32 protein-coding genes, 1 tRNA gene, 2 pseudogenes and 1 riboswitch are annotated in these 42,037 nt (G+C 57.2%); of the genes and pseudogenes, 15 read left to right on the forward strand and 20 right to left on the reverse strand.

What is annotated here, in order from left to right:
* Nucleotides 1-301: pseudogene (locus tag DXX3274_RS24345) on the reverse strand (hypothetical protein); the annotation flags it as partial.
* Between the two features lie 348 nt (nucleotides 302-649).
* On the opposite strand from DXX3274_RS24345, the gene DXX3274_RS19665 reads away from it, so the two are divergent.
* Nucleotides 650-1,222, forward strand: a complete 573-nt coding sequence (locus DXX3274_RS19665; protein WP_042861266.1) for a helix-turn-helix domain-containing protein — start codon at nucleotides 650-652, stop codon at nucleotides 1,220-1,222.
* 122 nt (nucleotides 1,223-1,344) lie between these two features.
* Here the strand turns inward: DXX3274_RS19665 and DXX3274_RS19670 are convergent, their stop codons facing one another.
* The 8 genes from DXX3274_RS19670 to orn form a co-directional block, all read right to left on the reverse strand.
* A complete protein-coding gene (locus tag DXX3274_RS19670) occupies nucleotides 1,345-2,115 on the reverse strand; it encodes a thioesterase II family protein (RefSeq protein ID WP_042861268.1) in 771 nt (256 codons plus the stop codon).
* Nucleotides 2,108-3,028, reverse strand: a complete 921-nt coding sequence (locus DXX3274_RS19675; RefSeq protein WP_038665208.1) for a DMT family transporter — start codon at nucleotides 3,026-3,028, stop codon at nucleotides 2,108-2,110. Before DXX3274_RS19675 ends, DXX3274_RS19670 begins: the two co-directional genes overlap by 8 nt.
* Nucleotides 3,021-3,701 carry a serine-tRNA(Ala) deacylase AlaX gene (locus tag DXX3274_RS19680; RefSeq protein WP_042861270.1) on the reverse strand — a complete coding sequence of 227 codons (681 nt, stop codon included), beginning with the start codon at nucleotides 3,699-3,701 and terminating at the stop codon, nucleotides 3,021-3,023. The genes DXX3274_RS19675 and DXX3274_RS19680 overlap by 8 nt, the downstream gene beginning before the upstream one ends.
* 14 nt (nucleotides 3,702-3,715) lie before the next feature.
* Nucleotides 3,716-4,663: a chlorinating enzyme gene (locus DXX3274_RS19685; RefSeq protein WP_042861271.1), complete on the reverse strand. Its 948-nt coding sequence runs from the start codon at nucleotides 4,661-4,663 to the stop codon at nucleotides 3,716-3,718.
* A gap of 23 nt (nucleotides 4,664-4,686) precedes the next feature.
* Nucleotides 4,687-4,953, reverse strand: a complete 267-nt coding sequence (locus tag DXX3274_RS19690; protein ID WP_050569909.1) for an acyl carrier protein — start codon at nucleotides 4,951-4,953, stop codon at nucleotides 4,687-4,689.
* A 3-nt stretch (nucleotides 4,954-4,956) separates the two neighbouring features.
* On the reverse strand, nucleotides 4,957-6,492 hold the full coding sequence (locus tag DXX3274_RS19695; protein WP_050569910.1) for an amino acid adenylation domain-containing protein: 1,536 nt from the start codon (nucleotides 6,490-6,492) through the stop codon (nucleotides 4,957-4,959).
* 443 nt (nucleotides 6,493-6,935) lie between these two features.
* A tRNA-Gly gene (locus DXX3274_RS19700) sits at nucleotides 6,936-7,011 on the reverse strand.
* Between the two features lie 179 nt (nucleotides 7,012-7,190).
* Nucleotides 7,191-7,733, reverse strand: coding sequence for an oligoribonuclease (gene orn, locus DXX3274_RS19705; RefSeq protein ID WP_033112427.1), 543 nt, complete (start codon nucleotides 7,731-7,733; stop codon nucleotides 7,191-7,193).
* 149 nt (nucleotides 7,734-7,882) lie between these two features.
* Between orn and rsgA the strand changes: the two genes are divergently transcribed.
* The 3 genes from rsgA to mscM all read left to right on the forward strand — a co-directional run bounded on the left by rsgA (nucleotide 7,883) and on the right by mscM (nucleotide 13,268).
* Entirely contained in the window at nucleotides 7,883-8,932 is a 1,050-nt protein-coding gene (rsgA, locus tag DXX3274_RS19710) for a small ribosomal subunit biogenesis GTPase RsgA (RefSeq protein WP_042861274.1), read from the forward strand.
* Nucleotides 8,933-9,003: 71 nt separating this feature from the next.
* Nucleotides 9,004-9,915, forward strand: a complete 912-nt coding sequence (gene asd / locus DXX3274_RS19715) for an archaetidylserine decarboxylase (RefSeq protein WP_042861275.1) — start codon at nucleotides 9,004-9,006, stop codon at nucleotides 9,913-9,915.
* Nucleotides 9,916-9,944: 29 nt separating this feature from the next.
* The gene (gene mscM, locus DXX3274_RS19720; protein ID WP_042861278.1) at nucleotides 9,945-13,268 is read left to right on the forward strand and encodes a miniconductance mechanosensitive channel MscM; all 3,324 of its coding nucleotides are present in this window, start codon (nucleotides 9,945-9,947) and stop codon (nucleotides 13,266-13,268) included.
* Between the two features lie 77 nt (nucleotides 13,269-13,345).
* Here the strand turns inward: mscM and epmA are convergent, their stop codons facing one another.
* Entirely contained in the window at nucleotides 13,346-14,323 is a 978-nt protein-coding gene (gene epmA / locus DXX3274_RS19725; protein WP_042861280.1) for an elongation factor P--(R)-beta-lysine ligase, read from the reverse strand.
* A gap of 469 nt (nucleotides 14,324-14,792) precedes the next feature.
* Here epmA and frdA point away from each other — a divergent pair, with 469 nt between their 5' ends.
* From frdA to DXX3274_RS23840, 5 genes and pseudogenes are all read left to right on the forward strand, one after another.
* Complete coding sequence (gene frdA / locus DXX3274_RS19730; protein WP_042861282.1) at nucleotides 14,793-16,589, forward strand: fumarate reductase (quinol) flavoprotein subunit; 1,797 nt, start codon at nucleotides 14,793-14,795, stop codon at nucleotides 16,587-16,589.
* Nucleotides 16,582-17,316, forward strand: coding sequence for a succinate dehydrogenase/fumarate reductase iron-sulfur subunit (locus tag DXX3274_RS19735; RefSeq protein ID WP_042861283.1), 735 nt, complete (start codon nucleotides 16,582-16,584; stop codon nucleotides 17,314-17,316). The genes frdA and DXX3274_RS19735 overlap by 8 nt, the downstream gene beginning before the upstream one ends.
* Nucleotides 17,317-17,328: 12 nt before the next feature.
* Nucleotides 17,329-17,724 carry a fumarate reductase subunit FrdC gene (gene frdC, locus DXX3274_RS19740; RefSeq protein ID WP_038665180.1) on the forward strand — a complete coding sequence of 132 codons (396 nt, stop codon included), beginning with the start codon at nucleotides 17,329-17,331 and terminating at the stop codon, nucleotides 17,722-17,724.
* Between the two features lie 14 nt (nucleotides 17,725-17,738).
* Nucleotides 17,739-18,095, forward strand: a complete 357-nt coding sequence (gene frdD / locus DXX3274_RS19745) for a fumarate reductase subunit FrdD (RefSeq protein WP_042861285.1) — start codon at nucleotides 17,739-17,741, stop codon at nucleotides 18,093-18,095.
* 55 nt (nucleotides 18,096-18,150) lie between these two features.
* A pseudogene (locus DXX3274_RS23840) lies at nucleotides 18,151-18,399 on the forward strand (lipocalin family protein); the annotation flags it as partial.
* A gap of 151 nt (nucleotides 18,400-18,550) precedes the next feature.
* On the opposite strand, the gene DXX3274_RS19755 reads toward DXX3274_RS23840, so the two are convergent.
* Nucleotides 18,551-18,904 carry a DMT family protein gene (locus DXX3274_RS19755; RefSeq protein WP_022635071.1) on the reverse strand — a complete coding sequence of 118 codons (354 nt, stop codon included), beginning with the start codon at nucleotides 18,902-18,904 and terminating at the stop codon, nucleotides 18,551-18,553.
* Between the two features lie 156 nt (nucleotides 18,905-19,060).
* Nucleotides 19,061-19,627, reverse strand: coding sequence for an elongation factor P (gene efp, locus DXX3274_RS19760; protein ID WP_012768149.1), 567 nt, complete (start codon nucleotides 19,625-19,627; stop codon nucleotides 19,061-19,063).
* 39 nt (nucleotides 19,628-19,666) lie between these two features.
* On the opposite strand from efp, the gene epmB reads away from it, so the two are divergent.
* Nucleotides 19,667-20,710 carry an EF-P beta-lysylation protein EpmB gene (epmB, locus tag DXX3274_RS19765; protein ID WP_042861286.1) on the forward strand — a complete coding sequence of 348 codons (1,044 nt, stop codon included), beginning with the start codon at nucleotides 19,667-19,669 and terminating at the stop codon, nucleotides 20,708-20,710.
* A gap of 39 nt (nucleotides 20,711-20,749) precedes the next feature.
* Here the strand turns inward: epmB and DXX3274_RS19770 are convergent, their stop codons facing one another.
* Entirely contained in the window at nucleotides 20,750-21,094 is a 345-nt protein-coding gene (locus tag DXX3274_RS19770) for a DUF4156 domain-containing protein (protein ID WP_042861287.1), read from the reverse strand.
* A gap of 255 nt (nucleotides 21,095-21,349) precedes the next feature.
* Between DXX3274_RS19770 and DXX3274_RS19775 the strand changes: the two genes are divergently transcribed.
* On the forward strand, nucleotides 21,350-22,504 hold the full coding sequence (locus DXX3274_RS19775; RefSeq protein WP_238556062.1) for a glycosyl hydrolase: 1,155 nt from the start codon (nucleotides 21,350-21,352) through the stop codon (nucleotides 22,502-22,504).
* Between the two features lie 104 nt (nucleotides 22,505-22,608).
* Here the strand turns inward: DXX3274_RS19775 and pgi are convergent, their stop codons facing one another.
* Nucleotides 22,609-24,258 carry a glucose-6-phosphate isomerase gene (gene pgi, locus DXX3274_RS19780; protein WP_042861289.1) on the reverse strand — a complete coding sequence of 550 codons (1,650 nt, stop codon included), beginning with the start codon at nucleotides 24,256-24,258 and terminating at the stop codon, nucleotides 22,609-22,611.
* 190 nt (nucleotides 24,259-24,448) lie between these two features.
* Nucleotides 24,449-24,646: riboswitch (Lysine riboswitch) on the forward strand.
* Between the two features lie 116 nt (nucleotides 24,647-24,762).
* Here pgi and lysC point away from each other — a divergent pair.
* Nucleotides 24,763-26,127: a lysine-sensitive aspartokinase 3 gene (gene lysC / locus DXX3274_RS19785; protein WP_042861290.1), complete on the forward strand. Its 1,365-nt coding sequence runs from the start codon at nucleotides 24,763-24,765 to the stop codon at nucleotides 26,125-26,127.
* A gap of 223 nt (nucleotides 26,128-26,350) precedes the next feature.
* A complete protein-coding gene (locus DXX3274_RS24435; RefSeq protein WP_042861291.1) occupies nucleotides 26,351-27,385 on the forward strand; it encodes a methyl-accepting chemotaxis protein in 1,035 nt (344 codons plus the stop codon).
* Between the two features lie 66 nt (nucleotides 27,386-27,451).
* Here the strand turns inward: DXX3274_RS24435 and DXX3274_RS19795 are convergent, their stop codons facing one another.
* Nucleotides 27,452-29,098 (reverse strand): Na/Pi cotransporter family protein, encoded by a 1,647-nt coding sequence (locus DXX3274_RS19795; RefSeq protein WP_042861292.1) that lies wholly within the window; start codon nucleotides 29,096-29,098, stop codon nucleotides 27,452-27,454.
* Between the two features lie 309 nt (nucleotides 29,099-29,407).
* On the opposite strand from DXX3274_RS19795, the gene DXX3274_RS19800 reads away from it, so the two are divergent.
* Nucleotides 29,408-30,862, forward strand: a complete 1,455-nt coding sequence (locus tag DXX3274_RS19800; protein ID WP_042861294.1) for a DASS family sodium-coupled anion symporter — start codon at nucleotides 29,408-29,410, stop codon at nucleotides 30,860-30,862.
* A 66-nt stretch (nucleotides 30,863-30,928) separates the two neighbouring features.
* Here DXX3274_RS19800 and metH read toward each other — a convergent pair whose 3' ends face one another.
* On the reverse strand, nucleotides 30,929-34,612 hold the full coding sequence (metH, locus tag DXX3274_RS19805) for a methionine synthase (RefSeq protein ID WP_042862238.1): 3,684 nt from the start codon (nucleotides 34,610-34,612) through the stop codon (nucleotides 30,929-30,931).
* A 164-nt stretch (nucleotides 34,613-34,776) separates the two neighbouring features.
* Between metH and iclR the strand changes: the two genes are divergently transcribed.
* On the forward strand, nucleotides 34,777-35,607 hold the full coding sequence (iclR, locus tag DXX3274_RS19810) for a glyoxylate bypass operon transcriptional repressor IclR (protein WP_042861295.1): 831 nt from the start codon (nucleotides 34,777-34,779) through the stop codon (nucleotides 35,605-35,607).
* 6 nt (nucleotides 35,608-35,613) lie between these two features.
* Here the strand turns inward: iclR and aceK are convergent, their stop codons facing one another.
* The 4 genes from aceK to metA all read right to left on the reverse strand — a co-directional run bounded on the left by aceK (nucleotide 35,614) and on the right by metA (nucleotide 41,600).
* Nucleotides 35,614-37,371, reverse strand: a complete 1,758-nt coding sequence (gene aceK / locus DXX3274_RS19815; RefSeq protein ID WP_042861296.1) for a bifunctional isocitrate dehydrogenase kinase/phosphatase — start codon at nucleotides 37,369-37,371, stop codon at nucleotides 35,614-35,616.
* 77 nt (nucleotides 37,372-37,448) lie between these two features.
* The gene (aceA, locus tag DXX3274_RS19820) at nucleotides 37,449-38,756 is read right to left on the reverse strand and encodes an isocitrate lyase (RefSeq protein ID WP_042861297.1); all 1,308 of its coding nucleotides are present in this window, start codon (nucleotides 38,754-38,756) and stop codon (nucleotides 37,449-37,451) included.
* Between the two features lie 23 nt (nucleotides 38,757-38,779).
* Nucleotides 38,780-40,378: a malate synthase A gene (gene aceB, locus DXX3274_RS19825; protein WP_042861299.1), complete on the reverse strand. Its 1,599-nt coding sequence runs from the start codon at nucleotides 40,376-40,378 to the stop codon at nucleotides 38,780-38,782.
* 292 nt (nucleotides 40,379-40,670) lie between these two features.
* Nucleotides 40,671-41,600 (reverse strand): homoserine O-succinyltransferase, encoded by a 930-nt coding sequence (metA, locus tag DXX3274_RS19830; RefSeq protein WP_039693078.1) that lies wholly within the window; start codon nucleotides 41,598-41,600, stop codon nucleotides 40,671-40,673.
* Nucleotides 41,601-42,037: the final 437 nt, after the last annotated feature.

Here is a 42,037-nt window from a genome sequence, read left to right on the forward strand (position 1 = left end):
AGCTAATTTGATGAAGTGAAAACCGCCACACTTTTATCGCCAAATAGACGACATAACAGGCCGAGAACAATTTAATGACGCTCAGCATCAGATTTCCATGTTGTGCCAGATAAGTAAACAACAGCCCCCATGCAGTGACTGCCAATAGATATCCGAGCCATTCTGATAAAATCAGTTTTATGCTTTTAATAAAACCTTGGGTATAACCGGAACAAAGAAGCAAGGTGTTGGTCGGCCCCGGAATGCTCAGAAACAATGCAATATAGAATATAACTTTTATGTATTCATTTTCATGAATCATATTGATATCACCTCAATTAAAGCCAATAGCGTTTGGTCTGGTATTGTTCCGAGATCGGCATCTCAATATATGCCCGTCATACTTCAAGTTGCAGGTGTATTGGCAACCTTCGCTCACCCCGATCACTTACTTATGTCAGTTCTCAGGGATTCACTCGGTTGCCGCGTTACAAGGCTCAAATAAGCCTTGCCCTGAAGGGCCAACGCTTCGCGTTGTTCGAAACGCAAAACGTTTTGTCCTGCAACTCGAATTATTTTGGGTATGGTCTGTTCCCTAAACAAAACCGCCACCTTTCTATCTGGATCTGCTAGACTGGACGCCTTGTCTGATAACTAATTTGGTTTGTTGATGAACACCTCCCAGCATCACGATAAAGCAGAGACAACATCCATTAACATTGGAAACAAAATCAAACGATTAAGAATGACCAGAAATATCTCTCTTAATGATCTTTCCAAATTATCAGGCGTGTCGAAAGCAGCCTTATCCAAGCTGGAGTCTGGCAACTCAAATCCACGTGTCGACACATTGGATGCCATTGCCAGCGCCCTGCGAGTTCCCTTAAGCGATCTGCTTGCCGTTAACACCAGCACCTACCCTTACATGGAAAAAAATATTCCAATGCAAGGGGAATACTCCCAAAAGATGAAATTCCGCATCGGGCTGGGCAATATCGCCGAAATATGGCATTTGCAAATGAATCCCGGCGTCATTATCAATAGCCCGCCACACGCATCTGGAACACATGAACATATTCTGGTGCATTCAGGTTCATTAATGCTCAAACTTGCCGATGACGAAAGTATCGTGCTTAAAGCGGGCGACTTTTATTGTTTTTCCGGAAACGTATCTCACTCTTATATATGTACTGACAATGCAGTTAGTGCGACAGTGGTCATGTCCAACTCCATTCAGGTTTAACCCAATGGGGCAACAAAGCCCCAAACTGATATATATCCTTTATACCCGTCATACTTCAAGTTGCAGGTGCGTTGGCTTTCCTCACTCACCCCAGTCACTTACTGATGTAAGCGTCTAAGGATTCACTCGGTTGCCGCCTTCCTGCAACTCGAATTATTTAGGGTATAATTATCCTTTCTATTCACATCGACATCTGAAATAAAGCGAAGAATGATGTCGTAAATGTCTTGCTCCTGCTCCGATTGAATAAAATGCCCTCCCGGCACACTCTCCATACGATAGATACCGCTGGTACATTCACGCCAGCGAGAAGGAGCAAAGGGAAGATACGGGTCGTTCTCTCCGTAGATCACTAACAACGGCACATCCTCCAGCGGACAAGTGCTTTCGGGCTGAATGGAATTGGCAACGTCCAAATCGGCAGCCAGCACCTGAATGAACTGCTGGCGCAGCACATCATCCTGCATCAACCAGTCAGGAAGCTCCCCGAGTTGGGTCGCAAAGCGCCATATCGCTTGTTGCGACTCCAGGTTAAGCTCCAGCCAGGGGAAATGCCTGCGGCAATGGATAGGATCGTTAGACATCGCCACCAGCACGATATCCCGATCCGGCGTTCTGCTCCGGCAGTAGCCGGCCAGCAAATAGGCCATATAGGCGCCCAGGCTGTGACCAACCAGGATGAGCCGGCCTTGAGTGGGAATGCGCGAGGCAAAGTCATCCACGATACGCCCGGCGTCACGCATCAGTTCTTCCTGACGGCGCCGGCCGCGCCCCGGCATTTCCATCAGCATGGTGTCGAACTGTGGCGAAAAACGCCGGGCTATCGCGTTCATAGCCGAGGCGTTACCGCCAGCATGATGAAACAGAACCATGTGATGCTGGGGTTCATTCATAGCGCTTACCCTCGAGTACACGCCCTACCAGCGCAGCAAAAACGATGACGGCGCCACCGATGCCCTGCCAGACCCCAATCACCTCGCCCATAATGGAGACAGCAAAAAATGCCGCAAAAGCGGGCTCCAGCGACAAAATGAGCCCAACCCGAGTCGGACTGGTGAGCTTCGCCGCATAGAGTTGCATCAGGAATGCAAATGCCGTCGCCAGCAGGCTCAGAAAGAGGATATAGCCCCAGATATCAAGGGAAATACTGGGGATAGTACGCATAGACTCCGGATCGGAAACATAGACGAACGACAAGCCAAGCACGGCGACGGTCAGCAGCTCAACCAGCGTGATATTGATCAGCGAATAGGGTTTGCCGGCCGTCTGCCTGCCAAACATGAATATCTGGAATCCGCGAATTAATGCCGCCAGCAACACAAGCCAGTCACCGAGGTTGAAGCCGACCTGTCCGCCATTGGAAAAGCTTATCAACCCGCCGCCAGCCAATGACAGGAAACAGGTAAAATAGATGAGCTTGCTCTGCCTGCGCTTGCCCAGCACCCGTTCATAAAAAGGAACCAGAACCACCGACAGTGCAATCAGAAAACCCGCATTGGCAGCGGTAGTGTGCTTCACGCCGAGCGTTTCAAGCGTCAAAATGGCGTAAAGCAAGGCACCGAAAATCACACCATTAACGACTTCGCCGCGTGTAAAATCGCGCAAGCGGATGCGAGTGCCAATGAACATAAAAGGAACCGCCAGGGCAAAGCGCAGCATCAGGAACAAAGGAACAGCCACCCCCGCATGAATGATCATCTGCATCAATGAGTAACTTGCGCCCCATGACAGGGCGACCGCCAGTAATCCCAAATCCACCAGATACAGTCGTGAGCGTGAAAGTTGCAGGGTCGTCTCATTAGACATTGTCATTCCTCGGGGCGGTATGGTTTGCGTCATAACTGATACGCAGCTGGTTTTTCTTGAATTTGGCCGATTTGATTGAGAAATCGGCGATCTTACTGAGGTTATCCACGTGCGTTCCGCCACAAGGCATCGCTTCGGTATCGTGGATCAGAGAGTAGCGGGTATCTCCCTCCAGCCATATCTTGACCTCACCGCCATCCCTCAGACGTGCGCTGATGCCGGCTTCGATATCCTCAAGCGGCAAGCGATCAACCAGTACTGCGCTGGAACCCATGGGGGAAAAGACGACGCGAGACTCCCCGGGGAAATGATGCCCGGCAGTCGCCATCCATCCATACCGACGCATTTCCCAGTTCAGCAAATGCCCGGCGGTATGCAACGCAGCATTTCGCATACGTTCGGACGCGGATAACCTGGACGCCAACAGGTCCGCCTCAGCGGACTTGAGTGGAGATTGCGGATAAACGACCACCAGACCGGACGCATCTTTGCGGACGCTAACGGGGATGTCATTTACCCACCCAGTATCTGCGGGCTGCCCCCCGCCCTGCGGGTGAAAAATGTTCTCCTTCAGGGCTAGCCATGTTCCAAACTCATCAGTGCCGGCGGCAATGACCTCGCTTGTTGCAGAAAAGCAGTAGGTATCATCCAGATAGCGTTGAATTTGAATCATTTGGGGGCTCCTTTTTATAGGGTTTCAATCAGGGGAGTGAAGGGTTGCCCGAGCAGGTTATTTGAAGCGATACGGTTTCTTCCGTTGAGGCTCCGGCCTGAAACAATAACGCACCCAAACTTATCGAGCGGAATACTGCCGCCGTACTCCTGCACGACGTCGGTATCGGGATAGATATCGACAACGCTTGGCGCATAGCGCGTGGCAAACCCCATACGGAAATCTTTTTTGGACGAGTTGGGATAGGAAGCGTGCATCAGCGTGGACCAGAAGATCACGCATTGGCCCGCCTTCATCACCAATGGCACCGCTTTGCTTTCGTCTGGTTTCCAGTCCGGCTCGATTTGCAGTTCGCGGTAGTCATAGCCAAAGAAGCCCCGGCTTTTACCCTCTTTCGCGCGGTTATTGATAATATCTGTCTGATATGCCATCGACTTGGTTTCGTCGTAATTCATCTTGTGGTGCGTGCCGGGCATGATTTCAAGACAGCCATTTTCAATCGTGGCGTCGGTAAAGGCCGTCCAGACGGTAAGCGTTCCCTTGCCGAAGCGATCTTCCGTTTCTCCGGGCCATAGAATCTGCGGCTTGCCGCTGGCGTTGGCGAAGGTGTCGGCCTGATGCCAGTCAGTCCCCTCATCCCCCGGATATTTTGGGAAAAACTCGGTCCGCCAGCACAGCACATCCTTGCCCAGAATGTCGGAAACAGGGGCGACGATACGTGGATTGGTAATATGCTGGCTAAGTAGTTCAACATCCAGATGACGATCATAATTGGAGATGTTTGTCGCCGCGCTGTAGGAGTCGGATGGATAGGCGGCATTACTCCGGTCAGGCAACTGACGACGCACTTTATTCCAGATTTCATTCATTTCATCCGGAGTATAAATAGTTATCGGGCCGATATAACCGTTGCGATGAAAGCCATCTAATTGTTCTTCTGTCAGGTGTAATGTCTTACTCATTTTACATATCCTCTGTTAGGGAACTATTTGGCTGCAAAGAAAACGTCTTTTAATGTCGTGTTATATAAACGCTCCATTGATAGCGCAAGTCCGAATTCCTTTTTGACCCTTTCGTTTAACGAAATAGCAATCATCGAGTGACCGCCTGCGTCGAGAAAGTTATCGCCGGGTTTAACCGGCTGCTCCAGGATATCGCTCAGCCACAGTAAATATTGCTCTAGTGCTTTTTCCTTCTGGGCTGTTTTATTCTGGACATGGTCTTGGGAATTTAAAGCATCAGTGACAGTCATGATTTACTCCATTGAATGCAAAATTAATTTTTTATCAACCTTTCCGTTTACCGTTTTTGGCATCACGTCGACTCGCCTGTAACGCATCGGGCGCATATATACAGGCAAAGCGAGTCTGGCCAGAGACTTCAACTTCTCCTTTACATCTACTTCTGCAATCTTCGATGAAGTGGTAAAGAAACAGATCAAGTGATGGCCATGCATTTCAGTCTTTGCCGCCAGCACGGAGATGTCGCCAATTTCGTCTATTTGAGCCAGGACAGATTCGATTTCGCCAGTTTCAATCCTGAATCCATTGATTTTCACCTGGTCGTCGCATCGACCAAGATAGAGCAGTTCACCGTCATTGTTATGCTTTACCACGTCACCGGAACAATAATATCTTCGCGATACACCCTCTGTTTCCAGCCAGATAAATTTTCGGCTTTCGTCGTTGTTTATATTCAGGTATCCATGAGTAACCTGTGGGCCGGATAATAGAAGCTCACCACCTTCCTCTGCGGAAGACTCGTTTCCGATAGGTCTAATAATGTAATGGAAATCTGGCAGCACTCGCCCAATATTGGAATCGGGGTTGATTAAATCCGTATCGCTGACAATATGCCAACTGGTATGCACCGTCGTTTCGGTAATGCCATACATATTCACCAACATAGGTGAATGTAATCCAAAATGATTGTGCCAACGTTTCAGCGTTTGGAAATTCAATCGCTCCCCACCAAATATAATGCAACGTAGCGAGAGCTCTTCCGGCTTAAATTGGCAGAGTTTATCGGCATTCACAGAGAATGCGGTGGGTGTTTGATTTAATAATGTAATATTTTCTTCTTTAATTAGTCTGGCCAGGGCATCCGGAACGATTCTGGTTTCATCGTCAGGTATAACCAATTTTCCGCCATACCCCAGAACCGACCATATTTCCCATACTGAAAAGTCAAATGCATAGGAGTGATACAACAGCGTTGCGTCTTGTTGGTTGAAATTATAAATAGCGGCGGTGGCGGAGAATAATGCTTCAAGATTGCCGTGGGTAATCGGCACACCTTTGGGTTTCCCTGTGGTGCCTGAGGTGTAGATGATATAAGCCGTGTTTTCGAGCCGTGACTGATCGTACATGTCGGATGAAGCAGAAGCAGACGTCAAAGCCTGTATGTGCACATTTTTGACATCCCGATGAGGAGCAATGTCGCTATCGGAAATAATCAAAGCGGGCCTGGCGTCATTCACGATCAACTGGTTTCTTTCCAGCGGCGCCTTCTTATCCAGAGGAACATAAGCAGCCCCGACATATTGCACGGCGAGCAATGCCGCGATCAGCTCTCCGGAAGGGGTGAGTTCGACGGCGACGCGGTTGCCCGGCTCCACCTTCAATTCACGCAACGCGCTGGCGATATTGAGGATCAAGCCCTTCATGGCCTGGTAGGTGAGACGTGTTTCGCGATCTTTGACGGCGATGCGGTCGGGATACTTTTCCGCCGCTGCCAGAAAGCACCCCAAGAGTGTCCTTCTCGGCTGCGTGGATGAGGGCTTAGCGTTCACACCATCCTCCTTTTCGTTCACATTGGCATCACATTTGTTTTTTTAAAGACTATACAATACCACTAAAACGAACAAGCGTTTTTTATATGCTGATTTTTTTATTAAGAAGTCATTTTTATACGCTGTTAATCGAGCCGCCTGACGTCAGGCGCGTCAGACCGCATCCTGTCAGTTCGCAATGGTTTTCTTATCGAAGCGGTGTAAGCGGATAAGGGGAAGAACGCGGATGTCGGGGCTTGCCCATCAGGCACGCTGCTGACACACCGCTTGCAGTGAGGGCAAGGATAGGAATCAGGGGAGAGCCCGCTCGTGGGAAAAAGCGGTGGGAACATCGTGTTGGCAAGAATCAGTCGGCGGGTTTGCTATAACGAACGGCAGAAACAAAAAAACCACCTTTCGGTGGTTTTCTGCATCATGCAGACATTCATCTGCACAACTGAATTTGGAGCGGGAAACGAGACTCGAACTCGCGACCCCGACCTTGGCAAGGTCGTGCTCTACCAACTGAGCTATTCCCGCAGGGTGTGGCGTAACGTCGCACTACTTTCTGTCGTTACGGGGAGCGCATTATACGAGAAACGTTTTTTCCCGCAACCCCCCTGACGAAAAATGTCGTTCAAGTGCCGACAAAATCACCAACACGCTGAAAATGCCCGCAGAAACGGGCGATTTTCCTGGTTTCCTTGCGGAGGATGCCGTTACAGCTGGATAAAGTGCTCGCGGTAGTAAGCCAGTTCCGCTACCGATTCGCGGATATCGTCCAGCGCCTGATGGGTGTTGCGCTTTTTGAAGCCGGCCAGCATCTCCGGCTTCCAGCGGCGCGCCAGTTCCTTAAGCGTGCTGACGTCCAGATAGCGATAGTGGAAGTAGGCTTCCAGTTCCGGCATGTAACGAAACAGAAAACGGCGATCCTGCCCGATGCTGTTGCCGCAAATCGGCGATTTGCCCGCCGGCACCCACTGCTGCAGGAATGCGATGGTTTCCCGTTCCGCGGCGCCTTCGTCAAAAGCGCTGGCCTTGACCCGATCCACCAGCCCGCTGGCGGTGTGGGTGCGCACGTTCCAGTCATCCATCAGCGCCAGTTGGCTGTCCGGCTGATGCACCGCCAGCGTCGGGCCTTCCGCCAGTACGTTCAGGTTGGCATCGGTCACCAGTGTTGCGATCTCGATGATCCGGTCCCGTTCGGGATCCAGCCCCGTCATTTCCAAATCGATCCAGATCAGGTTGTTTTCATTTACCATCGTCGCCTTTCCCGTGTCGCCGTTGCTATAAAAATTTCGCCGACGGCAGGCTGACAGGCCCGCTGGCGGCGGTTAATTAAAATAAAATAGCGTGTATTATAGTCGCTTCCATCGCCACCGGCGATAAGCGCCGAACCAAGAGAGACTGCGTGAGTAAAAAGAAACTGTCAAAAGGTCAGCAACGGCGGGTCAGCGCCAACCATCAGCGCCGCCTGAAACATGCCGACAGCAAGGTCGAGTGGGATGACAGCCAACTGAGCGAACCGCAGGAAGGCATCATCATCAGCCGTTTCGGCATGCACGCCGATGTGGAAGCGCCGAACGGCGAGCTGCACCGCTGCAACATTCGCCGCACCATCCACTCGCTGGTCACCGGCGATCGGGTGGTCTGGCGCGCCGGCAACGAAACGCTGGCCGGCATCAGCGGCATCGTCGAGGCGGTGCATCCGCGTCAGTCGGTGTTGACCCGCCCGGACTACTATGACGGTCTCAAACCCATTGCCGCCAACATCGATCAGATTGTGATTGTCTCCGCCATTCTGCCGGAGCTGTCGCTCAATATTATCGATCGTTATCTGGTGGCCTGCGAAACGCTGGAAATCGAGCCGCTGATCGTGCTCAACAAAACCGATCTGCTGGATGACGAAGGCCGGGCGTTTGTGGAAGAGGTGATGGATATCTATCGCGCGCTGCACTACCGGGTGTTGATGATGTCCAGCCACACCCAGCAGGGCGTCGCCGAGCTGGAAGCCGCGCTGACCGGCCGCGTCAGCATCTTTGCCGGGCAGTCCGGCGTCGGTAAATCGAGCCTGCTCAACGCACTGCTCTACCCTGACGACGCCCAAATTCTGGTCAACGACGTATCCGACGCTTCCGGACTGGGCCAGCACACCACCACCGCCGCTCGTCTGTACCATTTCCCGCACGGCGGCGATGTCATCGACTCGCCGGGCGTGCGCGAATTCGGGCTGTGGCATCTGGAGCCGGAACAGGTAACGCGCGGTTTTATCGAGTTCCGCGAATACCTGGGCAGCTGCAAATTCCGCGACTGCAAACACGACACCGACCCCGGCTGCGCCATTCGCGCCGCGCTGGAGCGCGGGGAGATAGCACCAGAGCGTTTCGACAATTATCACCGTATCCTTGAGAGCATGGCGCAGGTAAAAACGCGTAAATCCTTTTCTGCTCCGGATAACTGACATTTATCGTATCCACCGCTACAATGCGTCCCTTTTTACGGCGTACCCTTAAAAAAACGACGAGGCTCACTGTGCTGGACAGAATCAAGATTGCTCTACAACATCTGCTCCCGAAGGTCTGGCTGACGCAACTGGCTGGTTGGGGAGCCGACCGTCAGGCCGGCATGCTCACCAAACTGGTGATTGACCTGTTTGCCCGCATCTACAAAGTCAACATGCAGGAAGCGCAGCAACCGGATACCGCATCCTACCGCTCGTTCAACGACTTCTTTGTGCGCCCGCTGAAACCCGGCATCCGCCCGGTGGACCCGCTGCCGAACCGGCTGGTGTTCCCTGCCGACGGCGCCATCTCTCAACTGGGCACCATTGACGACGAGCGGATCCTGCAGGCCAAACAGCACGACTACACGCTGGAAGCGCTGCTGGCCGGCAACTACATTATCGCCGACCTGTTTCGTGACGGTCTGTTTGTCACCACGTATCTCTCCCCGCGCGATTACCATCGCGTCCACATGCCGTGCGACGGTATTTTGCGCGATATGATTTACGTGCCGGGCGACCTGTTTTCGGTCAATCCGCTGACCGCCGCCAACGTACCGAATCTGTTTGCCCGCAACGAACGCGTGATCTGCCTGTTCGATACGCCATTCGGGCCGATGGTGCAGATTCTGGTCGGCGCCACCATCGTCGGCAGCATCGAAACCGTCTGGGCGGGCGTGGTAACGCCGCCGCGCGAAGGCATCATCAAACGCTGGGCCTATCCGATGGAAGGCGAAGGCGCGGTAATTCTGGAGAAAGGCGACGAGATGGGCCGCTTCAAACTCGGTTCCACGGTGATTAACCTGTTTGCGAAAGATCGGGTGCAATTGATGCCCGGACTAGCCAGCCAAAGCGCCACTCGCATGGGTGAGGCTATGGCCGAAGCGCTGGATGAGGACGTTCTGGCGCGCATGAATGCCGCCAACGACAGCGATACCCCCTGACCCCATCAATACGCCTGAGGAGGCCAGCCGTGCGTCTGATTCTGATTTTCCTGTTGGGATGCCTGTTATCAACCACGTCGCTGGCCGCCCAGTTGCCTGACGAAACGCAACTGAAGCAGGATCTGCAACAGGCGGAAGCCAACAAGAACACCCCGGCGCAGGCCGATGTCGTCAAAGAGCTACAGTCGGCTCTACGGCTGCTGGACGAACGCCGGGACGCCCGCCAGCGCGCCGACCAGTACCAGCGCGCGATTGACGACTTTCCCAAATTGACCCGCGAGCTGCGCCAGCAGCTGGATGCCGAAAACGCCAAACCGGCCGCGCCGCCGAAAGCGACATCGGTCAACGAGCTGGAACAACAGATTGTCCAGTTCAGCAGCCAGTTGCTGGAGCAAGGCCGCCAGTTGCAGCAGGAACAGGACCGCCAGCGGGAAATCAGCGATTCGCTGGCTCAACTGCCGCAACAGCAAACCGAAGCCAACCGCGCGCTGAGCGAAGTCGAACGGCGTCTACAGGCGCTGGGCAACCCGACCACCGCGCTCGGACAGGCACAGCTGGCCGCATTGCAGGCCGAAGCGGCGCTGCGTAAAAGCCGGGTGGAAGAGCTGGAGCTGGCGCAACTTTCCGCCAGCAACCGTCAGGAACTGTCGCGCCTGCAGGCGGATGTCTACAAAAAGCGGCGCGACCGGCTGGACAATCAGCTGCAATTGTTGCGCAGCACCCTGAACACCTTGCGCCAGCGCGAGGCGGAGCAGGCGCTGGAGCGTACCGAGCAACTGGCGGAACAGGAAGGCCAACTGCCTGCGGCGGTCGCCGGACTGCTGCAAACCAACCGCGAACTCTCCGTGGCGCTCAACCAGCAAGCGCAGCGCATGGATCAGATTGCCGCCCGTCAGCGCCAGACCGCCGCCCAAACGCTACAGGTACGCCAGGCGCTGAGCACGCTGCGCGAACAGGCGCAGTGGCTTGGCTCGTCGCCGGCGTTGGGGGAAACCCTGCGCGCGCAGGTGGCGCGCCTGCCGGAAATGCCCAAGCCTCAGCAACTGGACGGCGACATGGCGCAACTGCGCGCCCAGCGCCTGCATTACGAAGACCTGCTCAACAAACTGTCGGCGGCCGGCGAACCCGCCCGGCAGGACGACGGCACCCCGTTAACCGCCGCCCAGCAAAAGATCGTCAACGATCAGCAACGCACCCAGCGCGATCTGCTCACGTCGCTGATTTCCGGTTGCGACACCCAAATTCTGGAACTGACCAAGCTGAAAGTCGCCAGCAGCCAGCTGGAGGACGCGCTGACCGAGATCCGCGACGCGGCGCATCGCTATCTGTTCTGGGTGGCGGATGTCGACCCGATCGGTTTCGCCTACCCGCTCAACCTGCTGCGCGACCTGTCGCGCCTGCTGTCGCTGGATACCTTTACCCAACTTAGCGGCGCGATGCTGATGATGGCGACCAGCCAGAGCACGCTGTTGCCGCTGCTGGGCGCGTTGCTGCTGGTCGGGCTCAGCATCAGCTCGCGTCGTCATTATCATGCTTTTCTGGAGCGCGCCAGCAGTCGGGTGGGCAAAGTCACCCTCGACTATTTCATGCTGACGCTGCGTACCGTGTTCTGGTCGGTGATGGTGGCGATGCCGCTGCCGGTGTTGTGGGCCGCGCTCGGTTATGGCCTGCAAAACGCCTGGCCCTACCCGGTGGCGGTGGCGATCGGCGACAGCGTGACTGCCACGGTGCCGCTGATGTGGGTGGTGATGGTCTGCGCCGCGTTTTCCCACCGACAGGGGCTGTTCATCGTGCATTTCGGCTGGTCGCCGAAACAGGTGGCGCGCGCCATGCGCTACTACCGTCTGTCCATCGGCTTTATCGTGCCGCTGGTGATGGCGCTGATCACCTTCGACAACCTCAACGACCGGGAGTTTTCCAGCACGCTGGGGCGGTTGTGCTTTATTCTGCTGTGTATGGCGCTCAGTCTGGTGACCACCAGCCTGAAACGCGCCGGTATTCCGTTGTATCTGGATAAGGAAGGTTCCGGCGAAAACCCGGTGAATCGCGCGATGTGGAATCTGATGATCTGCATCCCGCTGATTGCCGCGCTGGCATCCTGTCTGGGCTATCTGACCACCTCGCAGGCGCTGCTGGCGCGGCTGGAAACCTCGGTCGCCATCTGGTTCTTCCTGCTGGTGATTTATCACATCATCCGCCGCTGGATGTGGATTCAGCGCCGCCGCATCGCCTTTGACCGCGCCAGACAGCGCCGGGCGGACATGCTGGCGCAACGCGCCCGCGGCGAGGAAGACACCAACCCGTCGTCGCACGAAGCCGGCGTCGACGTGGTGGAAGAACCGGTGGTGGATCTGGATGCCATCAGCGCCCGCTCGCTGAAACTGGTGCGTTCTATTCTAACGCTGATCGCACTGGTGTCGGTGATTGCGCTGTGGTCGGAAATCCATTCCGCTTTCGCATTTATGGAAAACATCAGCCTGTGGGACGTCACCAGCACGGTGAAAGGCGTGGAGAGCGTGCAGCCGATTACCCTCGGCGCGGTGCTGATCGCGCTGCTGGTGTTTGTCATCACCGCGCAACTGATGCGCAATCTGCCCGCGCTACTGGAGTTGGCGGTATTGCAGCATATCGAACTGTCGCCCGGCACCGGCTACGCCATTATCACCGTCAGCAAATACCTGCTGATGCTGGTGGGCGGGCTGATGGGGTTCTCGCTGATCGGCATCGAATGGTCAAAATTACAGTGGCTGGTGGCGGCACTCGGCGTGGGATTGGGGTTCGGCTTACAGGAGATCTTCGCCAACTTCATCTCCGGCCTGATTATTTTGTTCGAAAAACCGATCCGCATCGGCGATACCGTGACCATCCGCGATCTGACCGGCAGCGTGATGCGCATCAATACCCGCGCCACCACGATTTCCGACTGGGACCGCAAAGAGATCATCGTGCCCAACAAGGCGTTCATCACCGAGCAGTTCATCAACTGGTCGCTGTCCGATTCGGTCACCCGCGTGGTGCTGACCATCCCGGCGCCCGCCGACGCCAGTACGCAGGAGGTCACCACGCTGCTGCTGGACGCGGTGAAACGCTGCTCGCTGGTGCTGGATAACCCGCCGCCGGAAGTGTTTCTGGTGGACCTGCGTCAGGGCATCCAGATTTTTGAACTGCGTATCTTCGCCGCGGAAATGGGCCACCGCATGCCGCTGCGCCACGAACTGCACCAGTTGATTCTGGAAAGCTACCGCGAACACCATCTGGTGATGCCGTTCCCGCCGTTCCAGGTACAGATGGATTCGGTGCAAATCGTCGGACGTAACTCCGCCACCTCAACCCGCACTGCTGGCGGGCTGTAACCCCTCTGCAAAAAGAAAACCACGGTAAGCGATGGCTTCCGTGGTTTTCAGTCAGACGAATAATAGAGCAAGCAGCCTCAGGCGCGATCCACCGTAAACGCCATCACTTCGCCGATAGACTCGGCATTCAGCGCCATCATCACCAGACGATCAACGCCCAGCGCCACGCCGGAACACGGTGGGATGCCGGCTTCCAGCGCCGCCAGCAGGTTTTCATCGATCGGCTGCACCGGCAGGCCGCGCGCCGCGCGTTTGCGGTTATCCTGCTCGAAACGCTGACGCTGCTCTTTGCTGTCGGTCAGTTCGCAAAAACCGTTAGCCAGTTCGATGCCTTTGTAATAGACCTCAAAACGCTCCGCCACCCGGTGATCCTCGGTGCTGATTTCAGCCAGCGCCGCCTGCGTTGCCGGGAAATGGTAGACAAACGCCGGTTTGTCGCGGCCGATTTGCGGCTCCACGCCAAACGCGAACAGCAGTTGCAGCAGGGTATCGCGATCTTCTTCCCGGTTGGCGACATCCCCCACGCCGATTTTCTCCGCCGCCTCACGCAGTTGCGCCTTGTCCGCCGACAACGGATCCACTTCCAGATGACGCTGGAACGCCTGCTGATAGGAAAGCATCTCCGCGCTATCGCACTCCAGCACCTGTTGCAGCAGGTCATCCATTTCGTTCATCAGCCGGTACATGTCATAGTGCGGGCGATACCACTCCAGCATGGTGAATTCAGGGTTGTGATAACGGCCGGATTCTTCGTTGCGGAAACTGCGGCACAGTTGGTAAATCGGCCCACTGCCCGCCGCCAGCAGGCGTTTCATGTGGTATTCCGGGCTGGTCATCAGATACAGCGCCATGCCATCGGCGGCGCCGGGGCCGACAAAGTGGGTCTGGAACGGGAACAGATGCACATCCGTCACCGTCGCCTGGCTCATGGCCGGCGTTTCCACTTCCAGCACGCCGCGGTCTGAGAAGAAACGCCGGATTTCTTTCATTATCGACGCCCGCTTCAACAGATTGGCGACAGGGGCGCTGGGCTGCCAACTTGCCGTTTCGCTCATGATTTCCACTCCAAACTCAAACTGGAGGTGCAGTCTACCCGCATCACCACAGCCAGACAAATTTATCCCGCGAAGGGTTTTCCTCTATTTGGCTTACCTATATTCATAATTACCAGGTACCGCCTAATCTACGATCCCGGAGATTCACCCGGTTGCCGTCTTCCTGCAACTCGAATTATTTGGGGTACGAAAGTGCTATTTGCGGATAAATCACATTTTCCGGAATATGTCCGTATAGATATTAAAAAACAGCAAAATGCTGGATCACATCAAATTTCAGTCATCTACAAATCGCTATAATCATTTCCATACAAAAAAAGGGTGATTTAATCTCTCTGTACTGTTTGACCGGATATTTTTTCACTCGATTTAATGTCTTGGAAATTAAAACGGGAAATAAGTGACTAAACTTAATTTCATATTATTTTCTTAATTTAATTTATTTAACTTAAGTAACTGGAGGCATGCAGTGCAAACCTTTAATGCCGATTTGGCCATTATCGGGGCCGGGGGAGCAGGTTTACGGGCAGCGATTGCCGCTGCACAAGCAAATCCCCAACTCAAGATTGCGCTGATTTCCAAAGTCTACCCGATGCGCAGCCACACCGTGGCCGCCGAGGGGGGATCTGCGGCGGTCACACAAGATCACGATAGCTTCGACTTCCACTTCCACGACACCGTGGCCGGGGGAGACTGGTTGTGTGAACAGGACGTGGTGGATCACTTCGTGCAGCATTGCCCGCGTGAAATGACCCAGCTTGAGCAGTGGGGCTGCCCGTGGAGCCGCAAACCGGACGGTTCGGTCAACGTACGCCGCTTCGGCGGAATGAAGATCGAACGTACCTGGTTCGCCGCGGATAAAACCGGCTTCCACATGCTGCACACCCTGTTCCAGACTTCGCTGAAATACCCGCAGATTCAGCGCTTCGACGAGCACTTCGTGCTGGATATCCTGGTGGATGACGGGCAGGCCCGTGGGGTCGTCGCCATCAACATGATGGAAGGGTCGCTGATTCAGATTCGCGCCAACGCCATCGTGATGGCTACCGGCGGCGCCGGCCGCGTCTATCGCTACAACACCAACGGCGGCATCGTTACCGGCGACGGCATGGGCATGGCCTTCCGTCACGGCGTGCCGTTGCGCGACATGGAATTCGTACAGTACCACCCCACCGGCCTGCCGGGCTCCGGGATCCTGATGACCGAGGGCTGCCGCGGCGAAGGCGGCATCATGGTCAACAAAGACGGCTACCGCTACCTGCAGGATTACGGCCTCGGGCCGGAAACGCCGCTGGGCGAGCCGAAAAACAAATACATGGAACTGGGTCCGCGCGACAAAGTTTCGCAAGCCTTCTGGCACGAATGGCGCGCCGGACGCACCGTGCCCACGCCGCTGGGCGATGTGGTCTACCTCGACCTGCGTCATCTGGGCGAGAAGAAACTGAAAGAACGCCTGCCGTTCATTTGCGAACTGGCGAAAGCCTACGTCGGCGTCGACCCGGTGAAAGAGCCGATTCCGATTCGCCCCACCGCGCATTACACCATGGGCGGCATCGAAACCGACCAGCAGTGTGAAACCCGTATTCAGGGTCTGTTCGCCGTCGGCGAATGCTCGTCCGTCGGTCTGCACGGCGCCAACCGTCTCGGTTCCAACTCACTGGCGGAACTGGTGGTATTCGGCCGCGTCGCCGGTGAAAAAGCGGTGGAACGCTCGCAGACGGCAGCGCCGGCCAACGCCAGCGCGCTGGATGCGCAGGCCAAAGACGTGGAACAGCGGCTGCACGCGTTGATGAAGCAGGAAGGCACCGAAAGCTGGGCCAAAATCCGCGACGAAATGGGGCTGTCGATGGAAGAAGGCTGCGGCATCTACCGCACCACCGACCTGATGCAGAAAACCGTCGACAAACTGGCGGAACTGAAAGAACGCTTCAAGCGCGTGAAGATCACCGACCACTCCAGCGTGTTCAACACCGATCTGCTCTACACCATCGAACTGGGCCACAGCCTGGACGTTGCCGAGTGTATGGCGCACTCCGCCATCAACCGCAAAGAGTCCCGCGGCGCGCACCAACGTCTGGATGAAGGCTGCACCGAGCGTGACGACGTCAACTTCCTGAAGCACACGCTGGCGTTTTATAACCCGGAAGGCGCGCCCCGCCTGGAATACAGCGATGTGAAGATCACCAAGCTGCCACCGGCGAAACGTGTTTACGGCGCCGAAGCGGAAGCTCAGGAGAAAAACAAGAAGGAGCAAGCGAATGGCTGATATGCAAACCCTGAAAATGGAAGTCATGCGCTATAACCCGGAGCAGGACAACGCCCCGCACTTCGCAACCTACGAGGTGCCGTATACCCGCGAAACCTCGCTGCTGGACGCGCTGGGCTACATCAAGGACAACCTGGCGCCGGACCTGTCCTACCGCTGGTCCTGCCGCATGGCGATTTGCGGCTCCTGCGGCATGATGGTCAACAACGTGCCGAAGCTGGCCTGTAAAACCTTCCTGCGTGAGTACACCGGCGGCATGAAGGTCGAAGCGCTGGGCAACTTCCCGATCGAACGCGATCTGGTGGTGGACATGACCCACTTCATCGAAAGTCTGGAGGCGATCAAGCCGTACATCATCGGCAACAACCGCACGCCGGACCAGGGGCCGAACAAGCAGACGCCGGCCCAGATGGCGAAATACCACCAGTTCTCCGGCTGCATCAACTGCGGGCTGTGCTACGCCGCCTGTCCGCAGTTCGGCTTGAATCCGGAGTTCATCGGTCCCGCCGCCATCACGCTGGCGCACCGCTACAACCTGGACAACCGCGACCACGGCAAGAAAGAGCGTATGGCGCAACTGAACAGCGACAATGGCGTCTGGTCCTGTACTTTCGTGGGTTACTGCTCCGGAGTGTGTCCGAAGCACGTCGATCCGGCGGCGGCTATCCAGCAAGGTAAGGTGGAAAGCGCCAAAGACTTCATGATCGCCATGCTGAGACCACAATAAGGGAGGCAACAAATGATCACCAAACGTAAAGCGTATGTCCGTGGCATGACGCCCACCTGGTGGCAGAAGCTCGGTTTCTACCGTTTCTACATGCTGCGCGAAGGCACCGCGGTACCCGCCGTCTGGTTCAGCATCGTGCTGCTGCATGGCGTGTTTTCGCTCAAAGCCGGTCCGGAAGGCTGGAGCCAGTTTGTCAGCTTCCTGCAAAACCCGCTGGTACTGTTGCTCAACATCATCGCCTTGCTGGCGGCGGTGTTGCACACCAAGACCTGGTTCGATCTGGCGCCCAAGGCCAGCATTATCATCGTTAAAGATGAAAAAATGGGGCCAGAGCCGATCGTCAAAGGACTGTGGGCGGCCACTGTGGTCATCACGCTGGCGGTGCTGGCCATCGCCTTGCTGTTCTGAACAGGAGGAATTTCGTGATTAATCAACAACCCAAACGTTCCGACGAACCGCCGTTCTGGGGCCTGTTCGGCGCCGGCGGCATGTGGAGCGCCATGTTCGCGCCGGTTATCATCCTGCTGGTGGGCGTTCTGCTGCCGCTCGGTCTGTTCCCGCAGGCGCTGACCTACGATCGCATCGCCGCGTTCAGCCACAGCCTGATTGGCCGCGCGTTCCTGCTGCTGATGATCGTGCTGCCGCTGTGGTGCGGCCTGCACCGTATCCATCACGCCATGCATGACCTGAAAATCCATGTGCCGGCCGGCAATTGGGTGTTCTACGGTCTGGCGGCGATCCTGTCGGTCGTCACTATCATCGGTGTGGTTACGCTGTAAAACCACCGCCTCGCCATGTCTCACGGCCCGCACCATGCGGGCCGTTTTTTATTGCGCCGCGCTGAAAGTGCCGTTCTTCGGCCCGTTTTACGGCGGCTACAATGTGATTGCGCTGGACAGCGACTATCGCTACGCATTGGTATACGGTCCAAACCGCGATTATCTGTGGATTCTGTCCCGCTCGCCTGGACTCCATCCGCTCGTCAGGCAGGCGCTGCTGGCGACCGCTCAACGTAATGGGTTCCAGACGGACAACGTAATCTGGGTTAATCCATTCTCTGGGTTAACCCATTCGCCGATTTAGAGAAATAATCAGGCTGACCAAAACAGCGCAGGAAATAAATAAAACAGCGTTTTGATATTGTTATTTCCTGCGATAGCCAGCCGATTCGCCCGGCTTATTTTCAGCCGACGATCGCGCCGGCTGTTTTTACGAAATATCGTTACGCGATGGGTCAACCCATAATTTTGTCGCGGAACATAAAGAATACCGCACCCAGTAGACACAGCCCGGCCCAAATATAGTCGGTACGGAATGGCTCTTTGAGAATAATTATCGAAAAGGGAATAAATACCGACAGGCTGATCACTTCCTGCAGAATTTTCAGTTGCCCGGCAGACGCCACCTGATAACCGATACGGTTGGCCGGCACCTGCAACAGGTATTCAAACAGTGCGATTCCCCAACTGACCAGCGCCGCCACCATCCAGGTGCGACCGCTGAAATAGCGAAGATGCCCATACCAGGCAAAGGTCATGAATACATTACTGAGGGTCAGCATGAAAACGGTGATAATCAGTGGTGACATAGAGACTCTCCTTAACCAAGACGCGGCATTATTACGTCAGGCGGCGCAAAATACCATCAGGCAACGTTCGGCGTGTGTGAGAGAATTTTTCAGGCGGGATATCAAAGGCATTGCAACGCGTAAACCGCCCGACGGGCAGTTTACGCGCCGGGAAGATTACTTCACGCGGGAGACGTATTCGCCGGAGCGAGTGTCAACCTTGATCACTTCACCGATCTGCACGAACAACGGCACTTTTACCACGGCGCCGGTGGACAGGGTAGCCGGCTTGCCGCCAGTACCGGCGGTATCGCCTTTCAGGCCCGGATCGGTTTCGGTGATTTCAGCTTCGATAAAGTTCGGCGGCTGAACGGCGATCGGACGACCGTCCCACAGGGTAACGATACATTCGGCGTTATCCTGCAACCACTTGGCAGAATCACCCACGGTTTTCGCTTCAACCTGATGCTGTTCAAAGGTTTCAGGATGCATGAAATGGAAGAACTCGCCGTCGTTATACAGGTAGTTCATGTTGGTATCCATCACGTCAGCGCCTTCAGCCGAGTCGGTAGACTTGAAGGTTTTCTCAACGCGGGACCCCGTCAACAGACGACGCATTTTGACGCGAGCAAAAGCCTGGCCTTTACCCGGTTTCACAAATTCACTGGATTCGATGGCATACGGCTCGCCTTCGAACATGATTTTAAGACCGGAGCGGAAATCGTTGCTAAAATAAGTCGCCATAATGGCCCTCTACATTAATACTGGTACTTAGCCAAAAAAATGGCACACATTGTAACCCTAAATATACCTTCCCGAGAAGATTGGTTGCAGCAACTCACCGACGTTATTACCGATCCTGATGAATTGCTGCGACTTCTGGCGCTGGATAACCATCCGCAACTGACCGCCGGGCGCGATGCCCGCAAACTGTTCCCGCTGCGGGTGCCGCGCGCGTTTGCCGCGCGCATGCGGCCCGGCGACGCGCGCGATCCGCTGCTGTTGCAGGTGCTGACCGCGCAGGACGAGTTCATCACCACCCCCGGCTTCAGCCACGACCCGCTGGATGAACAGCACAGCGTGGTGCCCGGGCTGCTGCACAAATACCGCAATCGCGCGCTGCTGCTGGTGAAAGGCGGATGCGCGGTCAACTGCCGTTACTGTTTCCGCCGCCATTTTCCCTACCAGGATAATCAGGGCAACAAGGCCAACTGGCGTCAGGCGCTGTCCTACATCCGTCAGCATCCGCAACTGGACGAAATCATCTTTTCCGGCGGCGACCCGCTGATGGCCAAGGATCACGAACTGGACTGGCTGCTGACCGAACTGGAACAGATTCCCCACCTGAAACGGCTGCGTATCCACACCCGCCTGCCGGTGGTGATCCCGGCGCGCATCACCCACGAACTCTGCCAGCGGCTGGCGCGCTCGTCGCTGCGCGTGGTGCTGGTGACCCACATCAACCACGCCAACGAAATCGACGCGGAATTCACCGACAGTATGGCACGTTTGCGCCGGGCGAGCGTGACGCTGCTCAACCAAAGCGTACTGTTGCGTGGCGTCAACGATAACGCCGACACGCTGGCGGCGCTCAGCAACGCATTGTTCGACGCCGGTATCCTGCCCTATTACCTGCATGTGCTGGACAAAGTACAGGGTGCGGCGCACTTTTTGGTGCCGGACGACGAAGCGCGAACCTTGATCAGAGAATTGATGACGCGGGTATCAGGCTATCTGGTGCCAAGCCTGACGCGGGAAATCGGCGGCGAAGCCAGCAAGACGCTGCTGGATATCGGTATGCCGCAACAACAGGAAAATCAGGACTGAGACGCCGCCGGCGTCACGCAACGCCGGCGGCTTTCGACATCAGGGGCACTTGTAAACCTGGCCCTGCATCTTGCTGTCCAGCGGCGCGAAGCTGGACAGGAACGTCTGGCTCGGCGTAGTCGCGCCGTAAATCACGTTGCCGCCCATCTCCGCCGCCCTGTTGCGCAGGTCGTTCGCCGCGCCGCGCATTGAGCTGCCTTCATTACCGCCGCCCGACAACCAGTTGGATTGCGTGCCAGTAATATTGCCCAGCAGCTGGCATTGCGCCGCCGGCTTACTGTCAGTAAAACGCACCGCCTGACCGGCAGCACTGAGTTCGTTGGTGGTGCTGCATCCCGCCAGCAAGGTGACGGCAGCCAATCCCATCAGAATACGAGTCCGCATGCTTCTCTCCGTGATAGTCGATACACTGGTCGAAGCCGGGCTACCCCGACCCGACAATCGAAAACTTATGCCAAAACAGGCTCATGTTACCACTATCAGGTTGGCAATTACCGGATAAACGACAACAATTTCTGTTGCCATGACTGTGATCACGCCCTGATTCGTACCATCGGTCCTGGCTGGCACATGCCGCATCAGTATCGGCATATGTTTATCAATAACCTTTTCTCTTCAAATTAAAAAAGGATAGCTCACTTGCAAACACACTCTCGACAGGAAACGCTGTATCGCATGTTTCGCACACTCTCCGTTGCAGCCGGCCTGTTCGCTGCAACCGTCGGCCAGGCCGGCGCCCATACGGTGACGCCCGTTACCGCCAACGCCATGAACACGACCCGCACCATGTATAACTGGATGGCGCACCTGCCGAATCGCAGCGATTCCCGACTGCTCTCCGGCGCGTTTGGCGGCTACGCCAATATCGGCGGCGATGACGCCTTCTCGCTAGCCGAAGCGGAGAACATCGCCGCCCGCACCGGTCAGTATCCGGCTATCTACGCCTGCGACTACGCGCGCGGCTGGGACCGAACCTCCGCAGGTAACGAGGCGGATCTGGTGGATTACAGTTGCAACAGCACGCTTATCGATTACTGGAAAAAAGGCGGTCTGGTGCAAATCAGCCATCATCTGCCCAACCCGGTATTTGCCGGCAACGATCCCGGCACCGGCGAAGGCGGGCTGAAAAAAGCGGTCAGCAACGAGCAACTGGCCGCCGTGCTGCAATCAGGAACGCCGGAACGCACCCGCTGGCTGGCTATTCTGGACAAGGTGGCGGCCGGGCTCATGCAGTTGCAACAGCAAGGCGTGGTGGTGCTGTACCGCCCGCTGCATGAAATGAACGGCGAGTGGTTCTGGTGGGGCGCCACCGGCTACAACACCCATGACACCACGCGCATGAACCTGTATATCCGTCTGTACCGCGACATCTACACCTATTTCACCCAGACCAAAGGGCTGAATAATCTGCTGTGGGTGTACGCGCCGGACGCCAACCGCCAGGACAAGACCGGGTTCTACCCCGGCGACGCTTACGTAGATATCGCCGGGCTGGACATGTATCTGGACAACCCGGCCAATCTCAGCGGTTACGACGAGATGCTGCGGTTGAACAAACCGTTCGCCTTAACCGAGGTCGGCCCGTCCACCACCAACCAGCAGTTTGATTACGCCCGTCTGGTCAGCGTCATCAAAAGCAATTTCCCCAAAACCGTCTACTTCCTGCCCTGGAATAACGTATGGAGTCCGGTGAAAAATCTGAATGCCTCCGCCGCCTACAACGACAGTAGCGTCGTTAACCGCGGCGGCATCTGGAGCGGCAGCCAGTTGACGCCGATTGTCGAAGCCAACTGATGCGATAAAAAGCCAATGTTATAAAAACCAATGTTATCACCAATGTTATAAAAAAACAGGCCCCGAAATCGGGGCCTGTTTTTATTGGAGCGCCTGCGCCGTAATTACGCGCGCCACTGTTTGAAACGGTTAATCAACCCGTTGGTGGAGCTATCGTGGCTGCTGACCGCGCTGTCATTCTGCAGTTCCGGCAGGATGCGATTAGCCAGCTGTTTGCCCAGCTCCACGCCCCACTGGTCGAAGGTGAAGATGTTCAGGATCGCGCCCTGGGTGAAGATCTTGTGCTCGTAAAGCGCGATCAGCGCCCCCAGGCTGTACGGGGTGATTTCCCGCAGCAGGATGGAGTTGGTCGGGCGGTTGCCTTCAAACACTTTGAACGGCGCCACGTGCTCGACATCTTTGGCGGACTTACCGGCCGCCGCAAACTCCGCTTCCACCACCTCGCGGGATTTGCCGAATGCCAGCGCCTCGGTCTGAGCGAAGAAGTTCGACAGCAGCTTGTTGTGGTGGTCGCTCAGTGCGTTATGGGTGAGCGCCGGCGCGATGAAGTCGCACGGAACCAGCTTGGTGCCCTGATGGATCAACTGGTAAAACGCGTGCTGACCGTTGGTGCCCGGTTCGCCCCAGATGATCGGCCCGGTCTGGTAATCCACCGGGTTGCCGTTGCGATCGACGTACTTACCGTTGGACTCCATGTTGCCCTGCTGGAAGTAGGCCGCAAAGCGATGCATGTACTGGTCGTACGGCAGAATCGCTTCAGTTTCCGCGCCAAAAAAGTTGTTGTACCAGATGCCGATCAGCGCCAACAGCACCGGCAGGTTTTTCTCAGCCGGGGTGGTGGCGAAATGCTGGTCCATAGCGTGCGCGCCGCTCAGCAGCTGTTCAAAGTTGTCGAAGCCGATAGACAGCACAATCGACAGGCCGATGGCGGACCACAGCGAATAACGGCCGCCGACCCAATCCCAGAATTCGAACATGTTGTCGGTGTCGATACCGAATTCGCCGACGGCTTTGGCATTGGTGGACAGCGCCGCGAAGTGTTTGGCGACATGTTTTTCATCGCCGGCCGCCTTCAGGAACCAGTCGCGCGCGCTGTGGGCGTTGGTCATGGTTTCCTGCGTGGTGAACGTCTTGGAGGCCACCAGGAACAGCGTGGTTTCCGGGTTGACGCGTTTGAGGGTTTCGGCGATGTGGGTGCCGTCGACGTTGGAAACGAAGTGCATATTGAGGTGATTTTTATACGGGCGCAGCGCCTCGGTCACCATGAACGGCCCCAGGTCGGACCCGCCGATGCCGATGTTCACCACGTCGGTGATCGCCTTGCCGGTATAGCCTTTCCACTCGCCGCCGATCACACGTTCGCTGAACTGCTTCATCTTTTGCAGCACGGCGTTCACTTCCGGCATCACATCCTTGCCGTCGACCACGATCGGCGTGTTGCTGCGGTTGCGCAACGCGACATGCAGTACGGCGCGCTCTTCGGTGCGGTTGATCTTCTCGCCGGAAAACATCGACTTGATGGCAGCGGGCAGATCGGTTTCACGCGCCAGCGCCTGCAGTTTTTCCAGCGTGTCGGCGGTGATGCGGTTCTTGGAATAATCCACCAGCATCAGGTCGCCGAACGTGGCGGAAAAGTGAGAGAAACGCTCGGGATCCTGCGCGAACAGATCGCTGATCTGCACCTCTTTCATCGCGGCAAAATGCTGCTGCAATGCCTGCCAGGCGGCAGTCTGCATCGGGTTGATATTTTTCATCACACTACTCTTCGGTTTGAGAACAAGTCGGTCGCCGGGCGGGAAATCCAGCCCGCTTTTTCCCGATTGTATCCCTTAACGCCTTACGGGGAAGCCCTTTTCTTGCGAAATGCCGCGCCTCGGTCCAATGTTGATTGACAGCCGCCGCGTTACCCGCTATTTGTAAAAGCCTACTTGCGCACCCGTTGCGCAAGCCAGAAGAGGAGCGCCGCCCAGGCAAGGTATCGGAGGAACCGTATCCAACGAAGATACCTGAGGGGGAGCGGCGCCGAGGCAGACGTAACGTACGGTGTTTGCGCTGTCGACCGCAGGGGCTGAATCCCCTGGGTTGTCACCCGCATCGCTCCGCAAGGCGGAACGATCAGCAAGGTGGAGCGCTTCTGGGTGTGCCGTAGCCAGTTCCTACGCTTGCCCCCTGCTTACCGCTCTTCCCTTGTGCCAAGGCTTAACGATGGAATGCTGTTGTCGACGACGACAATGACGCCCCTGACACGAGGTTTTTGAATGTCTGCTAACACTGAGAACTCACTGATTATCGCCAAATTCGGCGGCACCAGCGTCGCTGATTTCGACGCCATGAACCGCAGCGCCGACATCGTGCTGTCCGACTCACAGGTCCGGGTGGTGGTGCTGTCCGCCTCCGCCGGCGTGACCAACCTGCTGGTGGCGCTGGCGGAAGGTTTGCCGCCGGTCGAACGCGCCGAACATTTGGAAAAAATCCGCCAGATCCAACACGCCATCCTCAACCGGCTGGGCCAGCCGGCCGTCATCCGTGAAGAGATCGACCGCATGCTGGACAACGTGGCCCGCCTGTCGGAAGCGGCGGCGCTGGCGACGTCCAACGCCCTGACCGATGAACTGGTCAGCCACGGCGAACTGATGTCCACCTTGCTGTTTGTGGAAATTCTGCGCGAACGCAGCGTCGCCGCCGAGTGGTTCGACGTGCGTAAAATCATGCGCACCAACGACCGCTTCGGTCGCGCCGAACCGGACTGCGACGCGCTGGGCGAACTGACCCGCAGCCAGCTTGCGCCGCGTCTGGCGCAGGGGCTTGTCATCACCCAGGGCTTCATCGGCAGCGAAGCCAAAGGCCGCACCACCACGCTGGGCCGCGGCGGCAGCGATTACACCGCCGCCCTGCTGGGCGAAGCGCTGAACGCCGGCCGCATCGACATCTGGACCGACGTTCCCGGCATCTACACCACCGACCCGCGCGTGGTGCCGTCCGCACACCGCATCGACCAGATTACCTTTGAAGAAGCGGCCGAAATGGCCACCTTCGGCGCCAAGGTGCTGCACCCGGCCACGCTGTTGCCTGCCGTGCGCAGCGACATTCCGGTGTTCGTCGGCTCCAGCAAAGACCCGGCGGCCGGCGGCACATTGGTGTGCAACAAGACCGACAATCCGCCGCTGTTCCGCGCGCTGGCGCTGCGTCGCAAACAGACGCTGCTGACCCTGCACAGCCTCAACATGCTGCACGCGCGCGGCTTTCTGGCGGAAGTGTTCAGCATTCTGGCCCGCCACAATATCTCGGTGGACCTGATCACCACCTCTGAAGTCAACGTAGCGCTGACGCTGGACACCACCGGCTCTACCTCGACCGGCGACAGCCTGCTGTCCAGCGCGCTGCTGACCGAACTGTCCTCGCTGTGCCGGGTGGAAGTGGAAGAGAACATGTCGCTGGTGGCGCTGATCGGCAACAAGCTGTCGCAGGCTTGCGGCGTCGGTAAAGAGGTGTTCGGGGTACTGGAACCGTTCAACATCCGCCTCATCTGTTACGGCGCCAGCAGCCATAACCTGTGCTTCCTGGTGCCGTCCAGCGATGCCGAACAGGTGGTCCAGACGCTGCACCGCAATCTGTTCGAATAACGCGATATAAATGGCCCGCCGGGATGAAACCGGCAACGAACCATCACGGCAGGCAAATCCGAAACCCCAAACGGGTTTCGGATTTTTTTATGCCTGCGGTCCGCCAGCGCCGCCGCCTCCATGATCCCAGCCAATAAAAAAGGATAAACGACAGAGCCTGCCGCAGCGGAAAACACGATGTTTAAACATCAAGGCGGGATGGAAAAGGAAGCACGGTGAACGCATGGCAAATCCTCGTGAAATTGTAGAGCTCAGTCATCACATACGAAAAATCGCCAATAACAAGATTGCCGATATCGACCACATCAACCGGGAAACCACATTTCTCGCCCTGAATGCCTTGATTGAGGCGGCACGCGCCGGAGAAGCGGGAAGAGGATTTGCGGTGGTCGCCAGCCAGGTTAAACACGTAGCGTCGCTGATTAACCACATCACCACCGACCTCAATCAGGAACTGGCGGGACCGCTGTCAAAGCTGACTGAACTGGGCGACAGCATGATTTCCCGGTTGCATGAGCATGAAAACGGGCGCCATGTCGATCAGGCGCTGAACATGATCGACATTATCGATCGCAACCTGTACGAGCGCTCCTGCGACGTGCGCTGGTGGGCGACGGACACCGCGGTGGTCGCCTGCGCCGCTCATCCAGGGCAGGCCGAGAAGCAGTACGCCTCGCATCGGCTATCGGTCATTCTGTCGAGCTATACCGTTTATCTGGATCTGTGGATTACCGACCTGAACGGTACGGTGCTGGCGAACGGACGCGGGCGGGATTACGACGTCACCGGCCGCAACGTCTCCGACCTGCCCATTTTCCGGCAGGCGAAAGCGACGAAAAACGGCACGGACTATGCGGCGGCGGATATCCAGAAAATCGCGCTGTTACGTAATGCGGCGGTCGCGACCTACGCCACGGCGATTCGTGAGAACGGCGACGAACATGGCCGCCCGGTTGGCGTGCTGCTGATTTTCTTCGACTGGGCGCCGCAGGCCACAACGGTGGTTCGAAATGTGCGCCTGACGGCTCAGGAGTGGCGGCATACACGCTGCCTGATTGTGGATTCCGCGTCGCGCGTCATCGCCAGTTCCGATGACGCAACCCCGCTGGGAGAACACTTTCCGTTACGGACTGAAGGAAAGGCGTCCGGGTACTATAAAACCGACGGACGAACCCTGTCTTTCGCGCTGACGCCGGGCTATGAAAGCTATCAGGGCCTGGGCTGGTACGGCGTGATCGAACAGCGAACGGACGTGTAGGTATGAACCGCCGGGCAGCGGCGAAACCCATCGCAGCCGCCCGGCTCTTAGTATGGTTTGCGTGGCTTACATGGAAACCGAGGACTCCTCCCGCCCTTCGTCCTCTTCTTCCGTCACCATCAGCACGTTGTAGGCTACCGCGCAAAACAACGAATTCAGTCGGTTCATATCGCCCAGCAACCCGAGATGCAGCGAACTGGTTTCCAGACTCTGCACATTCTGATGATGCAACCTGTCGACATGCGCGTGGGAGTAGCGCCGGTTCAGAATACGAAAACGGTGTTTGGCGCGGCGCAGCCGTCTGGCGCTGGTAACGTCCGACGACAGGAACACCGACATCCCCAGCCGCAGGTTGCTCATCAGTTGTTCGTACAACGCATTAAGCTCGTCGCGCCCGGCGGTCGAAAAACCGCGCAGCCCATCTGGCGCATGCGCGTCAAGATCGCAAACCACCCGCTCGATGATATCGCCGGCCTGTTCCAGATTGAGCGCCATCTCAATCACCTCCGCCCAGCGCCGGGAATCGCGTTCATGCAGTCCGGCCTTTTCAATCTGCGCCAGATAGAGCTTGATGGCGTTGTAGAGCACGTCCACGTCGTCATCCAGTTTACGGATCTCTCGCACCTGCTGGCGCTCGCCCCGCAGCGCGCCCTGAAACATTTTCAGCATCTGTTCGATAACGTCGCCGATGCGCAGCGTTTCCCGCGCCGCGTTAGCCAGCGCCAGCGTCGGTGTATCCAGCGCGCTGACATCCAGATGACGGGGGCGCAACCGCGGATCGAGATCCGGCTCAACCCGCACCAGATTGCCGCACAGCTCCGCCATTCGTCCGGCAAATGGCAACAGCAGCAGGCAGCGCACCAGGTTGTAAAACAGGTGGAAATAAATCACCCGTTCCTCATCCGGCAACGGCACCGACTCCATCCAATCCGCCAGATAACCGATCGCCGGCAGCGCCGGCATACAGCCAATCAGTTTGAAGAACATGCTTCCCAACGCCACCTGCCGCGCCGCCGGACCTTGCGCGCTGGCATTCGCCAGCGCCAGAATGCCGCTGCCCAGATTGGCGCCGATCACCAGACACAACGCCACATCCAGGGAAATCACATGGCTGGCGGTCAGGGTGGCGGTCAACAGCACCGCCGCCAGACTGGAATAACTCACAATGGCGAACACCGCCCCAACCAGCGCATCCAGCATCACATCGCCAGTCAGCGAGGAAAACAGCACCTTAACCCCAGCGGTCTGGGTGATCGGCGTCGCCGATTCCACAATCAACTCCAGCGCCAGCAGGATCAGCCCCAGACCGATGGCAATCCGCCCTTGCTGTCCGGCGCGGGTCTGCTTGCAACTGAGGAAAAAGATGACCCCGAGGAAAATCAGCAATGGCGACAGCCAGGAGAGATCAAACGTCAGCAGCCGCACCATCAGCGCGGTGCCGACATCCGCCCCCAGAATAATCACCAGCGCCGGCGCCAGCGCAATCAACCCCTGCGAGACAAAAGAGATCGTGAGCAGCGCGGTGGCGTTGCTGCTCTGCACCAGCGCGGTCACGCCGATGCCGGCAAGAAAGGCCAGCGGCTTACGGCTCACGCTATCGCTGATCGTTCGCCGCAGGCGGGCGCCGTACACCCGCATAATCCCGGTACGAACAATATGCGTCCCCCAGACCAGCAGCGCGATGGCGGACAATAAATGCAGCAGCGTCAACACGGAACTGGGCCTCCCTCAGTCAAAAATAGTTAAAAATAGTTATGGAAAAAGTGGCATTCCCGCCCACAAACCCGGTGTGCACCCCACTTGCGCACGGTCTTAATTCTGACATCTTACTGACATCTTATCCGTTCTTGAGTGGTTCAGCGGGTGTAAATAAGCGTAATTTTTTTAAAATCACGGCCTAAATCAATAACCGGGCGTATTTCCCCCCACGCGGCACGTTTCTGGCGTTATGCTTCTTCCATCAGCCGCTTCGCCCGACACCGGCGACGGCATCCTCTTCAGACCTGAGCTAAGGATATACGGATGAAGACCAAAACCGCATATGGCCTGAACTGGCTGGCGCTGCTCATCATCATGATTGTGACCGCCTTTTTCTGGCAATTGACGCCCCCTGCCGGGCTGAAACCCGCCGCCTGGCACTCCGCCGTACTGTTTGTCGCCACCATCATCAGCATCGTGGCGAACGTGCTGCCGATCGGCGCCATCGGTATCATCAGCATTACACTGTTCGCCCTCACCTACGCCGCCGGCGACACCAGCGCCAGCGCCTCGATCCAGACCGCGTTGAGCGACCTCAACAGCTCGCTGATCTGGTTGATCGTAGTCGCATTCATGATTGCCCGCGGTTTTATCAAAACCGGGTTGGGCCGTCGCATCGCCTTACAAATGATCCGCCTGCTGGGCAAACGCACGCTAGGGCTGGCTTACGGTCTGGCGTTCGCCGACCTGGTGCTGTCGCCCGCCATGCCCAGCAACACCGCCCGCTGCGGCGGGGTAATTTACCCGATTGCCGACTCGCTGGCGCGCAGCTTTGACTCCAAGCCGGAAGACGCTTCCCGCAGCAAGATCGGCACCTTTCTGGTGACCTGTATCGGCAACGTCAACGACGTCACCGCCGCGCTGTTCATGACCGGCTACACCGGTAACCTGCTGGCGGTGAAACTGGCGGCCAACGCCGGCGTCACCATCACCTGGGGCAGTTGGTTTGTCGCAGCGGTCGTACCTTGCGTGATTTCGCTGCTGCTGGTGCCGCTGTGCGTTTACATGCTGGCGAAACCGGAAATCCGTCATACGCCGGACGCGCCGAAACTGGCGATCACCGAACTGGAAAAAATGGGGCGCATGTCGCGCGGCGAATGGCTGATGGCGGCCACCGTGGTCATTCTGCTGGTGTTGTGGATTTTCGGCGATCTGCTGGGCGTCGACGCCACCACCGCCTCTTTTGTCGGCCTCTCCTTCCTGCTGCTGACCGGGGTATTAAGCTGGGAAGACATCAAGAGCGAGAAAGGCGCATGGGATACGCTGATCTGGTTCGCCGCGCTGCTAATGATGGCTAACCAGTTGAAGAAACTGGGCTTCACTACCTGGTTTGGCGACCTGATCGGCAGCAGCATCGGTCACCTGATGCAGGACACCAGTTGGGTGCTAGTGTTGCTGTTGCTCAACGCCGCCTACTTCTACACTCACTACTTCTTCGCCAGCGGCAATGCCCAAATCGCGGCGTTGTACGCGGTGTTCCTCGGCGTGGGCATTAACCTGCACATCCCGGCGGCGCCGATGGCGCTGATGCTGGCGTTCACCAGCAGCCTGTACTGCTCGCTGACCCAGTACACCCACGCCCGCGGCCCGATTCTGTTCGGCGCCGGTTACGTGCCCACCGCCGTTTGGTGGCGCACCGGCTTTGTCATCAGCCTGATCAATCAGGCGATCTTCATGTCCGCCGGTCTGTTGTGGTGGAAGGTGATCGGGCTTTACTAAGCCGATTCAGGTATCAAAAAACACAGGCCGGGGTAACCCGGCCTGTGTTTTTCATCGTCCAGCTAATCAATCCGCATCATACCCCAGATTCGGCGCCAGCCAGCGCTCCACCTCGTCGATCGGCAACGATTTACGAACGGCGTAATCTTCCACCTGGTCGCGCTGAATTTGCGCCACGGCGAAATACTTGCTGTCCGGGTGGCTGAAGTACCAGCCGGACACCGACGCGCCCGGCCACATGGCGTAGGACTCGGTGAGCTTCATGCCGACGGTATTGTCCACGTCCAGCAATTGCCAGATGGTCGCTTTTTCGGTGTGGTCCGGACAGGCCGGGTAACCCGGCGCCGGTCGGATGCCCTGATAGTTCTCGCGGATCAGCTCGTCATTGCCGAGGTTCTCGTTCGGCGCATAGCCCCAGTGGACCTTGCGCACCCGCTCGTGCAGGTATTCGGCGAACGCTTCCGCCAGCCGGTCCGCCAGCGCTTTGAGCATGATCTTGTTGTAGTCGTCGTGCTGCGCTTCCCACTGCGCCGCCAGCTCGTCCTCTTCCAGCCCGCCGGTCACCGCGAACGCGCCGAAATAATCCGGCTTGCCGCTGGTTTTCGGCGCGACAAAATCCGCCAGACAGTAGTTGGGAAAATCGGTCTTTTCGGTTTGCTGGCGCAGATGATGGCTGACGGTCAGCACCTCGGTACGACGCTCGTCGGTATAGATTTCGATGTCATCGCCCACCCGGTTGGCCGGGAACAGCCCCACCACCCCGCGCGGGTTCAACGTGCCGCTGGCCGACAGGGTATCCAGCATGGCGTTGGCATCGGCAAACAGACGCTTAGCCTCCTCGCCCACCACCTCGTCTTCAAGAATATTGGGGTATTTGCCCGCCAGCGACCAGGTCATAAAGAACGGCGTCCAGTCGATGTAGTTACGCAATGTCTCGATGCCGGCGGAAACCGGCTGCACGCCGAGGCGATGCGCCACCGGCGGCGTATAGTTTTCCCAGTCGATCGGCATGGCGTTGTCGCGCGCCACGCCCAGCGCTACCGGCGGCGTGCGCGGTTTTTTGCGACCGTGCTGGATGCGCACCGTTTCGTATTCTTTGCGGATACGCGCTACAAAGTCGCCGCGCTGACTGTCCGACAGCAGCGCCGACACCACACCCACCGAGCGCGACGCATTCTGCACGTATACCGTCGGGCCGCTGTAATTCTGCTCGATCTTCACCGCGGTGTGCGCCTTGGACGTGGTGGCGCCGCCGATCAGCAACGGCAGCGTAAAACCCTGGCGCTCCATCTCTTTGGCGACGTTGACCATTTCATCCAGCGACGGGGTAATCAACCCCGACAGGCCGATGATATCGACATTCTCCTCGCGCGCGGTCTTGAGGATCTTGTCGGTCGGTACCATCACGCCCAGATCGATAATTTCATAGTTGTTGCACTGCAATACCACGCCGACGATGTTCTTGCCGATATCGTGTACGTCGCCCTTCACCGTCGCCAGCAGAATCTTGCCGGCGCTTGAGCCCTGCTCTTTGCTGGCCTGAATGAACGGTTCCAGATACGCCACCGCCTGCTTCATCACTCGCGCCGACTTCACTACCTGCGGCAGGAACATTTTGCCGGCGCCGAACAGGTCGCCGACCACGTTCATGCCGTCCATCAGCGGCCCTTCGATCACTTCGATAGGGCGAGTCGACTGCGCCCGCGCTTCCTCGGTGTCCGGCTCGATAAACTCGGTGATGCCTTTGACCAGCGCGTATTCCAGCCGTTTTCTCACCGGCCAGCCGCGCCATTCGGCCGCGCCTTTGTTGCTGTCGTCATCGGATTTGCTGCCGCGATACTTCTCGGCAATCGCCAGCAGCCGTTCGGTGCCGTCGTCGCGCCGGTTGAGAATCACGTCCTCCACCGCATCGCGCAGCTCGGCGGGTAAATCATCGTAGATCGCCAGCTGACCGGCGTTGACGATACCCATGTCCATGCCGTTGCGGATGGCGTAATACAGGAACACGGCGTGAATCGCCTCACGCACCGGCTCGTTGCCGCGAAACGAGAACGACACGTTGGACACGCCGCCGGAAATCAGTGCGTGCGGCAGTTGGGCTTTGATGTCGACGCAGGCCTCGATAAAGTCCACCGCATAATTGTTGTGCTCATCAATGCCGGTAGCGACGGCAAAAATGTTCGGGTCGAAAATGATGTCTTCCGGCGGGAAACCGACCTCTTCGGTCAGGATGTGGTAAGCACGGCGGCAAATCTCAATCTTGCGTGCGCGGGTATCCGCCTGCCCCACTTCGTCAAACGCCATCACCACCACGGCGGCGCCGTAACGGCGCACCAGCCGGGCGTGATGCACAAAGGCCTCCACGCCTTCTTTCATCGAAATCGAGTTGACGATGCCCTTGCCCTGAATGCACTTCAGCCCGGCTTCCACCACCTCCCACTTGGAGGAGTCGATCATGATCGGCACCCGGGCGATATCCGGCTCGCCGGCGATCAGGTTGAGGAAACGCACCATCGCCGCTTCGGCGTTGAGCATGCCCTCGTCCATGTTGATGTCGATGATCTGCGCGCCGCTTTCCACCTGTTGACGCGCCACGTCCAACGCTTCGTTGTACTTTTCTTCTTTAATCAGACGTTTAAATTTAGCGGAACCGGTAACGTTGGTACGTTCGCCGACGTTAACGAACAGCGTGTCGTCGCCGATATTCAGCGGCTCCAGCCCGGACAGGCGGCAAGCTACCGGCAGCGTCGGCAACGCGCGCGGCGCTACGCCATCCACGGCTTTCACCATCGCGGCGATGTGCTCAGGCGTGGTGCCGCAGCATCCGCCGATAATGTTCAGGAAGCCGGATTGCGCCCACTCGCCGATCTGGCGCGCCATCTCGTCCGCATCCAGATCGTATTCTCCGAAGGCGTTCGGCAAGCCGGCGTTGGGGTGCGCCGTCACGTAGCACTCGGCGATGCGCGACAGTTCCGCCACGTACTGACGCAGCTCGTCCGGCCCCAACGCGCAGTTAAGACCGAACGACAGCGGCCGGGCGTGGCGCAGCGAGTTATAAAACGCCTCGGTAGTCTGCCCGGACAAGGTACGGCCGGAGGCATCGGTAATGGTGCCGGAGATCATCACCGGCAGCGTGACGCCCAGCGCTTCGAATTCGGTTTCTACCGCAAAAATGGCGGCTTTAGCGTTCAGGGTGTCGAAAATGGTTTCGATCAGGATGATATCAACGCCGCCTTCAACCAGCGCGCGGGTCGATTCACGGTACGCGTCCACCAGTTGGTCGAAGCTAACATTGCGGTACGCCGGGTCATTGACGTCCGGCGAGATCGACGCGGTGCGGTTGGTTGGCCCCAGCACTCCGGCGACATAGCGCGGCCGCTCCGGCGTACGCGCCGTCCACTCGTCGGCGCAGGCGCGCGCCAGCCGGGCGGCGACGGTATTGATTTCCGCCGACAGCGCTTCCATCTCGTAGTCAGCCATGGCGATGCGGGTGGCGTTGAAGGTGTTGGTTTCCAGAATATCCGCGCCCGCCGCCAGATAATCGTTATGAATGGCGGTGATCACCTCCGGTTTACTCAGCACCAGCAGGTCGTTATTACCTTTCAGGTCGCAGTGCCAGTCGGCAAAGCGTTCGCCGCGGTAATCCTCTTCCTGCAGACGGTAGCTCTGGATCATGGTGCCCATGCCGCCGTCCAGAATCATAATGCGTTGCGCCAGTTGCCGCTGTAATGCCTGTAACCGATTTGCCATCATGTTATTCTCGTTATCACCCTCGTCTGTGCGAATCCTTATCCTAGCACAACAGCCCGCCGCGCCAGCGCAGTACCCTGTTGATAAAACCGCCTGACAAGACGGTTGCATTCTGCGCTAAAAAAACGAAAATCGATTCCATGATATGAAAAAGGAAATCGACGATGACGCCACCCGAACCCGCCAAACGCGGCAAAAAACCCCGCGCTGCCGCCGCCAGCCCCACTCAGCCTGCTGGACAAGTCCAGTCGTTGACCCGCGGACTGACGCTGCTGGAATACATCGCCAAAGCCAACGGCAGCATCGCGCTGACCGATCTGGCCCAGCAGGCGGGCCTGCCCAATTCCACGACCCATCGGTTGTTGACCACCATGCAGCAGCAGGGATTTGTGCGCCAGGTCGGCGATTTGGGATTGTGGACCATCGGCACCCATGCGTTTATCGTCGGCAGCAGCTTTCTGCAAAGCCGTAATCTGCTCAGTCTGGTGCACCCGATGCTGCGTCAGTTGATGGAGAGTTCTGGTGAAACGGTGAATCTGGCGGTGCTGGATCAGAGTGATTATCAGGCCATTATCATCGATCAGGTGCAGTGTACCGCGCTGATGCGCATGTCCGCGCCGATCGGCGGCAAACTGCCGATGCACGCATCCGGCGCCGGCAAAGCGTTCCTCGCCATGCTGCCGGACGACAACATCACCCAACTGCTGCACCGCAAAGGGCTGCACAGCTATACCCCGCACACCCTCAGCGCCCAGACGCTGAAGGAAAACCTGACCAGCATTCGCCGCCAGGGCTACGCGCTGGACGATGAGGAACACGCGCTGGGCCTGCGCTGCGTCGCCGCCTGCATTCTGGACGAACACCACGAGGCGTTTGCCGCCATCTCCATTTCCGGACCGGTATCCCGTATCACCGACGATCGCATCACCGAACTGGGCGCGCTGGTGATCAAGGCGGCGAAAGAGGTAACCTATCAGTACGGCGGCGCGCGCTGACCGGCGTTATGACGTCAGCGCGTCCGCTGACGTTACCGGGTCGGCATAACGTAAGCTGAAGCGTTTTCTGCGCCGGTAAGCGTAGACATCTTCGATGTGACCGTCGCGAATCCGCTGCTGCAACGCCCGCCAGTATTCAGCCCGAAACAGATCGCCGTGCAGCTCTTCAAACAGCGGCAGCAAGCGGCGGTCGCTGCACAGAAACTGGCGAAACTCTTCCGGAAACACATCATTCGGCCCGACGCTGTACCAGGGTTCGGCCGCCAGTTCGTCCGCCGGATCGCGGGGCGGCGGAATGTCGCGGAAATTCACCTCGGTCATGTAGCAGATTTCGTCGTAGTCATAAAACACCACCCGGCCGTGGCGGGTGACGCCGAAGTTCTTGAACAGCATATCGCCGGGAAAGATATTGGCCGCCGCCAGTTGCCGGATGGCGTTGCCGTACTCTTCAATCACATCGCGCAGCGCCTGACCGTTAACCTGTTCCAGGTAAAGATTTAGCGGCGTCATGCGACGCTCCATGTACAGATGACGAATCACCAGCCGGTCGCCAAGGTCTTCCAGTTTATCCGGCACTTCCCGCCATAGCTCCGCCAGCAATTCCGGGCTGATGCGCGCTTTCTCCAGCACGAAATTTTCATACTCCTGGGTGTCCGCCATGCGTCCGACGCGGTCGTGCTCCTTCACCAGCCGGTAGCACTCTCGCACTCGCGCCTCGCTGACCTCTTTTTGCGGCGCAAACCGATCTTTGATCACCTTGAACACCCGGTCAAACGTCGGCAGCGTGAACACCAGCATCACCATCCCTTTCACCCCCGGCGCGGTAATGAACGGCTCCTGCGTACTGGCGATGAAATCGAGGTACTCCCGGTAATATTCGGTCTTGCTGTGTTTCTGACAGCCGATCGCCAGATACAACTCCGCGGTGGTTTTACCCGGCAAAATCTCCCGCAGCCAGGCGACCAGCGCCGACGGCAGCGGCGCGTAAACCATGAAGTAGGAACGGGCGAAGCCAAACACAATACTGGCGTCCGCATGGCGGGTCAGGCAGGTATCGATAAACAGCGCGCCGCGCTCGTCGTGATGAATCGGCAGCAAAAACGGGAACACGCCGCCAGGCAAACGCAGTTTCCCCACCAGCCAGGCCGCTTTGTTGCGGTAAAACAGCTCGTTCGCCACCTGTAGCGAAGCGTTCGCCAGCGACGCCGCCGGGAACGCTTCCCGCAGCGACCGCAGCACATAGCCGATGTCTCGCGTCAGGTCTTCCCACTGCAACCGCAGCGGCAAGGCGGTCAGCACCGCCTCCAGCATCGCGGGCCAGCCACTGTCGGGCTGGTAAGTACGAGCCAGCGGACGCGGGATTTCCTGAAAACGTCGCGCCGGCTGCGAACTGAACACAAACAGTTTGTCCGGCGTCAGTTCCCGGTGATGAAACAGCCGGCAATACACTGAGTTGAAAAAGCTCTCCGCAATCTCGAAGCGCGGATAGTCCGGCAACAGCGCGGTATAAATCTGTTTGACCCGCGCGACGAACGCCGCGTCGTAACACTGCCGGTCGGTGATGCAGCCCAGTTGCTCCACCACCAGCCCGACATGATGGTCATAGAGCTGGATACGCTGCTTCATCGCCTGCTGCACCGCATGCCAGTCCGCCTGCTCGAAGCGCTGCTGTGCGCCGGCAGTCACTTCCAGAAACCGGCCATACTGCGCATCGAACCCTTGCAGAATGGTCTGCGCCACCAGTTGTTCCCGACCTCGACTCATCCACCTCTCCTCTGACGCCATCGATGTAACGACACGCGGCCAGCATCAGGCTGGCCGCGATGGTGCGATATTCCGGTTCAGAACTGCTGTTCTTCCGTCGAACCGGTCAGCGCGGTGACAGACGACGCGCCGCCCTGAATCAGGGTAGTCACCTTGTCGAAATAACCGGTGCCCACTTCCTGCTGGTGGGACGAGAAGGTGTAACCTTCTTTAATGGCCGCGAATTCCGGTTGCTGCACTTTCTCCACGTAGTGCTTCATGCCTTCGCCCTGCGCATAGGCATGCGCCAGGTCGAACATGTTGAACCACATGCTGTGGATACCCGCCAGCGTGATGAACTGGTATTTGTAGCCCATCTCCGACAGTTCATCCTGAAAACGGGCGATGGTGCGATCGTCCAGATTCTTCTTCCAGTTGAACGACGGCGAACAGTTGTAGGCCAACAGTTTGCCGGGAAAACGGGCATGAATCGCTTCGGCGAAACGCCGCGCCAGCGCCAGGTCGGGCGTTGAGGTTTCGCACCACACCAGATCGGCGTAGGGGGCATACGCCAGCCCACGGCTGATCGCCTGCTCCACCCCGGCGCGGGTACGGTAAAACCCTTCCACCGTACGCTCGCCGGTGACGAAATCCCGGTCGTAATCATCACAATCCGAGGTCAGCAAATCGGCCGCGTCGGCGTCGGTACGCGCCACCAGCAATGTCGGCACGCCCAGCACATCCGCCGCCAGCCGGGCCGCCACCAGTTTCTGCACCGCTTCCTGCGTCGGCACCAGCACCTTGCCGCCCATATGGCCGCACTTCTTCACCGACGCCAGTTGGTCTTCAAAATGAACCGCGGCGGCACCCGCTTCAATCATCGATTTCATCAGTTCAAACGCGTTCAGTACCCCACCGAAACCGGCTTCCGCATCGGCGACGATCGGCAAAAAGTAGTCGGTATAACGCGGGTCATCCTGCCCGATGCCGTTGGCCCACTGGATTTGATCCGCGCGCCGGAAAGTGTTGTTGATACGCTGCACCACCGACGGCACCGAGTTGGACGGGTAGAGCGACTGGTCCGGGTACATGCTGGCGGCCAGATTGGCATCCGCCGCCACCTGCCAGCCGGACAGATATATCGCCTCCAGCCCGGCTTTCGCCTGCTGCAACGCCTGCCCGCCGGTTAACGCGCCGAGGCAGTTGACGTAGCCTTTACGCGACTTACCGTTCAACAGCTTCCACAGCTTTTCCGCGCCCAGTTGCGCCAGCGTGCAGGCGGGGTTCACCGACCCGCGCAGATTCACCACATCCTCGGCGCGGTACGGGCGGGTAATGCCTTTCCAGCGCGGCGTGTTCCACTCTTGTTCCAGTTGCTCGATTTGTTGGGTACGAGAGGTGCTCATAGCGATTCCTTTTTTAAACAGGATTAATCAAGTAAGTCGTAACCGGGTAAGGTGAGAAAATCGATTAATGCGTCCTGCGTGGTGATGCGTTCCATTAAACGGGCGGCGTCATCGAAACGGCCGCCGTCGAAACGAGCGTCGCCCAGCTCACCGCGGATAACCTGCATCTCTTCCGCCAGCATCTGGCGAAACAACGGCTTAGTCACCACCCTGCCGTCACTGAGAGTTTTGCCGTGGTGAATCCACTGCCAGATGGAGGTGCGGGAGATCTCAGCGGTGGCGGCATCCTCCATCAGCCCGTAAATCGGCACACAGCCGTTGCCGGAAATCCAGGCTTCGATGTATTGCACCGCGACGCGGATATTGGCGCGCATGCCGGCTTCGGTACGCTCCCCAGGACAAGGCGCCAGCAATTCGTCGGCGGTCACCGGCGCATCGTCTTCACGCAGCACATCCAGTTGATTGGGACGATCGCCCAGCAGGCGATCGAACACTGGCATCACCGTGTCGGCCAGACCGGGGTGGGCTACCCAAGTGCCGTCATGACCATTGTTGGCCTCCAGCTCCTTGTCCTGCCTGACTTTTTCCTGCACCCACGCGTTGCGCTCCGCGTCTTTGCTGGGAATGAACGCGGCCATACCACCCATCGCAAACGCGCCGCGCCGGTGACAGATTTTGATCAGCAAGCGCGAATAAGCATTCAGGAATGGTTTGTCCATCGTTACTGATTGCCGGTCCGGCAATACCCGGTCCGGATGATTTTTCAACGTTTTGATGTAGCTGAAAATGTAGTCCCAACGACCGCAGTTCAGCCCGACAATATGGTCACGCAGGTGATAGAGAATTTCGTCCATCTGGAACACGGCGGGCAGGGTTTCAATCAAGATGGTGGCTTTGATGGTGCCGCGCGTCAGGCCAAAACGTTCTTCGGTATAGCTGAACACCTCGCTCCACCAGGCGGCTTCCTGCCAGGACTGGGTTTTCGGTAGGTAGAAATAGGGGCCGCTGCCTTTTGCCAGCAGCTGGCGGTAGTTATGGAAAAAATAGAGCGCAAAATCGAACAGACTGCCGGGGATGGGTTCATCATTCCACAACACGTGTTTTTCCGGCAGGTGCAGACCACGCACCCGACAAATCAGCACCGCCGGGTCAGGCTTGAGCTGATAAATTTTTCCTGCCTCGCTGGTGTAGGTGATGGTGCCGCGCACCGCATCCCGTAAATTGATTTGCCCTTCAATCACTTTCGACCAACTGGGCGCCAGCGAATCTTCAAAGTCCGCCATAAAGACTTTCACGTTGGCATTCAGGGCGTTAATCACCATTTTTCGTTCCACCGGGCCGGTAATCTCCACCCGGCGATCCAGCAGGTCAGCGGGAATACCACGAATCTTCCAGTCTGATTTTCTTATGGAATCCATTTCCGAAATAAAACCAGGCAACACGCCGCTATCAATTTTTGCCTGTACCGCCTGACGTTCCGCCAGTAAGCGATTACGCTGCGGTGTAAACCGGCTGACCAACGCCGTGAGAAAATCCACCGCCTCTGCCGTCAGAATCTGCCGCTCTGCCTCACCAAATGCGGTGGTGAACACCAGTTCCCTGCTTATCGTCTGTTGTGTCATGTCGTCGTTCCTATTCCGCTGTCTTCGCCTTATCGGTCGCTCAATCAGTGAACTCATCCCGAACATTTTTCAGCCAACAGAACTAAGCCTAATCCAACAAAATTAAAAATCAAAAACAATTTCCATTTTTAATTTAAATTAAACTCAACCATATGATTAGTTTAAAATTAAAGTTATGCGTAATAGAGAAATGCATTCCATGACCAGCAAGGGGAGGAAGTCGGAGATCGCTTGAGCAGGAAAAAGAAAAGGCGCCATGAGGCGCCTGACGGGATAGAGTAAGAGAGAAGAATCAGTCCAGCGTGGGATTCATATGACGCAAATCGAACGGTGTGATCTGGTAAACATAGTAATTCAGCCAGTTGGAAAACAGCAGATGACCGTGGCTACGCCAGGTCGCTCGCGGTGTTTTCTGGGGGTTATCCCCCGGAAAGTAGTTCACCGGGATCACTGGGTTAAGGCCGGCATCGCAGTCACGGAAATACTCGCTCGATAATGTCAGCGCATCGTACTCCGGGTGCCCGGTCACAAACGCCAGCCGCTTATCCTTGCTGGCAAACAGGTAGGCGCCGGCTTCCTCAGACTCCACCAGAATATCCAGATCGGTGTGTTCACGAATCACATCGGAAGGAAAATCCGCATAGCGGGAATGTGGAGCCAGAAAGGTTTCGTCAAAACCGCGCGTCAATAGGGCGTGCGGTTGCAACGTATGGTGTGAATACACACCAGATAATTTCACATCGCGGGTCAGCTTGGGGATGCCGTACAGCACATTTAACGCCGCCTGAACCGCCCAACACACAAACAGTGTAGAAGTGACATGCTCTTTGGCCCAGTTAACCACCCGCTCGATCTGCGGCCAGTACACCACATCGCAAAAATCCACCAGCCCCAGCGGCGCGCCGGTCACGATCAAACCGTCAAAGTTTTCGTGCTCGATATCTTCAAAGTCACAGTAGAAGTTATTGAGGTGCTCCGTAGGCGTGTTCTTCGATTCCCGGCTATCGATGCGCAACAACTGAATATCCACCTGCAGTGGCGAATTCGACAGGAGCCGCAGGAACTGATTCTCCGTTTCGATTTTCTTTGGCATCAGGTTAAGCACCAACACCTTCAACGGACGAATTTCCTGCGTTCTGGCTCGGGAAGACGGCATTACAAAGACGTTTTCATTGCGCAAGAAGCTGACAGCTGGCAACTCATCAGGAACCCGGATTGGCATAACCTTACACCTCACTGCATACGTTTATACGTTTATACGTTTAGCCTTCTAGGCTGCCGAAGATAACGACTTTCCAGAGCAATGTCGAGTACATAACCGTCTGGTTGAAAATCTTTCATCAGAAATCAGATTTATATATCCATTTTTAGCATAAGAATTACACAGTATGACGCAAAGCGAGACGATCCTTCTGCTGATGCAGAGTAAAATGGGAACCACGGAGAGGGAGAGATAAAGGGAAGATATTGCAGAAAGTTAGGCATAGTCTAACTGATTCTGAGGGATTATTGAGGGATGTTTTCTCTGCCGGCAGGCACAAAAAAGGGGACGGGTACACAGAGGAAGAGCCACACAACGCCGGAAGACAGAACCGGACCAGACCGTGAGCCACTGCGCCGCCGGCCGTATCCGCCTGTCCTGACAGACCAGTCCCACCA

Origin of the sequence: Dickeya sp. NCPPB 3274 (assembly GCF_000406205.1) — a bacterium.
Taxonomy (GTDB): Bacteria; Pseudomonadota; Gammaproteobacteria; order Enterobacterales; family Enterobacteriaceae; genus Dickeya; species Dickeya fangzhongdai.

Bases quoted from the DNA above. Each gene is read 5' to 3' on its own strand.
- DXX3274_RS19770 (WP_042861287.1), bottom strand. From the start codon at position 21,094: ATGCGGACTCGTATTCTGATGGGATTGGCTGCCGTCACCTTGCTGGCG.
- metA (WP_039693078.1), bottom strand. From the start codon at position 41,600: ATGCCAATCCGGGTTCCTGATGAGTTGCCAGCTGTCAGCTTCTTGCGC.
- metH (WP_042862238.1), bottom strand. From the start codon at position 34,612: ATGGCAAATCGGTTACAGGCATTACAGCGGCAACTGGCGCAACGCATT.
- DXX3274_RS19690 (WP_050569909.1), bottom strand. From the start codon at position 4,953: ATGACTGTCACTGATGCTTTAAATTCCCAAGACCATGTCCAGAATAAA.
- iclR (WP_042861295.1), top strand. From the start codon at position 34,777: ATGACGCCACCCGAACCCGCCAAACGCGGCAAAAAACCCCGCGCTGCC.
- DXX3274_RS19685 (WP_042861271.1), bottom strand. From the start codon at position 4,663: ATGAGTAAGACATTACACCTGACAGAAGAACAATTAGATGGCTTTCAT.
- aceA (WP_042861297.1), bottom strand. From the start codon at position 38,756: ATGAGCACCTCTCGTACCCAACAAATCGAGCAACTGGAACAAGAGTGG.
- DXX3274_RS19670 (WP_042861268.1), bottom strand. From the start codon at position 2,115: ATGAATGAACCCCAGCATCACATGGTTCTGTTTCATCATGCTGGCGGT.
- epmA (WP_042861280.1), bottom strand. From the start codon at position 14,323: ATGAGCGAAACGGCAAGTTGGCAGCCCAGCGCCCCTGTCGCCAATCTG.
- orn (WP_033112427.1), bottom strand. From the start codon at position 7,733: ATGGTAAATGAAAACAACCTGATCTGGATCGATTTGGAAATGACGGGG.
- efp (WP_012768149.1), bottom strand. From the start codon at position 19,627: ATGGCGACTTATTTTAGCAACGATTTCCGCTCCGGTCTTAAAATCATG.
- DXX3274_RS19800 (WP_042861294.1), top strand. From the start codon at position 29,408: ATGAAGACCAAAACCGCATATGGCCTGAACTGGCTGGCGCTGCTCATC.
- lysC (WP_042861290.1), top strand. From the start codon at position 24,763: ATGTCTGCTAACACTGAGAACTCACTGATTATCGCCAAATTCGGCGGC.
- pgi (WP_042861289.1), bottom strand. From the start codon at position 24,258: ATGAAAAATATCAACCCGATGCAGACTGCCGCCTGGCAGGCATTGCAG.
- DXX3274_RS19675 (WP_038665208.1), bottom strand. From the start codon at position 3,028: ATGTCTAATGAGACGACCCTGCAACTTTCACGCTCACGACTGTATCTG.
- aceK (WP_042861296.1), bottom strand. From the start codon at position 37,371: ATGAGTCGAGGTCGGGAACAACTGGTGGCGCAGACCATTCTGCAAGGG.
- epmB (WP_042861286.1), top strand. From the start codon at position 19,667: ATGGCACACATTGTAACCCTAAATATACCTTCCCGAGAAGATTGGTTG.
- frdC (WP_038665180.1), top strand. From the start codon at position 17,329: ATGATCACCAAACGTAAAGCGTATGTCCGTGGCATGACGCCCACCTGG.
- DXX3274_RS19680 (WP_042861270.1), bottom strand. From the start codon at position 3,701: ATGATTCAAATTCAACGCTATCTGGATGATACCTACTGCTTTTCTGCA.
- DXX3274_RS19665 (WP_042861266.1), top strand. From the start codon at position 650: ATGAACACCTCCCAGCATCACGATAAAGCAGAGACAACATCCATTAAC.
- DXX3274_RS19735 (WP_042861283.1), top strand. From the start codon at position 16,582: ATGGCTGATATGCAAACCCTGAAAATGGAAGTCATGCGCTATAACCCG.
- DXX3274_RS19755 (WP_022635071.1), bottom strand. From the start codon at position 18,904: ATGTCACCACTGATTATCACCGTTTTCATGCTGACCCTCAGTAATGTA.
- aceB (WP_042861299.1), bottom strand. From the start codon at position 40,378: ATGACACAACAGACGATAAGCAGGGAACTGGTGTTCACCACCGCATTT.
- DXX3274_RS24435 (WP_042861291.1), top strand. From the start codon at position 26,351: ATGGCAAATCCTCGTGAAATTGTAGAGCTCAGTCATCACATACGAAAA.